Raw genomic sequence first — 54,968 nt, 5'->3', positions numbered from 1 at the left:
TGGCGGAGTTCGCGGCGGAGTTCGGCAGCAAGATCGTGCTGCCCTGCGACGTGGCCGAGGACAGCCAGATCGAGGCGACCTTCGCCGAACTGGGCGCCCATTGGGACGGCCTGGACGGCCTGGTGCACTCCATCGGTTTCGCCCCGCGCGAAGCCATCGCCGGCGACTTCCTGGACGGCCTGTCGCGCGAAGCCTTCCGCGTGGCGCACGACATTTCGGCCTACAGCTTCCCCGCCATGGCCAAGGCCGCCCTGCCGCTGATGCAGGGCCGCAACGGTTCGGTCCTGACGCTGACCTACCTGGGCGCCGAGCGCGTGGTTCCCAACTACAACACCATGGGCCTGGCCAAGGCCTCGCTCGAAGCCAGCGTGCGCTACCTGGCCACCGCCCTGGGCCCGCGCGGCATCCGCGCCAACGGCATCTCGGCCGGCCCGATCAAGACCCTGGCCGCCAGCGGCATCAAGGACTTCTCGGCCATCCTGAAGTTCGTCGAGGCCCAGGCGCCGCTGCGCCGCAACGTCACCATCGATGACGTGGGCAACGTCGCCGCCTTCCTGCTGTCGGACCTGGCCGCCGGCGTGACCGGCGAGATCACCCATGTGGACGCCGGCTTCTCGACCGTCGTCCCGGGCATGGAAGACTGAGCATTTCCTTCAGGCAGCGCCAGGGGTATTCAGCCCTGGCCGCCGTCGGCGGCCCCTGATTTCCTCTGCCGGGCCGCCAGTATCAACTGATCGTTTTCCTCTACCAGCGTCTTGTTCAGGGCTTTGAGCTGATCGGTCGGCAGCGCCCCGACCTGTTCGGCGGCATGGAGCGCCACCGATTCCCGGATCAGGCGCAGCATCGGGCTATCCCCGCCCATCCTGCGCTCCAGGCTTTGGGCGATGCGCTGGCGCACGGCTTCCGGCACCTTCGCATCCTTGAGCTGGCCGCGCTTGAAATCCTCTTCCGCGCTCGTGAGCGTCCTGTGTTCACCCAGCCCGCGGCCGCTACGCAGGAGCTGGCCCACGTTCCTGGAGCCCAGGGCGCGCGCAACGACGCCGCGCATCAGCGCTGTCCGCGTCACGGTGGAAGCGTCGCCCTGCAGTGCGCAAAGACGCTCCAGGCAAGCGCCGATGCGCGCCACCTGGCCCGCGATGGGCGCCCCGTAGTCCTGCCTCGACGCGCGGAACAGCCGCCGGCATTCCGCGACCAGCTCCCGGTGCGATGCCATGCGCAGCCGATCGGCGCGAGGCGGCATCGCAAGCGAGGATTTCAAGAGGCGCACCGTCTGCCTCACCTGCGCGCGCATCACGCGCGGTGCGGAGCCGGCCTTGGCAACGAAGGCAAAGGCCCGCGACCGCGACCCAATGGACCCCGCCCGCTCGGGCTGGCCGCGCGCCCCGCCCCCCTCGACCGGGGAATCTGGCGATCGGTACGTCGGATTGCTGCCGGACCACGATATCGAGTTGAACATGGGCTGGAATCATCGAGCCGGAAACCGGCTGAGTGCGGATTCCCGCCATTCCGTTCCCAGCCCCTGTCCCGACTATCCTTGTCCCTCTATTCCGGCCGCACCACCAGCGTCGACACTTGCACATCCACCGCCGTCATCAGCTTGTGGATCGGGCACTTTTCCGCCACCGCCAGCAGTTCGTCGATCTGGGCATCCGTCAGCTCGCCATGCAGCGTCAGCTTGGCGGTCAGGCGGTAGACCCCCTTGCGCTCCTCGCTGGCATCGCGCACCACGTCCACGCCCACCGATTCCAGCGGCAACCCCTTGCGCTGCGCGTACACCATCAGCGTCAGCGCCTTGCAGCCGCCCAGCGCGGTATCGAAATAATCGTGCGGGTCGGGGCCCTCGCCTTGCGGCTGCGGCATGGCCAGCGGCAGTTCATGGCCTTCGGCCGTGGCGGTGAATTGCAGGGTCTGGGGCGCATTCTGGCGCACGCGGATCGTCATGGACACATCTCCTGAAGTCGGCCGGCGCGACTGGGCCGGCCCTTGCCACGTTGTAGCACTACCTTTCCGGGCAACCGGCGACGCGCCATGTTACTGACTGCAAGCTGAACTTCCTTGCCTCGCGCCGGTCGGATCAGATTCCGCAAGTTCTCCTGCCTACGAAGGGGGCCGCATGAGCGCCAGACAATTACTCGATCAACTGCTGCAGTCCGGCCAGGGACTGCTTTCCGACGCCGGCTCGCGCGTCCAGAACGCCACCGGGGGCAAGGGGTCGTCCTTCCTGACCGGCCTGGGCGGCGGCGCGCTGGGCGCGGGCGCCCTGGGGCTGCTGCTGGGCAGCAAGAAGGCCCGCAAGATCGGCGGCAAGGTCGCCATGTACGGCGGCATGGCCGCGCTGGGCGCCCTGGCCTACCGCGCCTATGGCGACTGGCAGCGCAAGCAGGGCGCCGAAGCCGCCGCGACGCCGCCGCAGACACTGGACCGCCTGCCCGCGCCCCAAGCCGAACAACACAGCAGCGCCGTGCTGACCGCGATGATCGGCGCCGCCAAGGCCGACGGCCATATCGGCCCCGAAGAACGCGGCCTGCTCGAAACCGAACTCGCCAAGCTCTCTTCCGATGCCCGCGACCGCGGCTGGCTCGAAGCCGAACTGGCGCGCCCGCTGGATCCCGCGGCCATCGCCCAGGCCGCCGCCACGCCCGAAATGGCCGCCGAGATGTACCTGGCCAGCCTGCTGGTGGTCGACGAAGAGAGCTTCATGGAGCGTGCTTACCTGGACGAGCTCGCGCGCCAGCTGAAGCTGCCGCCCGATCTCAAGCTGCAACTCGAACAGCACGCCAAGGCTCACGCCCAGACCGTCTGAACCTGAAGGGCCGCGCAAGGCGGCCCCTTCCGCATGCCGGCATCCCCCCGCGCCCCGTCCGATTCGCCGCATCCTGAGTGCCTAGGACTGCCCTCAATATCAGACTAGTCTCAGCTCTTCAGCCCTCAACTGCACCGGCTCTCCTGTCGTTATCTCTCATGACGGCGGCTCGCGTCCGCCCCGGAGAAAACGATGAAAAACCTGAAGGTATCCACCCGCCTGTTCGGCGGCTTCGGCATGCTGCTGGCGCTGCTGTGCGCCATCGCCCTGCTCGAGTCCCACAACACGCGCATCCTGCGCGACGGCATGATCGACATCGTCGAGGTCAACAACGAGCAGGCCAGGCTGGCGGCCGAGATGCGCGCCGCCGTGACGGACCGCGCGGTCGCCGTGCGCAACATCGCGCTGCTGCGCGATCCCAAGGCCATAGATTTCGAGGCGCAGCGGTTGAAGACACAGGAGCAGATCTACCGCGAGGACTACGCCAAGCTGGAACGGATGCTCACGTCCAATCCCACCACGCAGCCTGAGGAGCTGGCGCTGCTTCAAGCGGTCAAGCGCGATGAGCTCAAGGCCATGCCGCTGATCGACAAGGCCGCCAGCCTGGGACTGGCCGGCGACCCCGCGGGCGCCATCGTCGTGCTGGTCCAGGAGGCCCGCGCGCCACAGGCGTCATGGCTCAAGGAGCTGGCCGCGCTGACCGCGCTGGAAACGCGCCTGAGCGACGAGGCGGCCGACGAGGCGCTGCGAGCCTCGGCCACGCTGCAGACGGCGACCCTGGTCGCGACCGTGCTGGCGCTGGCCCTGGGCGGACTGGCGGCATGGCTGATCACGCGCAGCGTGCTGCGCCAGCTTGGCGGCGAGCCGCGGCAGGCCCAGGAAATGGCGCGCGAGATCGCCAATGGCAATCTGACGCTAAGCCTGCGTCCCACCGCCGGCGACGCGAACAGCCTGATCGCCTCGCTGGAGACCATGCGCGTGCAACTGAGCGCGACCGTGTCCCGCATACAGACCGCCGCCGACGCCATTTCCACCGCGTCGTCCCAGCTCGCGAGCGGCAATGCCGATCTCTCGGGCCGCACCGAAGAGCAGGCCGCATCGCTGGAGCAGACCGCCGCCAGCATGGAACAGCTGACATCCGCCGTGAAACAGAACACCGAAAGCGCGCAGCAGGGCAGCGCGATGGCGCTGGCCGCCTCGCAGACGGCCGAGGCCGGCGGCCAGGCCATGCGGCGCATGATCGCCACCATGCAGGACATTGCGGCCAGTTCCGCCAAGGTCCATGAAATCATTTCGGTCATCGAGGGCATTTCCTTCCAGACCAATATCCTGGCGCTGAACGCGGCGGTGGAAGCCGCGAGGGCGGGCGAACAGGGCCGCGGCTTCGCGGTCGTGGCGGCGGAGGTGCGCACGCTGGCGCAGCGCAGCGCCACGGCGGCCAGGGAGATCAAGGCCTTGATCGAAACATCCAGCCAGCATGTGACGACGGGATCCGAGCTGGCCGCCGGCACCGGCGACACCATGGAGGAAGTCCTGGCCTCGGTGCGTCATGTCGCGGACATCATGGGAGAAATCGCGTCGGCCTCGCGCGAGCAAAGCACGGGCATCGACCAGATCAACGTCGCGATCTCGCAGATGGATGGCGTCACGCAGCAGAACGCGGCGCTGGTGGAACAGGCCGCCGAGGCCACGCGCAGCATGTCGGACCAGGCGCACGCGCTGCGCGAATCCATGTCGGTCTTCCGCAACGAGGCCCTGTCCCCGCCCGCGCAGCACTCGACACGCCTGCTGCTTGCCGCCACATGAGCACGGCCGCCGCCTATCCGCGCAGCAGCACGATTCTCGGCGGACCGTAGTCCTCGCGATAGCACAGCCCCAGCATCAGGCCGTCCAGCCGGGCGCAGCGCGCCACGAAGCCCCGGCCGGCGAAGTCCAGCCCGATGTCCACGGCCCCTCCTCCTTCGGCGACCTGCCGCGTCCAGGCGATCGCCATGCGCGGCAGGGCATGCAGCAAGCCCAGCCCCACGCACTTGGCGCAAGCCTCGCGCGCGACCCAGCCCGCCAGGAACTCCACCGGCACATGGTCCCGCCGCGCCACCCAGGCGCCCAGCCTGAGCCGCCGCGCCGCCAGATCCGGCCGGTCGAGCCGTTCGATATCGATGCCCACGTACTTGCGGTTGGCGTACAGCGCGGCCTGCACGCCGCCGCTGTCGCTCAGGCCGAACCCGGCCGTGCCGGGCAGATAGGGCTTGCCCAGGCGCGTGCGGGCCGGCGCCTGCGCCGGCCTGGCGCCGAGCACCACGGTGAGATCAAGTCCCGATGAGGGCGCGGTCATGGGTGCCGGTGGCGATCAGGCTGCCGTCCCGCGCCGCCACCGCGCGGGCATCGAAACGCAGCGCGTTGCCGAACATGGCCTGCACCGTGAGCGTCAGGCGCACGGCGCTGCCCGGATGCGCGGGCGCGACGTGCTTGACACTCACGGCCTGGCCGACCGAACGGCAACTGCCGTCGCCCGCTCGGCGTATGCACTCGGTCGCATAGGACTCGATCCAATAGACGATGACCGGCGTGGCCAGCACATCCATATCGCCGCCGTAGTTCAAGGACAAGGCGGCCGCGTCCACCTCCCAGGTCTTCTCGAACTGCTGCCCCGCGCGAAACAAGGCCTGCGCCTGCGTCATGGCTCGCCCCTAAGCCTGTTCCAACGCGGCCAGCGCGCGGCGCGCATCGCCGAAATGATCCTTCAGCATGGAGATCCAGCGCTCCAGCCCGAAGGCCACGCAGCTCGTATGCGCGAATTCGCCGTTCAGGCGGATCTCGAACTTCTCGCCGAAATAGTTGCGGTGATAGTTCAGCGAAGACACGGCATGTCCGTCGAACACCAGCTCGCGCTTAGTGGGCGTCAACGCAGACAGCCGGGCCACCGGGCTGCCGGAATCGAAGAAGGGATCGTTGGCTTCCTCGCAATCGGCGCGGATGCCCAGCTGCGCGAACAGCGAGAACACGCGGTCGTAGCCGGCCTCCAGATGCGCCTGTGCGCCCTCGGCCGTGCCCAGGTACACGTATTCCTTCATGGTGAAGTTGAAAGCGCGGTAGCTGTCCAGCGCCTTGTCCTCATGGCGGAAGCAGCGCGCGATGCAGGACTCCACCCGCGCGCCGTCCAGCTGCTGGCCCTTCAGGCCCAGGTAGATCTTGTAGCAAGTGGCGGGCAACAGGGCCACGTCCGCATTCAGCTGCTTGAAGTCGGGATCGAGCTTGCGCTGGCCGCGCGCGAAGCCCAGCAGTTCGCCTTGCTCGATCGAACACATGACGCAGGTCAGGTGCGGGAAATTACGCACATAGCCAAGCGCGTTGATCTCGTCCAAGGCCAACAGGCTGTCGAATTCGGTGGTCGCGTCCGGCGCGACAGAGAATATGCTGTCCAGCTTGGCCTGCAGGACGTTCTTCACCTGGTGCCACTGCTTCTCGATAATCACGATGCGATCTCCTTCGGGTGGATGCGCTCAGGACGTCAGGTCCGCCAGCACCTGCCTCACGGTGCGGACGGCGTGCGTGTCCTTGCAGGACGTCCCGCAATACAGCGCCATGTCCTCGATCTGCCCTTCGGTCTGGGCAGTGGGCACGGCGACGCTGTAGCGCAGGATGGGGTAGCGTTTTCCGAAATAGTGGGCAAATCCAATGACGCCGGCCGACAGGTCGCCGTCACAGCTGCGGTTGCGGATGACCCGGTGGCGGTGCGTGTGCCAGCCGATGCTGAAGCGGTCGGTGACCACGGTGTCGTCCGGCCGGGCGTCGACGATCGCCTGCTTGTAGCGCGCGTGCGCCGCCGATTCCTCGGTGGCGGCGAACACGGTGCCGCACAAGGCACCGGCATAGCCGGCGTCCAGCGCCAGCCGAAGCTCGGCGGCATTGCTGATGCCACCGCTCAGGAACACCATCCGGCCGCCCGCCAGCAACTGCGCCGCCTGATCCAGCGCCTGCGTCCGCGTCAGCGCGCCCAGGTGGTGACCGCCCGCCTCCACGGTCTGCAACACGCCAAAGCGCAGCCCCGCATCGAACGCGGCGTCCAGATCATCGCGCGTGCCGACCTGCGCGCCATAGTCCATGCCGGCGGGCAGGCTGCGCAGCACGCGCGCCTCCGGCAGGCCGAAGAAGGTCACCACCGGGCGTTCCGGCCGGTCGGCCAGGCAGGCCAGGCGACCGAGCAGTTGGTCGGCATCCAGAACGAAGGGCACGAAGTTCACGCCGAAACGCGCCGACGTGAGCGTCGCGGTCCGCGCCAGCAGTTCGCGGATCTCGCCTTCTTCATGGCGGTACAGGCCGATCATGCCGAACCCGCCGGCCTCGCAGACCGCCGCGGCCAGCTCGGGCTGCGCCACGCCGCCCATGCCCGCCTGCAGCACGGGCAGGCGGGCGCCGAACAGGGCTTGAACCTCCGGTCCGCTCAGGACGCTTGCCATCGCCATCCTCCTACAGCGCGGCCAGGTCCAGGCCGGCGACCAGGCCCTGCTTGCCAAAGAAGGCCGCGCTGCGCTTGAACCACTGCTCGTGCACGGCCTTGCGCGCCGGATGCGCGCGCAGCGCGTTGCGCATCGCATGCCCGTTGCGAAAGCCCAGCGGTCCGTGGACATCCGCGTCGTCATAAACGGCCGGGTTGTACATCAGGCTGATGAAATAGCGGAACATGCTGGTCACCATGCGGTCTACATCGGCGCGCGTGGCTTCAGGGTCGGCGCTGCGTTCCAGCGCCAGCCGGTAGAGCCTGGGCACCATCTCGCGGCCGAACGAGACATGCCGCGATTCGTCGACGTGGTGCTCGTAGTTGACCTGCTTGAGGATGTCGGTGATGCCTTCGGTGGTGCCGACCTTGTGGTTGTAGTAGTCGACGAACTCCTCGAAGATCAGCGTACTGGCGAACATGTACAGGTCCTCCAGCTCTGGGCTGTCCGCCTGCTCCGGTCCTTGCAGCTGGATCGCCGGATAGATCTTGCCCGCGTAGTCCAGGCAGGCCTTGGCGAAGTACCACATGTGGAAGTTCTCTTCGCCCATGAAGACGTGCAGGTACTCCGACACGTCGGCGTAGCGCGGCTCGTAGATGCAGCGGCTGACGAAGCCCAGCACGCCCTTGATGCCGTGCACATTGAGGCTGAAGAAATTGACCGCCTCCCATTTGCTCAGGCGCACCCGCTGGCCGGCGTCCAGCTGGTCCTGGTAGGGCGTGCCGTAAGTGGTCAGCAGGTCCTCGCTGCACCAGGGCTGGTCCTCGGGGATGCGCTCGGGCCAGGTGAAACGCTCGTAGGGGTCGTGCGTGCGCCCCTTGGACAGCGTCATGAGGCGGCCGATTCTGGCGTAGTCGATATCCATGGCATGACGCTCCCGACTAGCTCTGCGCGTGGACGAAGCGCACGATCGCGTCCACCGTCTTCAGGTCGTCCACGGTGATCGCGCCCGACACGTCGCGCCCGGTCAGTTCGCCCAGGAACATGATGAAATCCAGGAACTGCATGCTGTCCAGGATGCGCTCCTCGATCAGATTCTTTTCCTTGATGCCCTCGACGGTCGCATTGCGGTTCTCCTTCAGCCAGGCGATCACTTCGGACTCGGTATTGTTCAGCGTCAACGTGGACATGTTGGCTCCGTGATTTGGGGATGGAAACGGCGTCACAGCTTCGCGGCCGACAGCAGGCAAAAGCCGCTGCTCTCCTGCCGCAGCACGGCCTGCCGCTCGAAACCGGCCGCGGCGATCAGCGCCTGCATATCGCCCACGGTCCAGCTGCGGCCGCCGTCCCACAGCGCCAGCGCCGACAGGTTGTGCAGGGTGGTGAACTGCGGCGCGCGCCGGTCTTCCGACAGGAAGTAGCCCTGCACCAGCAACGTGCCGCCGGCGCGCAGCGCCCGCAGCGCGCGCGCCAGCATCGAGCGGCAGACCTCGGCGCTTTCCTGGTGCAGCACGTTGGAGAACAGCAGCGCGTCGGCATCCGCGCCGAACTCGTCGTGGCGGTAGTCCGCCACCCGCGCCGTGACGCGCTCGGCCAGGCCGGCGGCGCGCGCCGTCTCGCGCGTGATGTCCACCACCGGCGCCAGGTCCAGGATCTCCGCCCGCGCCTCGGGACGCGCGGCGCACAGCGCGATCGAGTACGTGCCCGCGCCGCCGCCCACGTCGATCAGCCGGCGCACGGGCAGGTCCTTCAGCGCCTCGGCGAATTGCGGTCCGGAACGCGCAGCGAATTGGTGCATGCCCAGGATGAAGTCGCGCATGAACTGCGGATCCTCGCCCAGCCACTTGGCCTGATTGTCGACCGCCGCCCCCTGCCGCACCGCCTCGGCCAGCTGTGCCCAGGGCCGCTTCCAGCGGTCCATGATGCGGATCCAGCTGAGCAGCGACTCGGGACTGTCCTCGGTCAGGAAGCGCGCGCTCAGTTCACTGTTGCCGTAGCGGCCGGCCTCGCAAACCAGCAGCTTCTGCGCCACCGCGCAATCCAGCAAGCGCTCCAAGGCTTCGGCGGGACATCCCAGCTCGGCGGCCAGATCGGCGCAGCTGCGCGCCTGGGCCAGGCGCTGCGGGATGCCCAGGTCGGCCAGCGCATAGAGCGGCTGTCCTTCCCAGTGCCCGAACGCCAAACGGGAAAACGCCATGAAACTCACATCCATCGATTCCCTCCTGATTCAACGGCGGCCGGTAAGGCCATGCGGATGAATACGCGGCAGCTCGGGTACGAGCCGCGCGCCAGTGATCAGGACGCGAACGCGGAAGGCCGGATAGAGATTGGGCCGCGAACGCCGTCCCGGGAGTGACAGCGATACAGCGGTGGCGACTAAAAGGCGTCGCCGGAGTCTCTTTAATAAGGTCCATTTTATGGACCATTAATTTATATTTTGTTTGATTGCATTCTATACCCTCGCAGATAATAGGCAATAATAAATTTCACATGACATATTTAAGTCCATTAGATGGACCAATACGTTGTTTGAACAGGAGTCACGCATGGACTGGAGCATGGCGGCGCTGCTGGCGGGCGCGGGCGTACTGGGCGGGGCCATCAACGCGCTGGCGGGCGGCGCGACGCTCATCACCTTCCCCGCCATGGTCGCGGCCGGACTGCCGCCCGTCATCGCCAACGCCTCCAGCGCGGTGGCGATATCGCCGGGCCACATCCTGGCCGCGCTGGCCGACCGCGAAAACCTGCCCGCGCCCGATCGCCGCTTCTGGCTGCTGTCCGTGGCGACGACGGCGGGCGGCGCGCTGGGCGCCTTCGTCCTGCTGGCGATCCCGCCGGCCTATTTCATCCTGCCCGTGCCGGCGCTCATTGCCTTCGCCACGCTGCTGTTCGCCTTTGCGCCGCAAGTACAAGCCTGGAGCGCGCGCCGGCGCGGCGCACAGGCGCAGGAGCGCGCCGCGCGCGGCGTGCTGCCGATCGCGCTGGCATCGGTGTATGGAGGCTTCTTCGGCGCCGGGCTTGGCGTCATCCTGACCGCGGTGATATCGATCACCGACCCCGGCAACCTGCGCGCCATCAAGTCACTGAAGAACCTGCTGGCCACCTTCGTCACCGCGGCGGCCATCGTCATCTTCATCGCGCAGGGATCGGTCCACTGGCCCGCCACCCTCTGCATGCTGGCGGGCGCGTTGCTGGGCGGATACCTGGGCGGCTACCTGATCCGCGTGCTCCCCGCCCAGGCCGTGCGCCTGTTCGTCATCGTGACGGGCGCCGTGATGACGATCATCTACGCGGCGCGTTACTGGTTCTAGGCCGCCGCATCCTCTGCCGGCAGCCATTCCTCCAGCGTGACCTCGAAGGTCATGCAGATGGGATTGGCGCCCGGCACGAACGGTCCGCCGTGCACCTGCCCCTGCGGATCGGCGACCACGCCCGACAGCGACGCCGTCAACGAGCCGTCTGGCTGCGCCCGCACCTCGCCGGCGAGACTGACGATCTCGACCGCCGGCCCGGACACATGGCGGTATCCGCCATCGCGGGTGTACAGGCAGGCATCCACCAGGCTGCCCAGCGCGCCGCGCACGAAGGCGTTGCGAAAGCCCTCGGCCAGGCAGAGTTTTTCCACGCCCTGCACCAGGTCTTCGTTGGGTCCGATGCGGGCGTAGGCCACGCGGCCCATGCTGCCGCTTTCGACATCAGGCATGTCCATGGTCACCCGTCCCTTGGGGCTGCAACAGCCGCAGATTGGTTTCGGCGTCATAAGTGGCGCGCAGCTCGAAGCCTTCCAGTGACGTCACCAGCACCGGCACCGGCCGCTCGCCGACGATGGTGGTCTGGGGCACGATGTGTCCGCCCAGCGGCGCGCCCGTCTCGTCGCAGAAGGCCGCGTGGCAATGCACCAGCGGCGCGCCGGCATCGGTCTTGCCCAGCGTGGCGTTGCCGAAAATGAGATAGGCCGCGCCGGCCGAGATGGGCGCGGTATAGGCCACCACCATCCGGTGCTGCGGATCGGGCGGCGCGGTGCAATAGTCCAGGTGGCGGAAGCCCCCGCCCAGGATGGTCATGGACGCATTGGCGATGCCGGCCTCGGCCAGCGTGTCGACCATGGCGTCGAACAGGGAAGCCCCCGGCCTGAGCAGCAGCCGCACGTGGCGGCCATGTCCGGCGCAGCGGCTGTGTATGCGGACCGGGTTGAAGGCACCCGGGTGTATCAGCGTTCTGGGACGGGGCGGCGCTTGTACTCCCCGCAACGAACGATCCACGGTGGTGTATCGCATGGTCTGGTCTCCGTGCGCTTGTGGCGCAATGAATGAAACCTGGGCAATGACAAACTCAGTGCATGGCGGGCAACATGCCGGCCGCGGTGAAGCCGCCGTCCACGCAGATGACCTGCCCGGTAACATAGCTGGATTTGGACTCGTCGAGCAACCAGCCGATGGTCCCATTCAGCTCTTCGGGCGCGGCATAGCGATGCTGCGGCACCACCCGGCGCCAGGCGGCGCGCGCCTGCTCGGTATGCATCTGCCCCACCAGCGGCGTTTCGATCGGCCCCGGCGCCACCGCGTTGACGCGGATGCCGTATTCAGCCAGTTCGACCGCCATCACGCGCGTCAGCGTCACCACCCCGCCCTTGGACGCGCCGTAGGCCGCGCGTCCGGCATTGCCGCGTATGCCCGACACCGAAGTGATGTTGACGATGGAGCCATGGCCGCGCTTGCGCATGCGGCGCGCGACCTCGCGTGCCACGACGAAGGACCCCACCAGGTTCACCTCCAGCATGCGGCGCAGCGCCGCGGTCTCGGTGTCCAGGAACGGCAGATCCTGGCCGATGCCGGCGCTGTTGACCAGCCCGCCTATCGGTCCGAAAGCGCTCTCCTGCCGCGCCAGCGCATCCACGACCTGCGCTTCGTCCGACACATCCAGGCGCACGCGCGCCAACTTCTCGGGCGGCGCGATATCGCCCATGCCGTCCAGCCGCTCCTGCGACAGGTCGGCCGCCAGCACCCTGCGTCCGGCGTCCAGCAGACCCCGAACCACCGCCAGGCCGATGCCCGACGCTCCTCCTGTTACCAGCACTGCCTCCTGCGTCGTCTCCATGATTGCGTCTCCTTGCCCGCGAGGGCTTTTTTTATCTGCACTTCCTTGCCTGTAGTAATTCCTTGTCCGTACTTCCACGCATCAGCGCGCCAGCTCCGGCGCGCGGTCCAGGCAGCCGCGCTCGTACAGCGCATCGCGCACCAGTTTCTTCGTGACCTTGCCGTAGCCCGAGCGCGGCAACTCGTCCCAGAAAAAAATGTGGCGCGGCAGCTTGTAGCGCGCCATGCGCGGCGCCATCCAGGCCAGCAGCTCGTCCTCGCTCAGGTCGTGCCCGGCCCGCAGCACGCAGACCATGACGCCGGCCTCTCCCCAGGTCGGATCGGGCACGCCCAGCACCGCGCTTTCGGCCACGGCCGGGTGTGTCAGCACCTTTTCCTCGACCTCGCGCGGATAGATGTTCGAGCCGCCCGAGATGTACATATCGGATTGCCGGCCGGTGATGTAGACGAAGCCCTCCGCATCCATGTAGCCCAGGTCCCCGGTGCGGAACCAGCCATCGCGGAAGGCCTTTTCGTTGGCCTGCGGATTGGCGTAGTAGCCCGCGAACACCGCCGGACCGCAGACGCAGATCTCGCCCGGCTGGCCGGGCTCCAGCTGCCGGCCGCTGTCGTCCTGGATGCTGACCTGCATGCCGGTGCGCTCGATGCCGCACGTGCCCAGGCGCGCGCCGGGCGCGTCCGCCGCCTCATGCAGGGCCGGCGGCAGCACGGTGATATTGCCGGTGACCTCGCCCAGGCCGAAGTACTGCACCAGCACCGGCCCCAGCTTTTCCAGCGCGCGCTTCTGGTCTTCGCGGTACATGGGCGCGCCGGCATAGATAACGTAGCGCAGGCTGGAGTGATCCCAGGCGTCGACGGCCGGATGCTCGACCAGCATCTTGACGATGGTGGGCACGGTGAACATATTGCTCACCCGATGGCGCTCCACCAGCTGCCAGATCTCCTCGGCGTCGAAGCGCGTGGACGCCGGCAGCACGGTGCAGGCGGCGCGCGCCACCTGGGTCAGCAGATGGATGCCGGCGCCGTGCGACAGCGGCGCCACGGCCAGGCTGACGTCCTGCTCGGTCGTGCCCGGCATGAGGTCGCACAGATGATTGGTGACCACGAAGGCCATCTGCCCATGCGTCAGCACCGCCGCTTTCGGCCGCCCGGTGGTGCCGGACGTGAAGAAGAACCAGCAGGGATCGTCATGCTCCACATCGACGCAGGCCGGCGCGGCGCCCCGCTGCGCCGCGATCAGGTCCGCGACCTCGGGCGCGGCGAAGCCTTCCGGCCCCAGCCTTGCCAGCAGCGCCAGCTGCGGCATGGCCCGCGCCACGGCCTCGGCGTGGTCGGCATAGTCGCCCTGACACAGGAACACTTTGGCGCCAGATGCCTGCGCCAGATAGGCCGCCTCGTCCGGCGCGATGCGGAAGTTCGTCGGCACCCAGACGGCGCCCAGGCGCAGCGTGGCAAAGAGCGTCTCGACGAATTCAAAGCTATTGCGCGAATGCACCAGCACGCGGTCGCCCTTGCCCACGCCATGCGCGGCCAACGCCCGGGCCAGCGCCGCGCTGCGGGCATCCAGCTCGCGCCAGCTGAGCGTCGCCTCGCCGCAGATCAGCGCGTGCCGCTCAGGATGCCGGCGCGCCGCCTGCACCAGGAAATGGGCCAGGTTCATCACCCGGCGCGATGCCGGCGCAACGCCGCCTTCCGGCATATGTGCAGCAGGTCCGCTCATTTGGCGCGCTCCAGGATGCTGACGTAGTTGGCCACGGCCGCGCCGCCCATGTTGAACACGCCCGCCAGCGCCGCGCCGGGAATCTGCATGCCCGCGGCCTCGCCCGCCAGCTGCATGCAGGCCATCACATGCATGGACACGCCCGTGGCGCCCACAGGATGCCCCTTGGCCTTGAGGCCGCCGGACGGGTTCACCGGCAGGCGCCCATCCTTCTGCACCCAGCCTTCGCGCAGCGCCTTGTAGCCCTGCCCGCGCGGGGTCAGGCCCATGGCCTCGTACTCGATCAGTTCGGCGATGGTGAAGCAGTCGTGCGTTTCCACCAGGCTCAGGTCGTCCAGCACCAGCCCGGCCTGATCCAGCGCGGCGCGCCACGCGCGCGTTGCACCCTCGAATGCGATGGGGTCGCGGCGGCTGAGCGGCAGGATGTCGTTGACGTGCTGCCGCGCGCGGAACGCGATGGCGCGCCGCAAGTCCGGCAACAAATCCGCATCGGCCAGCACCAGCGCGGCCGCGCCATCGGAAATCAGCGAGCAGTCCGTGCGGCGCAGCGGCGCGGCCACGTAGGGATTGCGCTCGCTCACGGCGTTGCAGAATTCAAAGCCCAGGTCCTTGCGGATCTGCGCATAGGGGTTGTCCACGCCGTTGCGGTGGTTCTTCGCCGCGATGCGGGCCAGGGCCTCGCCTTGGTCGCCATGGCGCTCGAAATAGGCAGAGGCGATGCGGCCGAACACGCCCGCGAAGCCGCCCTCGATGTCGGCCTCTTCCTTGCGGTAGCTGGCGTTGAGCAGGATATCGCCAACCTCGGACGTCGGGCGCGCGCTCATCTTCTCGGCGCCGACCACCAGGGCGACGCGCCCACGGCCCGATTCGATGAAATCCATGGCCGTGTACAGGGCCGCGGATCCGGTGGCGCAGGCGTTCTCCAGCCGCGTCGCCGGCACGTGCGCCAGGGCGGGATGCGCCAGCGCCACCAGCGCGCCCTGGAAGTCCTGTTTCTGGAAGCCGCTGTTCATGACGCCGACGTAGATGCCGTCGACTTCCTCGGCGGCGAAGCCGGCATGGTCCAGGGCCGCGCCGGACACCCGGGCCATCAGGCTCTCGGTGTCCGGATCGTCGAGTTTGCCGAAGGGGATGTGCGACCATCCCGCAATCACGGCACGCTTGCTCATTGCTGTCTCCTCAGGATGCAGCCCCGTTCCCGCCGGCGGCGGAATCAGGACTTGGGCTTGGGGACAGGCGGGCGCGCGCGCGCCTCCCTCCCCCCGGGACTGGCCTGCGCCAGCAGGCGTTGGGCCTCGCGCGACAACAGCTTGGCCAACTGGAACTGCCTTTCTTCGTCCATGCGCGACTCCACCGCGGCGATGCTGAGCGCGCCCAGCACCTGTCCCTGCTCGTCGCGCAGCGGCACGCCGAGGCCCCAGGAGCCGGGCACCACCAGCCCCTGGTTCAACGAGTAGCCGCGTCCGCGAGACTCGTCGACCAGCGCGCGGATCAGCGGCACCGAATAGTGCGGATAGCGCCGCGCGATCAGCGCCGCGTTGGCCTGCAGGCAGGCATCGACCTCGTCGTCCGGCAGCGCGGCCAGGATCGCCAGGCTGCCCGCGCCCACGCCCAGCGGATGACGGTCGCCCGGCAGCAGCACGTGGGTCTTGAGCGGATAGTCGCCGTCCTCGCGCAGCACGCAGACGGCGAACACGTCGCGCCGGATGGAAAAGAAGGCGGAATCACCGCATTCATGCGCCAGCCGCGCCACCACCGGCGCCGCCAGGCGGTTGATGCCGAAACGCTCGCTGGCGACATTGCCCAGCACATGGCATTCCGGTCCCAGGAAGTAGCGCCGGCTGACGGGCTCCTGCTCGACCATGCCTTCGGCGGCGAGCGCGGCCAGGATGCGATGCACGGTGGGCTTGCTCAGGCCGGTATCGCGCGTCAGCGCCAACAAGCCGGCGCCGTCGCCACGGGCGCGCGACACGCCGCGCAGCACCTGCATGGCGCGCGCGATGGCCTGCGCTCCGCCCACCTGGGTCGACACTTCCGCCACATCGTCTCCGTGGATTTGTTCTTCGATATTATTCTTTGGTCCATTTTGTGGACCATTATTAACTGTCTTCTTTTTCATCACACGCCCATTCTATTGGTTTACGCAGCAGAATCAATATGATTTAATGAATTTAAGAGTTGTACCTAGGTCCATATTTTGGACCTCATGCAAAGATAAAGCAAGAAGCCGGAAACGGCGCCTTACCCGCCCCGCTCTCGACAGCGGGCCGGCTCTCATAACCAAGGAGACAGCATGAATACCACTCGACGCAACCTGATGCGCGCCGCGGGAGGCGGCGCGCTGCTGGCGCTGGCGCCGTTCCAGAAAGCGCTGGCGGCCCCGGAGTTCCGCTACAAGTACGCCAACAACCTGCCCCCGTCGCACCCCATGAACCTGCGCGCCAACGAAGCCGCGCAGAACATCGCGCGCGACACGGGCGGACGCTTCGAACTGGCCGTGTTCCCCAGCAGCCAGCTGGGCTCCGACACGGACACCCTCAGCCAGCTGCGCGCGGGGGCCGTCGAGTTCTTCACCTTGTCCGGACTGATCCTGTCCACGCTGGTTCCCGCCGCCTCCATCAGCGGCGTGGGCTTCGCCTTTCCAGACTACGACGCCGTCTGGAAGGCCATGGACGGGGAACTGGGCGCGCATGTGCGCCGCGAGATCAACGGCAAGGGCCTGTTCGTGATGGACCGCATCTGGGACAGCGGCTTTCGCCAGGTCACGACCAGCAACCGCGCCATCGCGGGTCCGGACGATTTCCGCGACCTGAAGATCCGCGTGCCGGTCAGCCCGCTGTGGACCTCGATGTTCAAGGCGCTGGGCTCGTCGCCGGCCAGCATCAACTTCAACGAAACCTATTCCGCGCTGCAGACCCGCGTGGTCGACGCACAGGAAAACCCGCTGGCCATCATCCAGACCGCCAAGCTGTATGAGGTGCAGAAGTACTGCTCCATGACCAACCACATGTGGGACGGCTTCTGGTTCCTGGGCAATCGCCGTGCCTGGGAAAAGCTGCCGGCCGACATCCGCGAGGTCGTGGCCAAGCACATCAACGCCGCCGGCATGGCCGAGCGCGCCGACGTGCTGGCGCTGAACAACCAGCTGCAGGCCAAGCTGGCGGAGCAGGGCCTGGCCTTCAACACGCCCCAGCCCGAACCGATTCGCGAGGCGCTGCGCAAGGCCGGCTTCTACGCATCCTGGAAGGAAAAGTACGGCGACAAGGCCTGGGCCCTGCTCGAACAGGCCGCCGGGAGGCTGTCATGAAGGCAGCGGCGGCGCACGCCGCGGACCTGCCGGGCCACAGTCCGCCGGCCGGCGCCCGGCAGCCCTGGGCCGTCGCGCTGGACAGCGCGCTGGGCCACCTGGTCGAAATCCCGGCGGCCCTGCTGGTGGTCGCCGAGATCATCATCCTGTTCTCCGGCATCGTCGCCCGCTATGTACTGCACACGCCGCTGGTGTGGTCCGACGAACTGGCGTCCATCCTGTTCCTCTGGCTGGCCATGCTGGGCTCGGTCATTGCGTTCCGGCGCGGCGAACACATGCGGATGGCCGCGCTGGTCAACCGCGCCTCGCCCGCGACGCGGGCCATGCTGGACATGGTGGCGGTGGCCGCGGCGCTGGCCTTCCTGCTGATGCTGCAAGGGCCGGGCTTCGAGTACGCGTCCGAGGAACGCTATGTCACCACCGCCGCGCTGGAAATCCCCAACGTGTGGCGCGCCGCCGCGCTGCCGGTGGGCACGGCGCTGATGATGCTGATCGCGCTGCTGCGGCTGGTCGAGCATGGCCAGTGGCGCACCACGGGCCTGGCGCTGCTGCTGGTGGGCGGCGTGGTCGCCCTGATGCTTGCGCTGCAGCCCGCGCTGGCCGGACTGGGCAATGCCAACCTGCTGATCTTCTTCGTCGGCATCGTCGCCGGGTCCGTGTTCGCCGGCGTGCCCATCGCCTTCGCCTTCGGCCTGGCGACGTTCGGCTACCTGTCGCTGACCACCGACCTGCCCATGATGGTGGTGGTGGGCCGCATGGACGAAGGCATGTCGCACCTGATCCTGCTGGCCGTGCCGCTGTTCGTGTTCCTGGGCGTGCTCATCGAAATGACCGGCATGGCGCAGCGCATGGTCGCGTTCCTGGCCAGCCTGCTCGGACACGTGCGCGGCGGCCTGTCCTATGTGTTGATCGGCGCCATGTACGTGGTGTCCGGCATCTCCGGCGCCAAGGCCGCCGACATGGCCGCGGTGGCGCCGGTGCTGTTCCCGGAAATGCGCAAGCGCGGCGCCAGCGACGGCGATCTGGTGGCGCTGCTGTCGGCCACCGGCGCGCAGACCGAGACCGTGCCGCCCAGCCTGGTCCTGATCACCATCGGCTCGGTCACCGGCGTGTCGATCACGGCGCTCTTCATCGGCGGGCTGCTGCCCGGCCTGGTGCTGGGCGTGATGCTGTGCCTGGTGGTGTGGTGGCGCCATCGCCATGTCGCGCCCTTCGCCACGCGCAAGGCCACCGGCCGCGAGATCGGCCGCGCGCTGGTGGTGGCCCTGCCCGCGCTGGCCCTGCCCTTCGTGATCCGGGCCGCCGTGGTCGAGGGCATCGCCACGGCCACCGAGGTCTCCACCATCGGCATCGTTTACGCGACGCTGGTCGGGCTGCTGATCTACCGCTGCTTCGACGCGAAGCGGCTCATGCCCATGCTGGTGGACACGGCCTGCCTGTCGGGCGCCATCCTGCTGATCATCGGCACGGCCACCGCCATGGCCTGGGCCCTGACGCAATCCGGCTTTTCGACGCAGCTGGCGACCCTCATGGCCGGCCTGCCCGGCGGCGCCACGACGTTCATGGCGGTATCCATCGTCGCCTTCATCATCCTGGGCAGCGTGCTGGAAGGCATCCCGGCCATCGTGCTGTTCGGCCCCCTGCTCTTTCCGATCGCGCACCAGATGGGCATCCACGAAGTGCACTATGCGATGGTGGTGATCCTGTCCATGGGCATCGGCCTGTTCGCGCCGCCCTTCGGCGTGGGCTACTACGCGGCCTGCGCGATCGGCCGCGTGGCGCCGGAAGAAGGCGTGCGGCCGATCATGGGCTATCTGGCCTCGATCGCCGTCGGCATCGTGATCGTCGCGACCGTGCCGTGGATATCGACGGGCTTCCTCAAGTGAAGCCCGGGGCCGCGCGTCAATCGGCGCGCAGGCCGATCGCCTCGGTCAGCGCCGCGTAGCGGTCGATGTCGGCGCGGATCATGGCCTGAAAGGCGGCCGGCGTGCTGGTGGCGGGCGTGAACCCCTGTTCGCGCAAAGCCACCTGCACGTCCGGGCGCTGCATGATGCGCGCCACCGCGACATTGATGCGGTCGATCACGGCCGGCGGCGTGGCGGCGGGCGCCAGCAAGCCGTGCCACTGGTCCAGCGCATAGTCCTTCACGCCCTGCTCGGCCACCGTGGCGACTTGCGGCAACAGCGGCGAACGCTTGGGCGAGGTCACCGCCAGCGCCCGCAGCTTGCCCGCCGCGATCAACGGCGCGGCGCTGGACGCGGTGACGATGCCCAGCGGCACCTGCCCCGCCATCACATCGGTCAAGGCCGGACCACAACCCTTGTACGGCACCTGCTGCAAGGCCGCGCCGGTCGCCCGGGCCAGCATCTCGCCCGCCAGATGCTGCGGCGTGCCATTGCCGCAGGACGCGAACGGCAGCGGCTTGCCCGGCTGCGCCGCCTCCAGCGCATCGTCCAGGTTGCGCAGCGCGCTCGCGGCCGGCGTCACGAACACCGACGGCACGAAGGCCACGTTGATGACGGCGGCGAAATCGCGCTTGGGATCGAAACCCAGGTTGCGATAGACGCCGGGATTGATGGCGAAGGAACTGTTCACCATCAACAACGTGTAGCCGTCCGGTGGCGCCTCGGCCACGGCGCGCGCGCCGATATTGCCACTGGCGCCGGGCCGATTTTCCACGACCACGGGCTGGCCCAGCTGTTCCTGCAGGCTGGCGCCGATACGGCGGGCCAGCAGGTCGGTGCCGCCGCCCGGCGGAAACGTCACCACGATGATGATGGGGTGCGCGGGGTACGAGGCATCGGTCATCGGTTCGCCTGACGGCGAATTGCCGCAGGCGGCCAGGGCCAGCGCGGACAGGACGGAAAGGCGGCTGAGAAGACGGATCATGGTGCGGGCCTGCAATATGTCGGGCCGGTAAGCGGAAAAGTAAATGGCGCCTGCGCGCTCAAGCGTCCAGGCCGATGTCCAGCACCTTGGCGCTGTGCGTCAGCCAGCCCACGGCGATCTGGTCCACGCCGGTCGCCGCGATCTCGGCGGCCGTCTCGGGCGTGATGCGGCCCGAGGCTTCCGTGACCGCCCGGCCGCGCGCCATCGCCACGGCGCGGCGCAGATCATCCAGGCTCATGTTATCCAGCAGGACCACGTCCACGCCCAGCGCCAGCGCGGTCTCCAGCTGCTCCAGCGTGTCGACCTCCAGCTCGATCCTGACCATGTGGCCGACGCCCGCTCGGGCCCGGGCCACCGCATTGGCGATGCCACCCGCGAAGGCAATGTGGTTGTCCTTGATCAGCACCGCGTCGTCCAGGCCGAAGCGATGATTGCTGCCGCCGCCCACGCGCACGGCGTATTTCTGCAAGGCGCGCAGGCCCGGCATGGTCTTACGCGTGCAGGTCACGCGCGCGCCATAGGACGCCACCGCCCGCGCGATCGACGCTGTGGCGGTAGCGACGCCGCTCAGGTGGCAAAGGAAATTCAGCGCCACGCGTTCGGCCGTCAGCATGGCGCGGGCGCCGCCCTGGATGCGCGCGATCTCCGCGCCGGGTTCCAGCAGGCTGCCATCCGCTCGCGACACGCTGAAGCGGATCGCGGGATCCAGCGCGCGGAACGCCAGCCGCGCCAGGTCCAGCCCGGCCAGCACGCCCTCCTGGCGCGCCACCAGGCGGGTTTCCGCCTGGGCGTCGGCGGGCACGATGGCATCCGTCGTCAAGTCTCCCGCGCGGCCCAGGTCCTCGAGCAGCGCGGCGCGCACCACAGGCTCCAGCATCACGTCCGGCAGCGGCGGAACGGGCAGGCGGTCGGTCGCTGCGGGGGCTTCAGTATTTATGCTCATAATGAGTATTTTTGAGTCAAAAAAAGGCACGCCTGATCGCGTGCCACTTATGCTAGGCATGAGCATAATCTTTGTCAAGCCTCGCGCGGCCCTCTGGACAGCGGCAGCTTGCTGCCCGCGATGGCTCGTTCCAGCAGCACGTCGCGGCGGAACCGGAACAGCTTGGCCGGCCTGCCGGCGGTGCCCGAGGCCATGTCGCCGGTCTCCTCGACCAGATCCTGCTGCTCGATCAGCCGCCGGAAATTCTGCTTGTGCAGCCCGCGCCCCGCCAGCGCCTCCACGGCCTGCTGCAATTGCAGCAGCGTGAACTGGGCCGGCATCAGCTCGAACACGACGGGCCGGTACTTGATCTTGGCGCGCAACCGCGCGATGCCGGTGGCCAGGATGCGGCGATGGTCATGGCGCATGGGCTCGCCCGGCAAGGCCTCGCCCCCGACAGCCCCGCGCCGTGCGGCCTCGGGCACCAGACCCGCCTCGAACAGCAGCTCGTAGCGCTGCAGCACCATGTCCTCGTTCCAGGCCGCGCCGCTCAAGCCGAACGTGATGTCCGCGCGCTGGCGGCGGCGCGCGCGCGAGGCCTGATCCGCGCCCGCCTCGCACCAGGCGGCCAGCCGCGGCGCGATGGCCTCGTCCAGCAGCGCGGGCACGCCGGCGCGCCGGTCTTCCCAGGGGAAATAGCGATACCAGTCCTGCCAGCCGACCTGTGCGACGCCGGTCTCGCCGGCCTCCCGCGTCAGGCCCAGATAGCTCACCGACATGACCCGCGCGCCCGACTCGTCGGAGCGGTCGCCGTCGGCGAAGGTGTAGAGCTGCTCGACGTAACCGAGCGGATGATGCGTCTGCGCCTCGACCCAGGCCCGCAGCCCCGCCTGCAGCGAACGGTGCGACAGCTCGAACGGCCCGGCCGGCAAGGCGCGGGCGTCTTCCGTGGTCAGCACCCTGGGCTCGCCGTTGGTGACGGCGACCAGCACGGCGACTAGCTCGGCATGGACGGAACGCGCGACGGATTCGGTCAAGGCGGTATCGGGCGAAGGAGAATGGGAAATCAAGGCGCCGGCCGGAGCCGGAAAGACGCGGATCGCGGCCACGCGATCCGACCCGAATTATAAGCCCCGCGCCCGGCAATGGCTGCTTGCAACCGTGACAACGCAAGGCCCCGCACACGCCCGTTCCAGGCCTAAGATGGACTCATGTTCATGTGCGCCACCCGTCATGGCGGCGCCCGTTTGCAGGAGCGTGCATCATGCTCAAGCCCACGACAGATCCAAACGCCAGCGACGCCCGTCGCGACGTCGAACCCACGCCCCGCGTCGATCCGCGCACAGGCACCGCCGTCCTGCCGCTGGCCAGCAACAGCAGCATCGTCGCGGGCATGCCGCGGCGCGGCCGCGCCATCGAGGCGCCGGGCGAGCCCGGCGTCATCTCGGCCGAGGAAGACGTGCTCGACATCAACTACGAACACAGCGGCCCTTGAGCGCCGCGACCGGCGCCGGACTTACCAGCCCCAGCAGGTGCCGGCCGCCGGCTTGCCGCAGTTGCGGTAGTTGGCCGCGTACCAGAGCTTGCCGCCGTTGCGCGGCGGCGAGCCCACGGCCTTGATATCGTTGCGCGGCAACTCTTCCAGCGCGTCGCGCGCGTTCTTGGTCGGCGTGCCGCTGGCAGCGTTCTGCACCCAGGCGATGCGACCGAGCTGAGCGGCGGTCCTATCCTGGAACACCACGTCGCCATCGGCCAGCGCCGCCATCTTGCCGGCGGCGTCGCGCACCGCGGCCGAGTAGCTGTCGCTCGCATCGGTGGGCAGCAAATTCTTGTCCAGCTTGCTGACGGCCAGGATGCTTGCCAGCGCGGCGGGCGGAATCATCTTATAGGCGCTCAACGCGGGCAACTGGCCCGCCGCCACCTGCCGGCGCAGCCAGTCGCCCCACAGGAACTCGGCAAATTCGGGCAGGCCGCCATTCGCATAGGCGATGTCGCGGGTGAAATAGACCAACGAACGATAGCGATCTTCCTGCATGCCGCCGGCCTCGGCCGCGCTGGCCAGGCCCAGCCGCTTGGGCAACTGGTCCACCGTGATCGGCTGATTGTCGCCATCGCGCAGCCAGGCCTTGCGCTCGTCGACCAGGCGCTGCCAGAACGCCTTGGCGTCGGCCATGTCGCTGTAGTTGGCGTCGACCTTGACCCATACCGGCAGCTTGGGCCCGCCGTCGAAGATCTCGCGCAGCGCCGAGAAGCTGTGATGGCCGTCGGTGAGATACAGATTGCCGTCCCAGCCCACCACCACCGTCTTCATCGCGGTGGCATCCGCGCCCGGCGCGTTCAGGCAGCTGAAGGTCTCCGGCTTGTCCAGCCGCGCCGCCTGCGCCTGGGCAATGCTGGCGAACGGCTGCGCGCGCTTGCCCGCGCCCGTGTCCTCGCAATAGTCGTCGAACTTCTTGCCGACGGTGCGGTTCAGGTAGTCGATCTGGTTGGCGGTATCGCCGGCCCAGGTGGGACGGGCGAAATCGCCTTGCCAGCGGCCCAGCTTGTAGTAGATCTGGTCGTAGCCAATGGCGGCCTGCGTGGGATTCAGCTCTTCGATGCGGACCTTGATCACATCGCCCGGCTTCGCCTTCAGGTACGCCTGATTCTTGACCGGCGTTTCCGGCTTAGGCGGCACCGGCCTCTCGGGCACCGGCGCGGGCTGCGCCGCCGGTTCGTCGTCGTCGCTGCCGCCATTGCAGGCGGCCAGGGCCAGCGGCAGCAGCGCCACGGCGATCAGGCGCGCGCCCGGAAACGGAAACAGGGAAAGCCGGCGAGTCAGCGTAGGGGTCATGAGTATCAACAGGAAGATCGAACGAGAGCCGCGATGATGACAGCCGCATGCTGCGCGGACGTGACATCCGCCAAGGCCGTCACGGGCCTGTCGCCCCGCGGACCGCCGGAACTCAGAACGACACGCAGGCCGCCTGCCGCACCCGCAGCGTCGCCTCCTGCCGGAAGCGCGTCTGGTACTCCGTCCGGATATCGCGCACCGCCGCCTCGCTGACCGAGTCGCCCGGATGCACCAGGTTCAGCACATAGGACGGCTCGCGCACGATCGCGCCGTCGTTGTCGCGCCACTGGCCGGAGGCCTGCCACACCGTCAGGCCCTGCGGAAAGCGCGGCGTCACGGACTCGGCCAGGAAGGACGTCCATTCCTGCGGCGACACCGGGCCGGACGGGGTGTCGGTGCCCAGGAATATCTGGTCGTTGACCATGTTCGTCTCGTTGGGCGCGCAGGCGCGGGATGCGGGATTGGTCACGCAGCCGGCCATCAGGGCGGCGGCGCATAGCGACAGGGCAAGGCGCGCGAGCTTGGGCGTGAAGGGCATGAGGAAGGCTCCGGGTTCTGAGGAAGCGGAACTGTTGGCTGGTAACCGGCCGCAGCGCCGATGCGTCGGTGTCAGGTTGATGGTCAAGCCTGACGGTCAGACTTGCCCGCCAATATAGGGCTTGCATGGGTCCGGCGCGAGTCGATCCTGCGCCCAGGCGCTGGATTTTTCATGCGGGCCTTCAAGGCGCGCCGCAAGCAAAAAGCCCTTGAACTCGCGCTGAGTTCAAGGGCTTGGGATGCATTCTTGGCGGACAGAGGGGGATTCGAACCCCCGATACGCTTTTGACGTATACACGCTTTCCAGGCGTGCGCCTTCAACCACTCGGCCACCTGTCCTGATCGTCCTAGGGACGCCGCATTGCTGAAAATGCGAATCCGCGATTCTAGCAGATTGCCAGGAAAGCCGCACGTCGGGAAAGAAAAAGGGGACGCCAAAGGCGTCCCCCCGTCCGGCCTGCCGGTTCAGGCCGCCGCTTGTGGCGCTTCCTGCTCGCGGTAGGCGCTGACCGTGCCGTCCGGTTCGGTCTCTTCGAGCCTGACCTTGAAGCCCCACAACCGGGCCAGGTGCTTCATCACCTGTTCGGCGTCGTCGCCGGCCAGGGGACGGCCGCGGCTCTTCAGGTGGCGCAGCACCAGCGAGCGGTCGGTGTCGCGGTTGAAGCGCACCACCTGCACATCGGGCACCAGGTTGTCACGGTTGTGCTGCGCGGCCAGCAGGCGGCGGATGTCGCGGTAGCCCTCGTCGTCGTGGATCGCGGCAACTTCCAGCTTGGGATTGGCCTGGTGATCCGAGATGGCGAAGAAGCGGAACTCGCGGATCAGCTTGGGCGACAGGTACTGCGAGATGAAGGACTCATCCTTGAAGTTGCGCATGGCGAAGTCCAGCGTCTTCAGCCAGTCGCCGCCGGCGATGTCGGGGAACCAGCGGCGGTCTTCCGGCGTGGGCGCCTCGCAGATGCGGCGGATGTCCGACATCATCGCGAATCCCAGCGCATACGGATTGATGCCGCCGTAGCCGCGTTCGTCGAAGCCGCGCTGGCTGACCACGTTGGTATGGCTCTGCAGAAACTCCATCATGAAGCCGTCGTTGACCAGCCCCTTCTCATGCAGGCGGTTCAGGATGGTGTAGTGCCAGAACGTGGCCCAGCCCTCGTTCATGACCTTGGTCTGGGTTTGCGGATAGAAGTACTGCGCGATCTTGCGCACGATCCGCACCAGCTCCTTCTGCCACGGCGCGAGCTTGGGCGAGTATTTCTCGATGAAGTACAGCAGGTTCTCTTCGGGTTCGGGCGGGAAGTTCGAGGACTGGCTGTGCGTGTCCTTGCCCTCCTCCAGGCGCGGCAGCGTGCGCCAGAGGTCGTTGTATTGCAGCCGCGCATGCTCCTGGCGCTCGGCCTGGCGTGCTGCCTCTTCCTTGTACGAGATCGGCGTGGGCCGCTTGTAGCGGTCGACCCCGTGGTGCGACAGCGCATGACAGGAGTCCAGCACGGCCTCGACCGCGTCGATGCCGTAGCGGTCCTCGCAGGACATGACATACTTGCGCGCGAACACCAGGTAGTCCAGCACGCCATCGGCGTCGGTCCACTGGCGGAACAAGTAGTTGCCCTTGAAGAAGGAGTTGTGGCCATAGCAGGCGTGCGCGATCACCAGCGCCTGCATCGTCATGGAGTTTTCTTCCATGAGATACGAGATGCAGGGATTGGAGTTGATCACGATCTCGTAGGCCAGTCCCTGCATGCCGCGCCGGTAGAACTGCTCGTTGCGGATGAATTCCTTGCCGTAGGACCAGTGCGGATAACCGATAGGCAGGCCCGCCGACGCATAGGCATCGAGCATCTGCTCCGAGGTGATGACCTCGATCTGGTTCGGGTAGGTATCCAGCCCGTACTCGCGCGCGACCTGCGAGATCGCGTCGTCGTAGGTCTGCAGCAACTCGAACGTCCATTCGGAGCCCTGCGAGATCGGCCGAGAGCCTCCGGCCGCATCCGGCTCCACGAGTGCACCCGCGATGGCATTCATACCGTTTCCTTCTTGAACAGGTCATGGAACACGGGGTAGATCTCCCCGCGATCGCAGATCCGCCGCATCACGAAATGCGGCTCCAGCTTCTGTTCGTACTCGGCCCACAGGCTGCTCTTGCGCGCCTCCTGCGAGTCGGGCACCTCGATGTAGGCGAAGTAGCGCGTGGCCGGCAACAGGTGCTCGGCCAGGAAGCGCGCGCTCTTGCCGGCATCGGCGCCGAACGAATCGCCGTCGCTGGCCTGGGCCGCGTAGACGTTCCAGGCGCTGGGCGGGTAGCGCTTTTCCAGGATCTCGCGCATCAGCTCCAGCGCCGACAGCACGATGGTGCCGCCGCTCTTCGGGTCGTAAAAGAAGGTGCGTTCGTCCACTTCCTCGGCGTTGTCGGTATGGCGGATGAACACCAGATCGACGTGCTCGTACTTGCGCGACAGGAACAGGTACAGCAGCGTGAAGAAGCGCTTGGCCAGATCCTTCTTGCCTTCGTCCATCGAGCCGGACACGTCCATCAGGCAGAACATGACGGCGCGCGCCATGGGGATCGAGACCGACACCCGGTTGCGGTAGCGCAGGTCCAGGTCGTCCAGGAACGGCACGCGCGCCAGGCGCTCGCGGCAGTCCTCGACGTCCTGTTCCAGGGCGCGGATCTCGTCGGCGCCCGCGCCGGCGGCCAGGGCCTTGGCCAGGCGTTCCTCGGCGTCTTCCAGGTCCGCGCGCGCCTTGACGCTCAGCGCCACGCGGCGCGCCAGCGATGACTTGAGCGTGCGGCTGATGCTCAGCATGCTGGGCGAGCCCGAGGTGGTGTAGCCGGCGCGCTGCCACTTGCGCTGGCTCACCTCGCCCAATTGATTGCGCGCCAGGTTGGGAAGTTCCAGGTCTTCGAAAAACAGGTTCAGGAATTCAGCGCGCGACAGGCTGAAGGTGAACTGATCGACCGCCTCGCCCTCGCCGGGCTCGGCTCCGCCCTGCCCCTGCCCGCCTCCCTGCGGCCGGTCGAAGGTGTCTCCCTTGGCGAACTCGCGGTTGCCGGGATGCACCATCTCGCGGTCGCCGCCCTGCCCGTGATGGAAGGTAGGCTCGGAGATGTCGCGCGCGGGCAGGTTGACCTCGCCGCCCTGATCCATGTCCTGGATCGAGCGGTCGCGGATCATGCCATGCACCGCCTTGCGGATCTGGTCCTTGTAGCGCCGGAGAAAACGTTCCCGGTTGACGGCGCTCTTGTTGCGCCCGTTAAGACGGCGATCGATCAGTGAATTCATGATTCACCTCGCTCAGGAAGACTTCCTTACACGGAGGTACCACTCGCACAGCAGTCGGACCTGCTTCTCCGTGTATCCCTTCTCGACCATGCGGTCGACGAAACTCTGATGCTTGGACTTATCCTCGGCCGATGCCTTGGCGTTGAACGAGATCACCGGCAGCAGGTCTTCCGTGTTCGAGAACATCTTCTTCTCGATCACCTCGCGCAGCTTTTCATAGCTGGTCCAGGTCGGATTGCGGCCGTTGTTGTTGGCGCGGGCGCGCAGCACGAAGTTGACGATCTCGTTGCGGAAGTCCTTCGGATTGGCGATGCCGGCCGGCTTCTCGATCTTTTCCAGCTCATCGTTCAAGGCGCTGCGATCGAAGCTCTCGCCGGTTTCCGGGTCGCGGAATTCCTCGTCCTGGATCCAGCAGTCGGCGAAGGTCACGTAGCGGTCGAAGATGTTCTGGCCGTACTCGGAGTAGGACTCCAGGTATGCGGTCTGGATCTCCTTGCCGATGAACTCGGCGTAGCGCGGCGCCAGGTAGCCCTTGATGAATTCGAGATAGCGCCGGCGGACTTCGTCGGGATAGTCCTCGCGGCCGATGCGCTGCTCGAGCACATACATCAGGTGCACCGGGTTGGCGGCAACCTCGGTCTGGTCATAGTTGAAGACGCTGGACAGGATCTTGTAGGCGAAGCGCGTGGACACGCCGTTCATGCCCTCGTCGGTGCCGGCGTAGTCCTTGTATTCCTGCAAGGCCTTGGCCTTCGGATCCACGTCCTTCAGGCTTTCGCCGTCATAGACGCGCAGCTTCGAATAGATGCTGGAATTCTCCGGCTCCTTCAGGCGCGTCAGCACCGAGAACTGCGCCATCATGTCCAGCGTTCCCGGCGCGCAGGGCGCCGTCGACAGCGAGCTGTGATGCAGCAGCTTCTCGTAGATGCGAACCTCTTCCGACACCTGCAGGCAGTACGGAACCTTGACGATGTAGATACGGTCGAGGAAGGCCTCGTTGTGCTTGTTATTGCGGAAGGTCTGCCATTCCGATTCGTTCGAGTGCGCCAGGATGCTGCCGTTGAACGGAATCGCGGAAAAGCCCTCGGTGCCCTTGAAGTTGCCTTCCTGCGTGGCGGTCAAGAGCGGGTGCAGCATCTTGATCGGCGCCTTGAACATTTCCACGAACTCGAGCAGCCCCTGGTTGGCCAGGCACAGCCCGCCCGAGTAGCTGTAGGCGTCGGGATCGTCCTGCGAATGGCGATCGAGCTTGCGGATGTCCACCTTGCCGACCAGGGACGAGATGTCCTGGTTGTTCTCGTCGCCCGGCTCGGTCTTGGCGATGGCCACCTGGCGCAGCACCGAGGGATTGAGGCGCACGACGCGGAACTGCGAGATGTCGCCGTCGAATTCCTTCAGGCGCTTGATGGCCCACGGCGACATGATGCCGGTGAGGTAGCGGCGCGGAATGCCGTATTCCTTTTCCAGCGTCTCGCCGAAGCGTTCCGGATGGAACAGGCCCAGCGGCGATTCGTTGACGGGCGAGCCCTTGAGCGCGTAGATGGGGAAACGCTCCATCAGCACCTTGAGCCGTTCGGCGATGGACGACTTGCCGCCGCCCACGGGGCCCAGCAGATAGAGGATCTGCTTGCGCTCTTCCAGTCCCTGCGCGGCATGCTTGAAGAACGCGACGATCTGCCCGATCACGTCCTCCATGCCGTAGAACTCCTGGAACGCTGGATAGCGCCGGATGGTCCGGTTGGAAAACAAGCGGGAAAGGCGCGGGTCGTTGCGCGTATCCACGACCTCGGGCTCGCCGATCGCCGCGAGCATGCGCTCGGCGGGACTGGCGTATGCCATGGGATCGCTCTTGGCCAGGCTCAGATATTCCTCAAGGGAAAGCTCTGACTCCTGCTCTCTTGCATACTGCGACTTGAAGCCTTCGACGATGTTTTGCACGGAAACCTCCTACAACACGCGAAAAAGCCATTACGTCCCGACTTGTCCCCATTGTGCCTCAGTGCCATCGCAATACTTCCGTATTGCAATACAAACTCGCGATAAGCATTTTCAGCGTAGCCGTATGTTGCTTTCGCCACACATCGGCCATAAGGCGTATCGGGGTCCTTTCCAATTAGGCTGCACCCTTTGGACACTAGTTCCGTCAGGGAATGCAACTTCGGTGAATAAGTTCGCTCGATCGACTTCAGCATATCGCCGTAGTGAGCGCGCAAAACGCGGCCGCATACGAAATGGTCGGCAATGATTTGAAGGGATGAGCGATATCCCATGGATTCTTATGCGCGGGAGATGTCGGTCCCGCAAGGCTCGCCATGCGATCGCGGCGAGCGGCCTGAACGTCGCGCTGCGGCTTCGTTCAGCGGCGTGCTGATGCGGCGTGAAAAAGCGCCAGCCAGACAGCACGCGAATCCTAGGTGTGACGAGGGCGCGTGGCTGAGAACGGTACGAACCGCGGGCGTAGCGCCAAGTCATGCACCTATGCTAAGCCCAATTGACCGTTTTGTGGCAATTCATTTGCCGCGAGTCTGCAAAAAATATAAAACGCCGTCTGCGAAAAGCACTTCGGGAACACTTCAAGAACGCTTCAAGAACACGTCAGAAATGCAAGGCGCGCGGATGCTGAATGATTCGCGGATATCTGGCAGCCGGCCCGATGGAGTGCTAATACCCATGCCACGCGCAAGGGTTGCTTGCGGCGCTAGAATCACGGCTTTGCGCAATCGCGCCCACCTCCGAAGCCGCATCCGCCGCCCATGCCGTCCCGCCTGCGAAACGTGGTTCGCCGGTACCTGTCTCCCGCCCTCGCGGCGCGTGGACGCGTTGCCGTCGTCCTGTGCAGCGTCCTCGTGGCGGCTTGCGGCAAGACCGATCCGGCCTTGGACAACGATGCCTATGTCTGGCAACGCCGCTGGACGCCGGCCGTGACCGCGGCGATGTCTGACAGCGCCGATCTGGTGCGGACCTGGCGAGTGCTGGCCGCCGACGTGGCCCCGGACGGTAAATGGTCCGACGCGGCGCCCGCCCTGCCGGCCCTGGCCGCCGCCGGCCGGCCGGCCATCATGGTGCTGCGCTTCGACGGCCGCGTGGACGGTTTGCGCGACGCTGAGATCCATGCGCGCATCGCGGCCTTGCGCGATTCATGGCAACGGGCCGGCATCGCGCTGGCGGGCGTGGAAATCGACTACGACTGCGCCACCTCCAAGCTGCCGGCGTACACGCGCTTCCTTGCCGGCCTGCGCGGGCGCCTGGATCCGTCCATCTCCCTGTCCATCACCGCCCTGCCGACCTGGCTGGACAGTCCCGCGCTCGCCGCCCTGCTCGCCATCCCCGACGAAAGCGTGCTGCAGGTCCATGCCGTGCTCAGTCCGACGCGCGGACTGTTCGATGCCAAGCGCGCGCAGGCCTGGCTGGACGCCTACGCGGCGCAGACCCGCAAGCCCTGGCGCGTGGCCCTGCCCGCCTACGGCAGCCGCGTCGCCTGGGACGACGAGGGCAGGATCGCAGCGGTCGAAAGCGAGCAGCCCGCGCTCATGCCGGGCGGACGCTCGGCGGAGCTGCTCGTGACGCCCGCCGAAATGGCGACCTTCGTCTCCCGCATCGAAGACCGGCGCCCGCCCGGCCTGGCCGGCATAGTCTGGTTCCGTCTGCCGACCCGCGTCGACGCGCGCGCCTGGAGCCTGCCGACGTGGCGCGCCGTGCTGGCGCGCCAGCCGCTGCGTCCGGCGCTGTCCGTCAGCGCGCAGGCCGCCGCCGGCGGCGCGCGCGACCTCATACTCGCGAACGCCGGCGATGCCGACGCCGCGCTCCCCTTCGCCGTGCGGCTGGACGGCGCCTGCGCCGCCGCCGACGGCATCAACGGCTACACGCTGGAACGCGACGGACTAGGCATCTACCTGCGTCGCGCGCAGGAAGGCCTGCTGCACGCCGGCGCCCAACGCAACATCGGCTGGATACGCTGTGAACACGAACCGACCAACCTCCATGTCCAACCCTAAGAAACTCGCAAAAGCGCTCCTGCTTGCCGGCCTCATCGGCGCCGGCGTGGTCATTGCCTGCGGCCCCGACTTCCCCGCGCAACTGCTGGACGACCGCGGCGGCACGCTGCACGCGACGCCGTCCAACTCGTTCCGCTACGAGGCGGCGCGGCTGACGCCAGCCACCGACGCGCTGCGGGCCCGCGACACCGACCCGTACTATCAGCCGCCGCAGGCGTACATACCGGAAGACGACGATCCAGAACTGGACGCGACTCAGCGCAACGCCATCCGCAAGATGCGCGCGCAGGCAGACGGCGACGCGGCCTACGCCGCCGGCGCCGGCGTCCCGGAAGCCGCGCGCCTGTATGCCGCCGGCGCGGTGGACTACCTGCTGGCACAGCGCGAACCGGGCGAGCTCGGCGAACAGCGGCTGGCGCGGGCGCAGCAACGCTTCCAGGCCATCCTGGCGCTGCCGGCCGCGCAGTCTGTCGCACGCAGCGTGTGGGCGTCGTACATGCTGGCTGATATCGGGGACATCTCCAACGCCGTCCACGACGATGCCGCCGCGCGGGCACAAACCGCCAAGGCCTACGAACACGCCCGCGCACTGGCGCGCGCCGGCGCACCGGATCCGCTGGGCCTGGCCGTCGCCAGCTACGGCCAGCAGGCGCGCCTGCTGCTGACCGGCGCGCAAGGCGAGTGCAGCTATGTTGATCTCCTGAACGACACCCCCTGCATGGATGCGGTTCCCGCGGTCGCGCTCAAGCAGGCCATCCGCCTGTACGCCGAACAGGCGGCGCGCGGATCGTCCAGCGGCCACGCGTCGCTGCGCCTGCTGGCCAGCTGGGCGCTGGGCACGCCCGAACGCGCCCGCGCCCTGATCGACGATCCCGTCGCGCAAGGGCTGCTGGTGTCCTATGCGCTGGCGCGGCTCGGCGACATCGTCGACGGCCAGCCCGACAGCGCTTTCGATGCCTACGCCAACTTCGACGCCACCGGCCAGCCCGGCCTGGCCGATTCGGCGCGCGGCGCGCCCAATGTCGAACCCAATCCCACGCTCAAGTCCCTGGTCTCGGCCTTGCAGGCGCTGGACGTGCGACAGGTGGCGAACGCCGACCGCGTCGCCGCCCTGGCCTATCGCATCGGCCGCTACGACCTGGCGCAATCGCTGGCCAGCCGGCTGGACACGGCGCTGGCCTGGTGGGTGCGTGCCAAGCTGGCGCTGCGCCAGGGCGACTCGGTCCAGGCGGCGCAGGCCTATGCCCGCGCCGCCGCCGCGTTCCCGCGCGCCGATGGCAGTCTCGACGCCGACAGCGCGGGACGCTTGCGGGCCGAACAGGGCGTGCTGACCCTGTCGCGCGGCCAGTATGTCGAAGCGCTGGACCAGTTGCTGCGGGCGGGCGGCCCGCTGGACGCGGCGCGGCCCGCCGAAGAAGAGGGCTGGCCGATGGCGCCGTACTGGAACGACGCCGCCTATGTCGCCGAACGCGTGCTGACGCTGGACGAACTCAAACAGTACGTGGACGCGCAGGCGCCCGCCACGCCCGCTCCCGCCCGGCCCAAGGTGTTCGACCTGAAGGACGGCGACGACTACTACGGCTGGGCCCGGCAGCATCCCGTTCCGACCGCCGACCGCCTGCGCCTGCTGCTGGCGCGGCGCATGGTGCGCGAGGGCATGATCGACCAGGCGCTGCCCTATTTCCCCGCCGAGGCCGATCCGCGCTTTGCCCGCATGCGCTACGACACGGCGGGCGTGGCGAAGCTGGAGAACGACGAATCGCGCGGCCAGGCCGCCGCCTATGGCGCGGCCCTGCGCGAAGCCGGCAATGGCTGGGGCCGCACCGGACGGGCGCAGGCCTGGCACCAGGCCGGGCTGATGGCCCGTCGCCATGGCATGGAGATCATGGGCTACGAAGAGGATCCCGACTACACGATCTATGACGGCAGCTATACCTACGGCGCGGGCCGCAACCACTTCCTGTGGACGCAAAAGCATGGCGATGCCATTCCCGCCACGCCCGCGGAGCGCGCCGAAGCCGCCCTGCCCGGCCCCTACGTCACGCAGCAGGAGCGCGAACGCTACGCCGCCAGCGAGGCGCGGCCCTATGCCCGCTTCCACTACCGGCAGATCGCCGCCAGCCACATGATGAAGGCGGCCGACGAACTGCCGGCCCGCTCGCAGGCTTACGCTGCCGTGCTGTGCCAGGGCACGCGCTTCGTCATCAACGACTCGCCGGACGTCGCGGCGAAAATGTACCGGCGCTATGTGGAAACCGGCGCCGTCGTGCCGTTCAGCGGCAGCTTCGGCCAGGAATGCGCGGAACCCGACTTCAAGGGCGCGGCCCGGTTCCACTACGTCCAGGCCTGGAAGGCCTGGGAGCGGCTGCGCCAGGACCATCCGGGCCGCCTGCTGGCCGCCGGCCTGCTGGCGCTGGCGGCGGCCGCCGCAGGTGTTGCGCTGTGGGTCTGGCGTTCGCGTCGCGGCGCGCGCTCGCAGGGCTGATCCGCGCTGGCGGTCGGCTCCGGGCCGGCCGCAACATCCTTGTCCGGGTCGTCCTTCGGGGCCGGCCTTGCCCTATGCGCTCAGCTCAGATCGGGCAAGGCCACCCGCTGCAACAGTTGCTGCCAGTTGGCCTCGACCCGCGCGCGCAAGCGCAGGTCGGGGCCGATCGCCGCCGTATCGATGAAGGCGTAGCGCCGGGCGGCGTCCAGGTGTTCCAGCAGCGGCAGGCGCACCATGCCGGCCGCGTCGCCCAGCAGCACCGGCGCCAGGTACAGCAGCAGCTCGTCCACGCAGCCCGCCGATACCAGCGCGCCGCTCAGGCCCGCGCCGGCCTCGACGTGGACTTCATTGAATTGTTCCTGGGCCAGCCGGCGCATCATGGCGGGCAGGTCCACCTTGCCAGGCATCTCGCCCGGCAGGCAGACGACGCGTGCGTTGCGCTGTTCCAGGCGCCGCGCCTTGGCCGCATCCTCGCGGGCGGTGAAGACGATGACTTCCGCGCCATCGAACAGCCGCGCCGTTTCGGGAATGGCGAATCCGCCATCGACCACCGCCTTGCGCGGCTGGCGCGGCGTGTCGACGCCCCGGACGTTGAGCTGAGGATCGTCCTTCAACACCGTGCCCATGCCCGTCAGCACGACGCAGCTGCGCGCGCGCCAGCGATGGCCGTCCTCGCGCGCCTGCGGGCCGGTGATCCATTGCGACATGCCGTTATGCAACGCGCTGCGGCCATCCAGCGAAGCCGCCATCTTCATCCAGACCCAGGGCAGCCCGCGGCTCATGCGGGAGATAAAACCCGCGTTCAGCGCCAGCGCTTCCTCCCGGCAAACGCCGGTGGTGACGGCGATGCCGGCGGCGCGCAGCCGCGCCAGGCCCTGGCCGTTGACCAGGGGATTGGGGTCGCCGATCGCCACCACCACGCGCGCCGGCGCGGCGGCCAGCACGGCGTCCACGCAGGGCGGGGTGCGGCCATGATGGCTGCAAGGCTCAAGCGTGACGTAGAGCGTGGCGCCCGCCACCGTCTCGCCACGGGCCAGGGCGTCGCGCAGGGCGCACACCTCGGCATGCGGTCCGCCCGGCGGCTGGGTCGCGCCTTCGCCCAGCACGCGTCCGTCGCGCACGATGACGCAGCCGACCCGGGGATTGGGCGCGGTCGTGTACATGACGGTCCGCGCCAGGTCCAGCGCGCGCCGCATCCAGTGTAGATCGTCGTAATCGGTGGCAGTCGTCATGCGCAGGATTGTATGTCCGCGCGGCCGCGCCCTGGGAGACCCGCGCCCGTTCCAACCCGCCCCCCCCGCCATCCGGCGCCGCCCGCCTTCCCAGCCGCCATGATGTCCGTTTCGGGCCGATGCTGGTCTGCCGGCGCGCTCGCCTGGCTGCTCGGCGAGGATGAAAATGGCTGCGTGTCCTTTTAAAATCCATGCTTTGGAGCCCAGACCATGAAGCAAGCGCTGATCGTCATCGATGTCCAGGATTCCTTTCGGCAACGTCCGTTTTGGGACGAAACCGAGTACCCCGCGTTCGTGGCGCAGATCCAGCGCCTGATCGACGCCGCGACGGCCCAGGGCGTGCCGGTGCTACAGGTTTTCCACACCAGCGTGTCGGACGATCCGGCCAATCCCTTCTCGCTGGCGTCCGGGCACGTCAAGACGCTGAAAGAGCTGAAGATCTCCCCCACCGCCGTGTTCCACAAGACCGTGCACTCCTCGCTCTACGCCAAGGGCCAGGACGGCGCGACGCTGCATGACTGGCTGCGGGATCACGATATCGGCGAGATCATCGTCAGCGGCATCCGCACCGAGCAGTGCTGCGAGACCACTTCGCGCCATGCCAGCGACGCGGGCTTCAAGGTAATCTTCCCCACCGACGCCACCCTGACCTTCGCCATGCAGAGCCCGTCCGGCCGGCAATACACGCCCGCCGAGATCCGCGACCGCACCGAGCTGGTGCTGCAAGGCCGCTTCGCGCGGATCCTGCGTGCCGCCGACGTGCTGGCGGCTTAGCGTGCCGTCCCGCTGAAATGCGCGAGCGCACGCCATGATCCCGGTGTACTTCGTGCTGACGCGCGGCCTGGTGCTGCTGGACCTGGCCGGTCCGGCGGAAGCGTTCCGGGTGGCCGAAAGGCTGTGCCCCGGCACGTTCGCGCTGCATTTCTGCGGACCCGAGGCGGAGCTGGAATGCGGCCTGGCGGGGCTGCACCTGGCGCGCATCAAGCCGCTGCCGGCCAGATTGCCCGCCAACGCGCTGGTCATCGTTTCCGGCGTGGTGGGCACGCCGACGCGGCTGGACGATGCGCAGGCGCGCGCCATCATCGACTGGCTGGCCGCACGCCAACCGAACGACGGCTTCACGCTGATGACGGTCTGCGCCGGCGCGCTGTTCGCCGCCGCCGCCGGTCTCACGCACGGGCGCGAATGCACCACCCACCACGGCAGCCTGGCGCAGCTGGCGGCGCTGGATCCCAGCGCGCGGATCCTCGACAACCGCATCTTCGTCGAGGACGGCGCGCTGGTCAGCAGCGCGGGCATCACGGCGGGCATCGATCTCGCGCTGCACATGGTGTCGCGCCACTGCGGCCCGCGCATCGCCTGCGAGGTTGCCCGTGAAATGCTGGTCTACCAGCGCCGCGCCGGCACGGATTCGGCTCTGTCGCCCTGGCTGGAACACCGCAGCCATCTGCACCCCGGCGTCCACAAGGTGCAGGATGCGGTGGTACGCAACCCGGCGGCGCCCTGGTCGGCGCAATCGCTGGCGCAGGAAGCCCATACCAGCGCGCGCCACCTGACCCGGCTGTTCCGCCTGCACGCGGGCTGCACGCCGATGGACTATCTCTATCAGATACGCGTCGCGCTGACGCGCGACCTGTTGCGCGAAACCCGGCTGGACCTGGAGCGCGTGGCGGAAAAAGCAGGGTTTGGCTCGGCCCAGCACATGCGGCGCGTGTGGCGGCGCTTCGAGCCGCGGACGCCCGGCATGGCGCGGCAGCAGTTGGCGGCCTGAAGCCGGCCGTCGACCTCGCGCGCCGACCTTGCCACCGCGCCCGAGCGGCGACGTGACGACAACAGGCGGATCCGGTCAGTCCTTGCGCAGCTTGCCGGGCAGCAGGGGCCCCTGCATCTCTCGGATGGCTTCGACGAATTCGCCGATGTCCTCGAAACTCTTGTAGACCGACGCGAAGCGCACGTAGGCCACCTTGTCGAGCTTGCGCAGCTCGTTCATGACCAGTTCGCCGATGTGCTCGGTGGGCACTTCGCGCTGGCCGCTGGCCCGCAACTGTTCTTCGATGCGGGAGACGGCGGCGTCCACGTCGCCGGTGCTGACGGGGCGCTTGCGCAGCGCCAGGCTCAGGCTGGCGCGCAGCTTGGCCGGATCGTAGTCGCTGCGGCTGCCATTGCGCTTGACGACCGAGGGCAGCGCCAGCTCCACCCGTTCATAGGTGGTGAAGCGCTTGTCGCAGGACAGGCAACGGCGGCGACGCCGGATGGCGTCGCCTTCTTCCGAGACGCGGCTGTCGACGACCTGCGTTTCGGGGTTGCCGCAAAATGGACACCGCATGTGTGATCCCTGAAGGCCGGATGGCAAGAATTAAGCATATTGTAACGATCCGTCCGGTGGAAATCGTCAAGAGGGCTGAATTCGTCCCCGATATTTTTGCCAGTAACCGCAAGTCCGGCCAAAAACAAAGGGACGGCCCTTGCGGAACCGTCCCTTTTCAGCCCCGCCGCCCGGTTTCCCGGGCGGACAGCGCAGGCGCTTACTTGCGGCCGTAGACCGGCAGGCGCGAGGTCAGTGCGTTGACCTTGGCACGCACGGCGGCGATGTTGGCCTCGTCGCGCGGGTTGTCCAGCACGTCGGCGATCAGGTTGGCGGTCAGTTCGGCCTCGGCTTCGGTGAAGCCGCGGGTCGTCATGGCCGGCGTGCCCAGGCGGATGCCGCTGGTCACGAAGGGCTTTTCCGGATCGTTCGGGATGGCATTCTTGTTGACCGTGATGTGGGCCTGGCCCAGCACGGCTTCGGCTTCCTTGCCGGTGATGCCCTTGGCGCGCAGGTCGACCAGCATGACGTGGCTTTCGGTGCGGCCGGAAACGATGCGCAGGCCGCGCTTGACCAGCGTGTCGGCCAGCACCTTGGCGTTCTTGACCACTTGCTGCGCGTAGTCCTTGAATTCCGGAGCCAGCGCTTCCTTGAAGGCCACGGCCTTGCCGGCGATGACGTGCATCAGCGGGCCGCCCTGGATGCCGGGGAAGATCGCCGAGTTGATGATCTTCTCGTGCTCGGCCTTCATCATGATGACGCCGCCGCGCGGACCCCGCAGCGACTTGTGCGTGGTCGAGGTGACGAAGTCGGCATGCGGAACCGGGTTGGGGTAGGCGCCGCCGGCGACCAGGCCCGCGTAGTGGGCGATGTCGACCATGAACAGCGCGCCGTTTTCACGGGCGATGCGGCCCATGCGCTCGAAATCGATGTGCAGCGCGTAGGCCGAGGCGCCGGCCACGATCAGCTTGGGCTTGTGTTCCTTGGCCAGCTTTTCGACCTGGTCGTAGTTCAGCACTTCGTTTTCGTCCAGGCCGTACGAGATGAAGTTGTACAGCTTGCCCGAGGCGTTGACCGACGCGCCGTGCGTCAGGTGGCCGCCTTCGGCCAGGCTCATGCCCAGCACGGTGTCGCCCGGCTTGAGCACGGCCATGTACACGCCCTGGTTGGCCTGCGAGCCCGAGTTGGGCTGCACGTTGGCGGCTTCGGCGCCGAAGATCTGCTTCAGGCGATCGATGGCCAGTTGCTCGACCACGTCCACGTATTCGCAACCGCCGTAGTAGCGCTTGCCGGGATAGCCTTCGGCGTACTTGTTCGTGAGCTGCGTGCCCTGGGCTTCCATGACGGCCGGGCTGGCGTAGTTCTCGGACGCGATCAGCTCGATGTGCTGTTCCTGGCGCACGTCTTCTTTCTGGACGGCGGCCCAGACATCCGGGTCAGCCTTGGACAGGGTGAGGTTGCGGTCAAACATGACGGAGGGTTCCTGAGGCAGTAGAAGAGAAAAAACCGGGGAAAGGCTGGCCGGGGTAAACCCGGAGAATGGCGCTTAGTTTACCGCGTCGGGCGCGCGGAATTGCCCCCTATCTTCCAGCAATCGGCGCAAAATGCCATGCACGGGCGCGAAAACCACGCGCGCCAGTCCGCCCCCTGAAACCGGCTTCAAGCCGCCTTGAGCAACTTTCATGCAAACTGCCACCCTCCTCACCTACTCGCTGGTAGCCGCCGTCAGCGTGGTCAGCCCCGGCCCCGCCACCATGCTCGCCATCCGCAATGGCGCGGCGGGCGGCGTGCGCGCCGTGCTGCCGTCGACGCTGGGGAACGTGACGGGCCTGTTCCTGCTGTCCGCCGCTGCCATGCTGGGGCTGGGCGTGGTGCTGCAATCGTCGGCGCTGCTGTTCACGCTGGTGAAAGTCGCGGGCGCGGCCTATCTGCTCTACATCGGTCTGCGCCATCTGCTTGGCCGCTCGAATATCGCACCGCCGCCCGAACAGGCCGCGCAACTGGCGCCGCGCCGCGCCAGCCGCCTGTACCTTGAAGCGGCGCTGGTGGCGACGATGAACCCCAAGCCCATCCTGTTCTTCACCGCGCTGTTCCCGCAATTCCTGGCCGCGAGCGAGCCGCTGCTGCCGCAGTTCTTCATCCTGACGGGCATCTTCATGGGCATGTCGCTGGTCTCGCTGCTGGCCTATGGCGCGCTGGCCCATCGCGCGCGGCGGCTGCTGCGCCAGCCGCGCATCGTGACCTGGCTCAACCGGCTGGTAGGCTCGATCTTCGTGGGCTTCGGCGTGGCGTTGCTGCGCTTGAAACGCGCGGCGGGCTGATACGCGCGGATGGGCTGCCGGCCCAGGCCTTGACCAGACCGACAACCGCGGCCGCAATGAAGCGCCCAATTGAAAACGCCCTGCCGCCGGACGGATCCGACGACAGGGCGTGATCGGCCCGCGCGGGGCGTCAGGAGGCCGAGGTGGCCCCGATCTGCCTGGGCGCCAGTGCCGGGTTGAGCGTGTAGGTGCCGGTCAGCGAAGCCTGGGCCAGCACATGCTTCTGGATCGCGCGCAGCGCGTCCTCGCCCGTGAAGGGCCCTTGCAGGCCCAGCGTGGCCACGTCCAGCGCATACAGCGTGAACACGTAGCGGTGGACCAGCGCGTCGTTCCAGGGCGGGCACGGGCCGTCATAGCCGAAATAGTCGCCGCTCATGTCGTGGTCGCTGGCGAACCAGGACGTGTAGGAATTGACGCCCTGGCGCGCGCCCAGCGGCGCCAGCGGGCCGCCCTTGCCGCGCGGCGTGATGCCGTTGGAAAAGGCGCCCTCGTCGATTTCGCGCAGGTCGGCCGCCAGGTCCACCAGCACCCAGTGGAAGAAATCCACGCGCGGCAGGCTGGCGGGCACTTCGCGGCCCTCCTGGTTGACGTCGTCAGGAACTGACGGCACGTCCGGGTCGTGGCAGATCAGCGCGAAGGACTGCGTGCCGGCCGGCGCGTCGTCCCAGGAGAACTGCGGATTGAAGTTATCGGCCAGCGCGACGTGCGATTGCGCGTCGATCCTGCCGAAGGCGTAGCGCTCGGGAATCGACTCGGTATCGGAAAAGGACAAACTCAATAGCTTCATGTCGTGCTCCTCAATGTGCCGCAAGGGACGCCCGGGTCCTCGGCCCTGACTCCCAGCGTATCAAATCTCCGCAGCCACCGGATCAAGCGATCTTCGCAAAATCACGACTTCACGGTAACACGGGCGAATTTGCGCTTGCCTACCTGCACCACGTAAGTGCCGGCGGGCAATTGCAACGATTTGTCCTCGACGCGGTCGCCGTCCACCCGCACGCCGCCCTGCTCCACATTGCGCTGGGCCTCGGAGCCCGACGCCACCAGGCCGGCCTCGCGCAGCAGCTTCAGGATGCCCACCGGCGCGCCGGCGACATTCACTTCGGGAATGTCGTCCGGAATGGCGCCGTCGCGGAAACGCGCCTCGAAGGAAGCCAGCGCCTCGTCGGCCGCGCGGGCCGAATGGAAGCGGGTGATGATTTCCTGGGCCAGCAGGACCTTGGCGTCGCGCGGATTGCGGCCGGCCTCGGTCTCGGCCTTGAGCGCGGCGATGTCTTCCAGCGAACGGAACGACAGCAGCTCGAAGTAGCGCCACATCAGCGTGTCGGAGATCGACATGAGCTTGCCGAACATCGAATCCGGCGACTCCGAAATGCCGATGTAATTGCCCTTGGACTTGGACATCTTTTCGACGCCATCCGTCCCCACCAACAGCGGCATGGTCAGGATGCACTGCGGTTCCTGGCCATATTCCTTCTGCAGCTCGCGTCCGACCAGCAGGTTGAACTTCTGATCGGTGCCCCCCAGCTCCAGATCGGACTTCAGCGCCACCGAGTCATAGCCCTGCATCAGCGGATACAGGAATTCATGCACCGAGATCGGCACGCCGCCCTTGAAGCGCTTGGTGAAGTCCTCGCGCTCCATCATGCGCGCCACCGTGTAACGCGAGGCCAGCTGGATCATGCCGCGCGCGCCCAGCGGGTCACACCACTCGGAGTTGTAACGGATCTCGGTCTTGGCCGGATCCAGCACCAGACTGGCCTGCGCGTAGTAGGTCTTGGCGTTGGCCTCGATCTGCTCGCGGGTCAGCGGCGGACGGGTGCTGTTGCGGCCGCTGGGATCGCCGATGGTCGAGGTGAAGTCGCCGATCAGGAAGATGACCGTGTGGCCCAGGTCCTGCAGCTGGCGCATCTTGTTCAGCACCACCGTGTGGCCCAGGTGGATGTCCGGCGCGGTCGGATCCAGCCCCAGCTTGATCCGCAGCGGCACGCCGGTGGCGCGGCTGCGGGCCAGCTTGCGGGCGAATTCCGATTCGACCAGCAGTTCGTCGCAGCCGCGCTTGGCGATGCGCAGGTCGGCTTCGACTTCGGGAGTGATGGGGGCTTCTGCGATGGGGGCTTCTGAGGAGGACATTTCCGGGGGGACCAAGACGGCTTCGGCCGATAAAAAGGTGTAAAAAGTGACGAAAACTATCGAAAATTCTAGCTGAATCAGCTAGGATACCGCCCTAATCATACGCAACTGTCATATATACGCAGTTGTCGTCCGGTCTGTCACCTGCTGTTCACAAGTTGCGCCCCGCGCCAGCCCTTGCCCCGGATAACGTGGCGCGCGGGGGCCGTTCGTGTCACGCACCCTGCGAGTCCCAGCTACCTGAGAGGGTTTCTTCACGATGAATCGTGGCCTCCACGACATTGCGAACCGCTTCAAGCGCAAAACCGCAGCGTCGCCCTCGCCTGTCGAGCCCAAGCCGCGCTCCGGGATTGTCAGCCGCACTCTGCTGGTCACCGCGATCGGCCTGTTCGCCGGCGCTGCCGCGCTGGGCATGGTGCAGCATCCCGATCGCTCCGACATCCCCTCCGCCCGCATCATCCAGAGCGTCCTGCCCCTGACCGCCGAACAGGTCGAGGTCAGCACCCCGAGCGCCGCGCCGTACATCAGCGAAACCCGCATCCGCGCGGGCGACACGCTGGCCGCGGTGCTGCAGCGCCTGGAGCTGGACGCGCCGGAGCTGCAGACCTTCCTCACCCACGACGCCAGCGCCCGCAGCATCTACAAGCTCTATCCGGGCCGCTCGGTCCAGGCGGCGACCGATGAAGACGGCAACCTGATCTGGCTGCGCTACATCCACACGCCCGGCAACGAGACCGACGGCCAGGTCGTCACCCGCATGCTGCACGTGGCTCCGGCCGGCAACAGCTACAAGGCCGAGGAAATCACCGAGAGCACCGATCGCCAGACCCGCGTCGCGGTCGGCACGATCCGCTCCTCGCTGTTCGGCGCCACCGATGCTGCCGGCATCCCCGATTCCGTCACGCTGCAGATGGCCGACATCCTCAGCGCCAAGATCGACTTCCTGCGTGACCTGCGCCAGGGCGACCAGTTCCGCGTGGTCTACGAAGTGCGCTCGCACGACGGCCGCTACGCCGGCGCCGGACGCGTGCTGGCGCTGGAGTTCATCAACGGCGAGAAGACCCACAGCGCCGTCTGGTTCAGCCCCGATGGCAAGACCGGCTCCTACTACGATTTCGAAGGCACCAGCCTGCGCGGCGCGTTCCTGCGCACCGCCCTGAAGTTCAGCCGCATCAGCTCGACCTTCGGCATGCGCATGCACCCCATCCACAAGACCTGGACGGGACACAAGGGCGTGGACTACGCCGCGCCCTCGGGCACGCCGATCCACTCCACGGCCGACGGCACGGTGGAGTTCTCGGGCTGGCAGAACGGCTACGGCAACGTGGTCATCGTCAAGCACCACGGCAAGTACTCGACGCTGTACGCCCACCAGAGCCGCATCGCCGAAGGCATCACCAAGGGCTCCAAGATTTCCCAGGGCCAGCTGCTTGGTTACGTGGGCGCGACCGGCTGGGCCACCGGCCCGCACCTGCACTACGAATTCCGCGTGGACAACCAGCCCATCGACCCGCTGTCGGTGGACCTGCCCGTGGCCCGCACGCTGGAGCCCGCGGAAATCCGCGCCTTCAAGCAGGCCGTGGCGCCTTACCAGCAGCAGATCCAGCTGCTGACGGAATTCCAGCAGACCCTGCCCGACGCGCTGACCAACGTGGCCAGCCGCTGAGCGCGCGGACATGAGCGCTTCCGGCGGCCCGCGCGATTCCCAGCCCGGCCGCCCCGCCCCCGGACTCTATATCGGCTTGATGTCGGGCACCAGCGTCGACGGCGTCGACGGTGTGCTTGCCCGACTGGCCCACGGCCAGCCGCCGCAGGTGCTGGCCAGCGCCAGCCTGGACATGCCCGCCGCCCTGCGCGCCGAGCTGCTGGCGCTGAACCAGTCCGGCGCCGACGAACTGGCGCGCGCCGCGCTGGCGGCCAATGCGCTGGCCCGTCTCTATGCCGACACGGCCGCCCGCCTGCTCGACGCATCCGGCGTCGCGCCACGCGATGTGATCGCCATCGGCGCGCACGGACAGACCGTGCGGCACCGACCCGACAGCGGCTATACCGTGCAATTGAACGCCCCGGCGCTGCTGGCAGAGCTGAGCGGCATCGACGTGGTGGCCGACTTCCGCAGCCGCGACGTGGCCGCGGGCGGCCAGGGCGCGCCGCTGGTGCCGCCCTTCCATGCCGCGATCTTCGGCGCGCCACAGGCGCGCGCGGTGCTGAACCTCGGCGGCATCGCCAACGTCACCCTGCTGGCGCCCGGCGCGCCGGTGCGCGGCTTCGACACCGGCCCCGCCAATGTGCTGCTGGACGGATGGTGCCAGCGCCACCTGAACCAGCCCTTTGACGCCGACGGCCGCTGGGCGGCCAGCGGCAAGGTGCTGGCGCCGCTGCTCGAGGCGCTGATCGCGGGCGAACCGTGGTTCGCCCTGCCGCCGCCCAAGTCCACCGGGCGCGACCTGTTCAACATGCGCTGGCTGGACGACCGGCTGGCGGCCAGCGACGGCCCGCGCCCGGCGCCTGAAGATGTGCAGGCCACGCTGCAGCGCCTGACAGCCAGGACCGTGGCCAACGCCATCGACGCCGCCGCGGCCGGCGTGACCGAGATCTATGTCTGCGGCGGCGGCGCGCGCAACGGCGCGCTGATGCGCGAACTGGCGTACTGCCTGCAACGGCCCGTCCATCCGACCGATGCGCTCGGCGTGCCGGCCCAGCAGGTCGAGGCGCTGGCCTTCGCCTGGCTGGCGCACAGCTTCACGGAACGCCGGCCCGCCGGCCTGCCCGACGTGACCGGCGCGCGCGCGCCCCGCATCCTGGGCGCGCTCTATCCAGCCTGATTGCCCAAAACAAAAAACCCTTCGGCAAGCCGAAGGGTTTTTCGTGAGCCGACGCTCAGGGCGCGATCAGACCGAGAACGACGAACCGCAGCCGCAAGTCGTGCTGGCGTTGGGATTGCGGATGACGAACTGCGAGCCCTCGATGTCTTCCTTGTAGTCGATCTCGGCGCCGACCAGATACTGGAAGCTCATCGGGTCGACCAGCAGCTGCACGCCAGCCTTGTCGAGCACGGTGTCGTCTTCGTTGACGACTTCATCGAAGGTGAAGCCGTACTGGAAACCCGAACAGCCGCCGCCTTGCACGAAGACGCGCAGCTTCAGCTCGGGGTTGCCTTCTTCGGCCAGCAGGTCCTTGACCTTGGCGGCCGCCGAGTCGGTAAAGACCAGGGGAGCAGGCGGCGGGGCCTGCAGGTCGACGGTTTCGGTCACTGCATTCATGGTTCACTCCTGGCCGTTGAGGCCGAATTTCGGTGAGCGGCGTCGCCACTCGTATGCTGTCACTATAGCGCAGCCCCGGGCCGGACTCAAAGTTCGAGCTTGACGCTGCGGGTCGCGCGCACCGTATCGCCTTCGAGCACGGTGATGGTCACGCTTTCGGGGACAAAACCCTCGGGCAAGGCCAGCATGCCCTGGCTACGCTGGTACTGATCGAACTGCAAGGCCAGTCCGGCGGCGACGCCTTCCGGCGCCGGCGTCGTTTCCGACTTGACCTGCATGGGCGCGAGTTCGACGGTCACGGTCTCGCCCTTGAGCGTGCCGACCGCCTGGAAGCGCAGCGCGCCCGAAAACGGCGCGCCGCCATTGCGGCCGCTGCGCATCAGCAGCACCTTGTAGCGCAGGCCCTGCCCGGCGCGCTCCACCTGCGCGCCGCGTATATCGACCGAGCCTTCCGGTCCGGGCGGCAGCAGCTGCTCATAGAACGCCAACTGGTCGCGCACGCGACCGACCTCGGCCTGGGCCGCGCGCAACTGCGTTTCCAGCTCCTGCCGCGCGGCGCGCTCGATCACCAGTTCGCCATCGGCCGCGTCCAGCTGGCCCTGGGTGAAGCGCAGCTGCGTGCGCTGCTGGCGCATCGCTTCTTCCTGCGCGCCGCTCGGCACGGGATCCGAGGCCGCCGCCGCGCCCGCGCGCGCCTGGTGGCGGACATAGAGACTGGTTCCCGCGACGCCCAGCGCCACGCCTAGCGCGAGCGCGATGCCGAAGCGCGCCAGTCCGCGAAGACGGCGCGGTTGCGGAGCGATGGGAGAATCGTTGGACATGGCACTCGAAAGGGCGGCACGCCGCCCTTCCGGCAAGGCATCAGGGCAGGATCGCGACCTGATCCAGGCCGGTGGATTCCGCGAAGCCGAACATCAGGTTCATGTTCTGCACCGCCTGGCCGGCGGCGCCCTTGACCAGGTTGTCCTGCACCACCATCACGATCAGCTGGTCGCCATTGCCCGGGCGCGACAGCGCGATGCGCAGGTTGTTGGACGCGCGCACCGAGCGGGTTTCCGGCAGGCTGCCGGCCGGCATCACATCGACGAAGGCCTCGTCGGCATAGCGCTGCTCGAACAGGGCCTGGAAGTCCGTGTCGCGCGCCTCGGGCAGGATGCGGGCGTAGATGGTGGAGTACATGCCACGGATCATGGGCACCAGGTGCGGCACGAAGGTCAGGCCGACCTTGGCGCCGGCGATCTTCTCCAGCTGCGAAACGATTTCCGGATGATGGCGGTGGCCCGCCACGCCGTAGGCCTTGAAGTTGTCGGAAGCCTCGGAGAACAGCGAGCCCACCTCCGCCTTGCGGCCGGCGCCGGACACGCCCGACTTGCAGTCGGCGATCAGGGTCTGCGCATCGATCAGTTTCTTGCCGCCTTCCAGCAGCGGGGCCAGACCCAGCAGCACCGTGGTCGGGTAGCAGCCCGGGTTGCCGATCACGCGGGCCTTGGAGATGGCTTCACGGTTCAGCTCGACCAGGCCGTACTGGGACTCGGCCAGCACTTCCGGGCAGGTATGGGGAATCTTGTACCAGCGCTCGAACGTGGGGATGTCCTGCAGGCGGAAATCGGCAGCCAGGTCGATCACGCGGGTGCCGGCGGCAATCAGCTCGGGCGCCTGCGCCATGGCCACGCCATGGGGCGTGGCGAAGAACACAACGTCGCAATCGGTCAGCGAGGCCTTTTCCGGCGCGGAGAAAGCGATCTTCACGCGGCCGCGCAGATTCGGGTACATATCGGCCACCGGCAGCCCGTCTTCCTTGCGGGACGTGATGGCGGTCAATTCCACATTCGGGTGCTGCGACAGCAGGCGCAGCAGCTCGACGCCGGTGTAGCCGGTGCCGCCGACGATGCCAACCTTGATACGGGTGTTCGATGCTTGGGCCATGATGGATATGAACTCTACGTGGAACGAAACGTGATTGTATCGCCCGAAAATTGCGGGCAGGCGGAGCGGCGGCCCCAAATGAAAAAAGCCCGCCGTAGCGGGCTTTTTTCTGCAGGCATCAGCGCTTGCTGAACTGCTTGCGACGACGGGCCTTGCGGAAGCCGACCTTCTTGCGTTCGACTTCGCGGGCATCGCGGGTCACGAAACCAGCTTGCGACAGCGCGGGCTTCAGGGTCGCGTCGTAGTCGATCAGGGCACGCGTGATGCCGTGACGGACTGCGCCGGCCTGGCCGGTTTCACCGCCGCCGTGCACGTTGACCTTGATGTCGAACGATTCCAGGTGGCCGGTCAGTTCCAGCGGCTGGCGCACGACCATGCGGCCGGTTTCACGAGCGAAGAACTCGTCGACGGGCTTGCCGTTGACGACGATCTTGCCGGTGCCCTTCTTGATGAAAACGCGAGCCACCGAGGTTTTGCGACGGCCGGTTCCGTAGTTCCAGTTACCGATCATGGCGTTTCCTTAGATATCCAGCGTCTTGGGCTGCTGGGCGGTGTGCGGGTGCTCGGCACCGGCGTACACCTTCAGTTTCTTGATCATCGCGTAGCCCAGCGGACCCTTGGGCAGCATGCCCTTGACAGCCTTCTGGATGGCGCGGCCGGGAAAACGCTCTTGCATTTTCTCGAAGTTCGTTTCGCGGATACCGCCCGGGTACGTGGTGTGGCGGAAGTACTTCTTGTCCTTCGCCTTCGTGCCGGTAACGACGATATCGGAAGCGTTGATGATGACGATGTAATCGCCGGTATCAACGTGCGGCGTGAATTCAGGTTTGTGCTTGCCACGCAGACGACGTGCGACTTCGCTGGCCACACGACCGAGGACTTTGCCCTTGGCGTCGATCACAAACCAGTCACGTTGGACTTCATGCGGCTTGGCCACAAAGGTCTTCATGATGGTTCCTAAGAAGAAAAATGATTCCGCCGGCGGGCGTATCCCTGCCAGCGCTTCCTTCCCCCGACTAGGCCGTGATTCCCGATAAAACCGTGGAATTTCAAGCCTCTATCAGCGTCCCGCCTAAGCGTTATTACCCGCCCGTGCAATAGCCAAAATGAGGGAAAGCCTGTGATTCTAACACAGCTGCTCAAAAAATGGGCAATCAGGGAGCCAACGGCCTTCTGCATCCGCCTCCGCCCTCGCCGGGACTGCCCGCGGGGGCAGCCAAATAAAGGGGCTTCAGATAAAAGGGACAAACTCCACCGGACGGAATGCCCGCATGGCGATGCCTGCCCTGGCTGGCGGTAGACATCCTGCCAGGCGACGACCGGCGCGCGCGATCTGAACCGCGCGCGCCCCGGCAAGATCCGGTCAGGCGCCCAGGTAGGCTTCCAGCACCCGAGGATGGCCCAGCAGCTCGCGGCCGGTGCCGCTCAGCGCCATGGCGCCGTTTTCCAGCACATAGCCGTGCTGGGCAATCTTCAGCGCCTGGCGCACGTTCTGCTCGACCAGGAACAGGGTCAGGCCATCGGCATTGATGGCGCGCAGCGAACGGAAGATCTCCTGCACCACGATGGGCGCCAGGCCCATCGACGGCTCGTCCAGCAGCAGCAGGCGCGGCTTGGCCATCAGCGCGCGGCCGATGGCCAGCATCTGCTGCTCGCCGCCGGACAGGTTGCCGGCCATGCCGTTGATCCGCTCCTTCAGGCGCGGGAACAGATTGAAGACATACTCCAGGTCCGATCCCACGTTCTTCAGACCGCGTCGGTAGGCGCCCAGCTCCAGGTTCTCCAGCACCGTCATGGTGGTGAGGATGGCCCGGCCTTCCGGCACCTGCACGATGCCGCGCGCGACCAGCTGGTGCGGCGGCAGGTTGGTGATGTCCTCGCCCTCGAAGCTGATGCGGCCGCTCGCCTTGGGCAGCAGCCCGGACAGCGCCAGCAGCGTGGTGGACTTGCCGGCGCCGTTGGCGCCGACCAGGGCGGTGATTTCCTTGGCGTTCAGGTCCAGGTCGATGCCGCGAACGGCTTCGATGTGGCCATAGTTGACCTCGAGTCCGCGGACTTCCAGCATTGCGCTCATTTTGCGGCCTCCGCGTGTTCGGCGTCTTCGTCGTCTTCGCGGCCCAGGTAGGCCTCGATGACCTGCTCGTTGTTGCGGATCTCTTCAGGCCCGCCGCAGGCAATGATCTTGCCGAAGTTCAGCACCGCGATCTGTTCGCACAGCCCCATGACGAAGCGCATGTCGTGCTCGATCATGAGAATGGTGTAGCCGCGTTCGCGGATCGCCAGGATCTCGCGCATGAGCTCGGCGCGTTCGCCGGTGTTCATGCCCGCGACCGGCTCGTCCAGCAACAGCAGCTTGGGCTCGGTGGCCAGCGCGCGCGCCAGCTCCAGCCGGCGCTGTTCGCCGTAGGACAGATTGTCGGCCAGGTCATTGGCCTTGTGGTCCAGGCGCATCCAGGTCAGCAGCTCGTGGGCGCGCTCGCGGGCCCGCTTCTCGTGCTCGCGGAACCCCGGCAGGCCCAGCAGCAGGCTGGGGAAGCCGTAGTTCATGTGACGATAGGCGCCGACCACCACGTTTTCCAGCAGCGTCATCTCCTTGAACAGGCGGATGTTCTGGAACGTGCGGGCGATGCCCATGCGCGTGATCTGGTGCGGCGCGCGGCGCAGCAGGCTGTCGCCGTTGAACGTGATGGCGCCGCCGCTGGGCGGCAGCAGGCCGGTGATCAGGTTGAACACCGTGGTCTTGCCGGCGCCGTTCGGGCCGATCAGGCCATAGATGCTGCCCTGGGGCACGGACAGGTTGACGTCATGCAGCACGTGCAGGCCGCCGAAACTCTTGGAGACGGAGGAAAGCTCAAGCATGGCGCTTGCCTCCCTGACGCATCCAGCGCTTGAAGCGCGCCGGATCCCAGATGCCTTGCGGCAGGAACAACACGATCACCACCAGGATCACTCCGTTGACGACCAGGCGGAAATCCGCGAAGCCGCGCAGCATCTCGGGCAGCACCGTGATGATGAAGCTGCCCAGCACCGGGCCCGCCAGGCCGCCGATGCCGCCCAGGATCGCCATGGTCAGGATTTCCACGCCACGGTCGAAGCCGTATTCGTTGGGTCCGATGAAAAAGGTCAGGTGGGCGTTCAGCGCGCCCGCCAGGCCGGCGATCATGGCGCCCGCCACGAATGCCAGCATCTTGTTGGCGCGCACGTCGATGCCCATCAGGCCGGCGGCGGTTTCGTCGCCGCGGATGGCGTCGAAGGCGCGGCCGATCTTGGACACGCGCACGCGCCACAGCACGAACAGCACGATGACGACCGCCAGGATCACATGCCACCACTGGGTCAGCTGCGGGATGCCGTTAAGGCCCAGCGCGCCGCCGGTGATGGACTCGGTGTTCAGCACGGTCACGCGCACCACCTCGCCGAAACCCAGCGTCGCCATGGCCAGATAGACCCCGGACAGCCGCAAGGTGGGCAGGCCGATCAGCGCCGCCACCAGGGCCGGCGCCAGCATGCCGCCGGCCAGCGCCACCGGGAACGAGGCGTCGTAGTTCATGGTGAGCAAGGCGGCGGCGTAGGCGCCGATGCCCATGAAGGCCGCATTGGCCATGGCCAGCATGCCGCAGGCCAGCGTCAGCCAGATGGACAGGGCCAGCAGGGCATTGGTGCCCAGCGTCAGCACCAGGTTGCCGTAAATGGCCCAGAAGTTTTCGAATCCGCTCATCACACTCACGCCTTGCGTTGAACCACTTTGCCGAACAGGCCCTGCGGACGCACCAGCAGGATCAGGAACAGCAGGCCGAATGCCACCGCATCGCGCATGGTGGAGCCGATATAGGCCACCGACAGCACCTCGGCGAAGCCCAGGAACAGGCCGCCCAGCATGGCGCCGCGGATGTCGCCCATGCCGCCCAGGATGATGACCGCGATGCCCTTGTGCAGCATGGGCTGACCCATGAGCGGGAAGAGCGCGTTCGAGTACAGCCCGATCAGCACACCGGCCACGCCGCCCAGCGCCGCGGCGGCGAACGAGGTGGTGATGAACAGTTTTTCAACGTTGATACCCAGCAGCCAGGCGGCCTTGGGCGATTCGGCAATGGCGCGCAGCGCGCGGCCGAACTGCGTGCGGCGCATGACGAACATCAGCACGGCCATCAGCGCGAAGGACATGAAGATGATGCCCAGCTCGATCACCGTCAGGTGCAGGCCGGCGACCTCGATCACTTCCTCGGGCACGGTGCCGTGCGGGAAGCGCAGGTTGCTGGCGCCGAAGATGCCCTGCGCGGCGTTGTTCAGGATGATGCCCACGCCGATGGTGGCGATCATGGGAATCAGGTGGGGCGCGTTGCGCTTGCGCAGCGGCTTGAGCACCAGGTAGTCGATGATGACGCCGGTCAGGCCCGCGACGAGAAAGGCCGCCGCCAGTCCCGCCCACAGCGGCAGGGCCAGGTTCTGCACCACGGTCAGCGCCGCGTAGGCCCCCACCATGAAAACCGCGCCATGCGCCAGATTGATGACCCCGAGCACGCCGAAGACCAGCGTGAAGCCCAGTGCGAACAGGGCGTAGACGCAGCCCAGCGACAAGGCGTTGACGAATTGTTGTTCCAACATGATTGGACGTTCCAGATAAAACCGAAAGGACCGCCGCGCCGCGCTGATGGCGCGGGCCTGCGCCCCGCGGACGCGCTTCTGCTTGAAGCGCTCCCGCGACAAGGAAATGCTCCCGCGCCGCTTGCGCCGCGCGGGCCTGCTGCCCCCGAGGGATGTTCTTGTCTTGGGGCGGCCCTGCTATGAAAAGCGCCTGGCGCACGCCCCGTCCAGGCCGCGCGCCAGGCGCATCCCCCACAGGGGGACGCGTGCCGATTACTTCTCGATGACGTACTTGCCGTCCTTGGTCACGCTGACGATCGGCGCCTGGTCGGCGTCATAGCCAGCGGGCTTGCCGGCGCGGTCGTTGGCCTGGCGGAACTTGAAGGCACCGGTGGCGCCGGTCCACTGCACCGACGGCAGCGCATCGCGCAGGGCCGTGCGGTCCTTGGGCAGGTCGCCGCTGATCTTGGTGTTCTTCAGGGCCTGGGCGACGATGTACATGGCGTCGTACGACTGGGCCGCGAACTGGTCGGGCGCGCCGTTGAACTTGGCCTTGTAGGCGTCGATGAACTTCACGTTCTCGGCTGACTTGTTCTCGATGGACCAGGGGCTGCCGATCCACAGGTTGTTCGACGCGCCGCCAGGAGCCAGATCGAAGATCTTGACCGAGTTCATGCCGTTGCCGCCGATGACCGGCAGGTTGATGCCGAGCTGGCGGGCCTGCACCATGATCGGGGCGCCTTCGGCCAGCAGGGCCGACAGCACGATGGCGTCGGGATTGGTGCCCTTGATCTTGGTCAGCTGGGCCTTGAAGTCCACGTCGCCCTTGGCGAAGGTCTCGGTCGTGGTGACCGGGATCTTCTGGTCTTCCAGGGCCTTCTTGAAGTTGTCGTAGCCGCTCTTGGTGAAGACGTCGTCGTTGCCGTAGAGCACCGCCACGTTCTTCAGGCCGGTCTTGGCCTTGACGGTGGAGATGGTGGCCGGCAGCACGTCGGCTTCGGTGACCGAGTTGCGGAACACGTAATTGCCGATGGAGGTGATGCCGTCGGCGGTGTTGGAGGTGCCGAAGACGACCGTCTTGGCGGCCTGGGCGATCGGGTCGGCGGCCTGGGCCGAGTTCGACAGCGTCGGGCCGAAGACCATCAGGACGTTGTCCTTGAAGATCAGCTTCTTGAAGACGTTGATGGCTTCTTCCTTCTTGCCCTGTTCGTCCTCGATCACCAGCACGACCTTGTTGCCGTTGATGCCGCCGGCGGCGTTGATTTCATCGGCAGCCAGCTGGAAGCCGTTGCGGATCGACGCGCCGTACTGGGCGGCGCCGCCCGACAGGGCCTCGGCCACGCCCAGCTTGAGGTCGGCCGCGTGGGCAGCCGGAACGACACCGGCCGCGATCAGCGCGGCCAGCAACTTCTTGGTCTTCGATTGCATGGTTGATACCACCCTAAAGTCTGTCTCGGAATGTTTGGTAATCCGGGTCGGCCAAGCCTGCCGGATTGACGGCGGTTGCCGCTCGAAGGCGGCGCGTTCGCGCGTCAAGACCCGGCATATTACTCCTTTTGTATCAGGCCGAAACTTGAATGCCGTTCAACAAAAGGCGCCAAACCGCCCGATTTCTAGTCAAAAACCAGGGGAAATCAGTGAAAACCCCACTCCTTGCCGAATGCCATTCGGCACCGGCCTCCTGCTCAGCTCCTGGCCGACAGCGCCACGCCCAGGTACTGGCCGTAGGCGCCTTCGGTCAGGCGGAACCAGGGCATCTCGCTGTCGCGAAAACCCATGTAGCTGCTGTGCAGCGCCTTGAAGGCCGGGTCCTTGTCGCCCAGTTCCTTGTAGAGCTGCTGCGTGGCCTCGAAGGCCGCATCCATGATCGAGCGGGAAAAGGCGCGCAACTGCGCGCCATTGGCCGTCAACTGCGCCAGGGCGCCGGGATTGCGCGCGTCGTAGCGGGCCGCGGTGGCGGCGTGCGCGGCGCGGGCGGCGGCCTCGACCACCGACTGGTAGTTCTTGGGCAGCTTGCTCCAGGCCTCGTCATTGATATAGAGCGACAGCTGGCCGCTGCCAGCCCACCAGCCCGGCCCGTAATAGAACTTGGCAAACTTGTTCAGCCCGAGCTTGCTGTCATCGTAGGCGCCGGAGCCGGCCACGGCCTCCAGGCCGTCCTTCTCGGCCGCCTGCGCCAGCTCGGCCAGCGCCGCCTGCTGCGGCGCCACGCCCAGGCGGGCCAGCACGTCGGCGGCCAGGCCGTCCACGCGCATCTTCAGGCCCTTCAGGTCGCCCACGCGCTTGACCTCTTTCCTGAACCAGCCGCCCATCTGGCCGCCGGTATTGCCCAGCGGGAAGTTGACGGCCTTCAGGGGCTTGAACAGCTCGCGGGTCAGGCGCAAGCCCTCGCCTTCCATCATCCAGGCGTCCATCTGGCGCGCGGTCAGGCCGAAAGGCATGCCGGCATCGAAGCAAAAGGCGGGATTGCGCGCGTGCAGCAGCGCGGAAGAGGCGTGGGCGCATTCGACCTTGCCGGCGCCGACAGCGTCGACCAGCTCGGCCGCTGGCGCGACCTCGCCCTCGGGCAGGTGGCGGATGCTGAACTTGCCGCCGGTGGATTCGGAAACGAACTTGCAGAAGGTCTCGCCCGCGCCGAAGCGCAGGTCCAGGGCGCTGGGGAAACCGGAGGCCAGGCGCCACTTCAGCGACGGCGAATCCTGGGCATATGCCGGCGCGGCGATGGCCGCGCCCGTTGCCACGGCGCCGAGCCCCGCCTGTTTCAAGAATGAACGTCGTTGCATCTCTTGCTCCTTCTTTACAGCAACACCAGGGACTTCCAGCAATACCCGCCGGATATTACACGCTGGCGGGGTCAGGGATTGCTAGAGGAATTCCCGAGCAGGTAAGGGATTGCA

The 54,968-nt window shown here is 67.2% G+C and carries 53 protein-coding genes and 1 tRNA gene (1 of these 54 running past the window's edge); 14 read left to right on the top strand and 40 right to left on the bottom strand.

Going from position 1 to position 54,968, the window contains the following annotated elements:
- Window positions 1-644, top strand: partial view of an enoyl-ACP reductase FabI gene (fabI, locus tag AC6LJ9_RS01440; RefSeq protein WP_498146199.1) — the 3' portion only. It extends 142 nt beyond the left edge of the window; 644 of the gene's 786 nt are visible here — the last part of the coding sequence; the start codon falls outside the window, past its left edge; it ends in the stop codon at window positions 642-644.
- Window positions 645-673: 29 nt separating this feature from the next.
- Here fabI and AC6LJ9_RS01435 read toward each other — a convergent pair whose 3' ends face one another.
- Together AC6LJ9_RS01435 and AC6LJ9_RS01430 are read right to left on the bottom strand one after the other, a co-directional pair.
- The gene (locus tag AC6LJ9_RS01435) at window positions 674-1,456 is read right to left on the bottom strand and encodes a hypothetical protein (protein ID WP_498146198.1); all 783 of its coding nucleotides are present in this window, start codon (window positions 1,454-1,456) and stop codon (window positions 674-676) included.
- 86 nt (window positions 1,457-1,542) lie between these two features.
- The gene (locus AC6LJ9_RS01430) at window positions 1,543-1,941 is read right to left on the bottom strand and encodes an OsmC family protein (protein WP_212312342.1); all 399 of its coding nucleotides are present in this window, start codon (window positions 1,939-1,941) and stop codon (window positions 1,543-1,545) included.
- 172 nt (window positions 1,942-2,113) lie between these two features.
- Here AC6LJ9_RS01430 and AC6LJ9_RS01425 point away from each other — a divergent pair, with 172 nt between their 5' ends.
- Window positions 2,114-2,803 (top strand): tellurite resistance TerB family protein, encoded by a 690-nt coding sequence (locus AC6LJ9_RS01425; RefSeq protein WP_498146197.1) that lies wholly within the window; start codon window positions 2,114-2,116, stop codon window positions 2,801-2,803.
- A gap of 192 nt (window positions 2,804-2,995) precedes the next feature.
- Window positions 2,996-4,609, top strand: a complete 1,614-nt coding sequence (locus AC6LJ9_RS01420) for a methyl-accepting chemotaxis protein (protein ID WP_498146196.1) — start codon at window positions 2,996-2,998, stop codon at window positions 4,607-4,609.
- A 13-nt stretch (window positions 4,610-4,622) separates the two neighbouring features.
- Here AC6LJ9_RS01420 and AC6LJ9_RS01415 read toward each other — a convergent pair whose 3' ends face one another.
- Genes AC6LJ9_RS01415 through AC6LJ9_RS01385 form a run of 7 tightly spaced genes read right to left on the bottom strand, consistent with a single transcriptional unit; the run spans window position 4,623 to window position 9,439 of the window.
- Window positions 4,623-5,138: a 4'-phosphopantetheinyl transferase family protein gene (locus tag AC6LJ9_RS01415; protein WP_498146195.1), complete on the bottom strand. Its 516-nt coding sequence runs from the start codon at window positions 5,136-5,138 to the stop codon at window positions 4,623-4,625.
- Entirely contained in the window at window positions 5,113-5,484 is a 372-nt protein-coding gene (locus AC6LJ9_RS01410) for a thioesterase family protein (protein ID WP_212312333.1), read from the bottom strand. Before AC6LJ9_RS01410 ends, AC6LJ9_RS01415 begins: the two co-directional genes overlap by 26 nt.
- 9 nt (window positions 5,485-5,493) lie before the next feature.
- Window positions 5,494-6,279: a class-II aminoacyl-tRNA synthetase family protein gene (locus AC6LJ9_RS01405; RefSeq protein WP_212312331.1), complete on the bottom strand. Its 786-nt coding sequence runs from the start codon at window positions 6,277-6,279 to the stop codon at window positions 5,494-5,496.
- A 27-nt stretch (window positions 6,280-6,306) separates the two neighbouring features.
- A complete protein-coding gene (locus tag AC6LJ9_RS01400) occupies window positions 6,307-7,263 on the bottom strand; it encodes an NAD(P)H-dependent flavin oxidoreductase (protein ID WP_498146194.1) in 957 nt (318 codons plus the stop codon).
- Between the two features lie 10 nt (window positions 7,264-7,273).
- The gene (locus tag AC6LJ9_RS01395; protein WP_212312327.1) at window positions 7,274-8,167 is read right to left on the bottom strand and encodes a diiron oxygenase; all 894 of its coding nucleotides are present in this window, start codon (window positions 8,165-8,167) and stop codon (window positions 7,274-7,276) included.
- Window positions 8,168-8,183: 16 nt separating this feature from the next.
- Window positions 8,184-8,432, bottom strand: coding sequence for an acyl carrier protein (locus tag AC6LJ9_RS01390; RefSeq protein ID WP_103272406.1), 249 nt, complete (start codon window positions 8,430-8,432; stop codon window positions 8,184-8,186).
- A gap of 32 nt (window positions 8,433-8,464) precedes the next feature.
- Window positions 8,465-9,439, bottom strand: coding sequence for a methyltransferase (locus AC6LJ9_RS01385; RefSeq protein ID WP_498146193.1), 975 nt, complete (start codon window positions 9,437-9,439; stop codon window positions 8,465-8,467).
- A 349-nt stretch (window positions 9,440-9,788) separates the two neighbouring features.
- Here AC6LJ9_RS01385 and AC6LJ9_RS01380 point away from each other — a divergent pair, with 349 nt between their 5' ends.
- Window positions 9,789-10,553 (top strand): sulfite exporter TauE/SafE family protein, encoded by a 765-nt coding sequence (locus tag AC6LJ9_RS01380; RefSeq protein WP_212312321.1) that lies wholly within the window; start codon window positions 9,789-9,791, stop codon window positions 10,551-10,553.
- On the opposite strand, the gene AC6LJ9_RS01375 is transcribed toward AC6LJ9_RS01380, so the two are convergent.
- From AC6LJ9_RS01375 to AC6LJ9_RS01350, 6 genes are all read right to left on the bottom strand, one after another.
- Window positions 10,550-10,951, bottom strand: coding sequence for a PPC domain-containing DNA-binding protein (locus AC6LJ9_RS01375; protein ID WP_199770970.1), 402 nt, complete (start codon window positions 10,949-10,951; stop codon window positions 10,550-10,552). The genes AC6LJ9_RS01380 and AC6LJ9_RS01375 overlap by 4 nt on opposite strands.
- Window positions 10,938-11,519, bottom strand: coding sequence for a PCC domain-containing protein (locus tag AC6LJ9_RS01370; RefSeq protein ID WP_249204753.1), 582 nt, complete (start codon window positions 11,517-11,519; stop codon window positions 10,938-10,940). Before AC6LJ9_RS01370 ends, AC6LJ9_RS01375 begins: the two co-directional genes overlap by 14 nt.
- Before the next feature lie 55 nt (window positions 11,520-11,574).
- Window positions 11,575-12,339 carry an SDR family NAD(P)-dependent oxidoreductase gene (locus AC6LJ9_RS01365; RefSeq protein WP_212312319.1) on the bottom strand — a complete coding sequence of 255 codons (765 nt, stop codon included), beginning with the start codon at window positions 12,337-12,339 and terminating at the stop codon, window positions 11,575-11,577.
- Window positions 12,340-12,420: 81 nt separating this feature from the next.
- Window positions 12,421-14,058, bottom strand: coding sequence for an acyl-CoA synthetase (locus AC6LJ9_RS01360; RefSeq protein ID WP_498146192.1), 1,638 nt, complete (start codon window positions 14,056-14,058; stop codon window positions 12,421-12,423).
- Window positions 14,055-15,227 carry an acetyl-CoA acetyltransferase gene (locus tag AC6LJ9_RS01355; RefSeq protein WP_498146191.1) on the bottom strand — a complete coding sequence of 391 codons (1,173 nt, stop codon included), beginning with the start codon at window positions 15,225-15,227 and terminating at the stop codon, window positions 14,055-14,057. The genes AC6LJ9_RS01360 and AC6LJ9_RS01355 overlap by 4 nt, the downstream gene beginning before the upstream one ends.
- Window positions 15,228-15,271: 44 nt before the next feature.
- Window positions 15,272-16,099, bottom strand: coding sequence for an IclR family transcriptional regulator (locus tag AC6LJ9_RS01350; RefSeq protein ID WP_498146190.1), 828 nt, complete (start codon window positions 16,097-16,099; stop codon window positions 15,272-15,274).
- Window positions 16,100-16,351: 252 nt separating this feature from the next.
- Here AC6LJ9_RS01350 and AC6LJ9_RS01345 point away from each other — a divergent pair, with 252 nt between their 5' ends.
- Window positions 16,352-17,365: a TRAP transporter substrate-binding protein gene (locus tag AC6LJ9_RS01345; RefSeq protein WP_103272398.1), complete on the top strand. Its 1,014-nt coding sequence runs from the start codon at window positions 16,352-16,354 to the stop codon at window positions 17,363-17,365.
- Window positions 17,362-19,251 (top strand): TRAP transporter large permease, encoded by a 1,890-nt coding sequence (locus AC6LJ9_RS01340; RefSeq protein WP_498146189.1) that lies wholly within the window; start codon window positions 17,362-17,364, stop codon window positions 19,249-19,251. The genes AC6LJ9_RS01345 and AC6LJ9_RS01340 overlap by 4 nt, the downstream gene beginning before the upstream one ends.
- Before the next feature lie 16 nt (window positions 19,252-19,267).
- Here the strand turns inward: AC6LJ9_RS01340 and AC6LJ9_RS01335 are convergent, their stop codons facing one another.
- From AC6LJ9_RS01335 to AC6LJ9_RS01325, 3 genes are all read right to left on the bottom strand, one after another.
- Entirely contained in the window at window positions 19,268-20,254 is a 987-nt protein-coding gene (locus tag AC6LJ9_RS01335) for a tripartite tricarboxylate transporter substrate binding protein (RefSeq protein ID WP_498146188.1), read from the bottom strand.
- Between the two features lie 58 nt (window positions 20,255-20,312).
- Window positions 20,313-21,197, bottom strand: a complete 885-nt coding sequence (gene nadC, locus AC6LJ9_RS01330) for a carboxylating nicotinate-nucleotide diphosphorylase (RefSeq protein WP_498146187.1) — start codon at window positions 21,195-21,197, stop codon at window positions 20,313-20,315.
- 74 nt (window positions 21,198-21,271) lie between these two features.
- A complete protein-coding gene (locus AC6LJ9_RS01325) occupies window positions 21,272-22,213 on the bottom strand; it encodes an NUDIX hydrolase (protein ID WP_498146186.1) in 942 nt (313 codons plus the stop codon).
- Between the two features lie 227 nt (window positions 22,214-22,440).
- Between AC6LJ9_RS01325 and AC6LJ9_RS01320 the strand changes: the two genes are divergently transcribed.
- A complete protein-coding gene (locus AC6LJ9_RS01320) occupies window positions 22,441-22,671 on the top strand; it encodes a hypothetical protein (protein ID WP_498146185.1) in 231 nt (76 codons plus the stop codon).
- Window positions 22,672-22,692: 21 nt separating this feature from the next.
- On the opposite strand, the gene AC6LJ9_RS01315 is transcribed toward AC6LJ9_RS01320, so the two are convergent.
- The 6 genes from AC6LJ9_RS01315 to AC6LJ9_RS01290 form a co-directional block, all read right to left on the bottom strand.
- Window positions 22,693-24,009, bottom strand: coding sequence for a ParB/Srx family N-terminal domain-containing protein (locus AC6LJ9_RS01315; protein WP_498146184.1), 1,317 nt, complete (start codon window positions 24,007-24,009; stop codon window positions 22,693-22,695).
- 112 nt (window positions 24,010-24,121) lie between these two features.
- Window positions 24,122-24,547, bottom strand: a complete 426-nt coding sequence (locus tag AC6LJ9_RS01310) for a DUF3574 domain-containing protein (protein ID WP_498146183.1) — start codon at window positions 24,545-24,547, stop codon at window positions 24,122-24,124.
- Window positions 24,548-24,794: 247 nt separating this feature from the next.
- Window positions 24,795-24,885 (bottom strand) — tRNA-Ser (locus AC6LJ9_RS01305).
- A gap of 126 nt (window positions 24,886-25,011) precedes the next feature.
- Entirely contained in the window at window positions 25,012-26,568 is a 1,557-nt protein-coding gene (locus AC6LJ9_RS01300; RefSeq protein WP_212312302.1) for a SpoVR family protein, read from the bottom strand.
- A complete protein-coding gene (locus AC6LJ9_RS01295) occupies window positions 26,565-27,827 on the bottom strand; it encodes a YeaH/YhbH family protein (RefSeq protein WP_498146182.1) in 1,263 nt (420 codons plus the stop codon). Before AC6LJ9_RS01295 ends, AC6LJ9_RS01300 begins: the two co-directional genes overlap by 4 nt.
- A 12-nt stretch (window positions 27,828-27,839) precedes the next feature.
- Window positions 27,840-29,756: a PrkA family serine protein kinase gene (locus tag AC6LJ9_RS01290; RefSeq protein ID WP_498146232.1), complete on the bottom strand. Its 1,917-nt coding sequence runs from the start codon at window positions 29,754-29,756 to the stop codon at window positions 27,840-27,842.
- Window positions 29,757-30,703: 947 nt separating this feature from the next.
- On the opposite strand from AC6LJ9_RS01290, the gene AC6LJ9_RS01285 reads away from it, so the two are divergent.
- Together AC6LJ9_RS01285 and AC6LJ9_RS01280 are read left to right on the top strand one after the other, a co-directional pair.
- The gene (locus tag AC6LJ9_RS01285; protein WP_498146181.1) at window positions 30,704-31,822 is read left to right on the top strand and encodes a DUF3142 domain-containing protein; all 1,119 of its coding nucleotides are present in this window, start codon (window positions 30,704-30,706) and stop codon (window positions 31,820-31,822) included.
- Complete coding sequence (locus tag AC6LJ9_RS01280; protein ID WP_498146180.1) at window positions 31,809-34,307, top strand: hypothetical protein; 2,499 nt, start codon at window positions 31,809-31,811, stop codon at window positions 34,305-34,307. Before AC6LJ9_RS01285 ends, AC6LJ9_RS01280 begins: the two co-directional genes overlap by 14 nt.
- Before the next feature lie 80 nt (window positions 34,308-34,387).
- Here the strand turns inward: AC6LJ9_RS01280 and ribD are convergent, their stop codons facing one another.
- The gene (gene ribD / locus AC6LJ9_RS01275; RefSeq protein ID WP_498146179.1) at window positions 34,388-35,539 is read right to left on the bottom strand and encodes a bifunctional diaminohydroxyphosphoribosylaminopyrimidine deaminase/5-amino-6-(5-phosphoribosylamino)uracil reductase RibD; all 1,152 of its coding nucleotides are present in this window, start codon (window positions 35,537-35,539) and stop codon (window positions 34,388-34,390) included.
- A gap of 210 nt (window positions 35,540-35,749) precedes the next feature.
- Here ribD and AC6LJ9_RS01270 point away from each other — a divergent pair, with 210 nt between their 5' ends.
- Together AC6LJ9_RS01270 and AC6LJ9_RS01265 are read left to right on the top strand one after the other, a co-directional pair.
- The gene (locus AC6LJ9_RS01270) at window positions 35,750-36,313 is read left to right on the top strand and encodes a cysteine hydrolase family protein (RefSeq protein WP_212321676.1); all 564 of its coding nucleotides are present in this window, start codon (window positions 35,750-35,752) and stop codon (window positions 36,311-36,313) included.
- A gap of 34 nt (window positions 36,314-36,347) precedes the next feature.
- On the top strand, window positions 36,348-37,310 hold the full coding sequence (locus AC6LJ9_RS01265; protein WP_498146178.1) for a GlxA family transcriptional regulator: 963 nt from the start codon (window positions 36,348-36,350) through the stop codon (window positions 37,308-37,310).
- Window positions 37,311-37,385: 75 nt separating this feature from the next.
- On the opposite strand, the gene nrdR is transcribed toward AC6LJ9_RS01265, so the two are convergent.
- A complete protein-coding gene (gene nrdR, locus AC6LJ9_RS01260; RefSeq protein ID WP_103272382.1) occupies window positions 37,386-37,865 on the bottom strand; it encodes a transcriptional regulator NrdR in 480 nt (159 codons plus the stop codon).
- 199 nt (window positions 37,866-38,064) lie between these two features.
- Window positions 38,065-39,315 (bottom strand): serine hydroxymethyltransferase, encoded by a 1,251-nt coding sequence (glyA, locus tag AC6LJ9_RS01255; protein WP_103272381.1) that lies wholly within the window; start codon window positions 39,313-39,315, stop codon window positions 38,065-38,067.
- Window positions 39,316-39,526: 211 nt separating this feature from the next.
- On the opposite strand from glyA, the gene AC6LJ9_RS01250 reads away from it, so the two are divergent.
- The gene (locus AC6LJ9_RS01250; RefSeq protein WP_212321686.1) at window positions 39,527-40,165 is read left to right on the top strand and encodes a LysE family translocator; all 639 of its coding nucleotides are present in this window, start codon (window positions 39,527-39,529) and stop codon (window positions 40,163-40,165) included.
- Between the two features lie 130 nt (window positions 40,166-40,295).
- Here the strand turns inward: AC6LJ9_RS01250 and AC6LJ9_RS01245 are convergent, their stop codons facing one another.
- Both AC6LJ9_RS01245 and tyrS read right to left on the bottom strand, forming a co-directional pair.
- Entirely contained in the window at window positions 40,296-40,952 is a 657-nt protein-coding gene (locus tag AC6LJ9_RS01245; RefSeq protein WP_498146177.1) for a YbhB/YbcL family Raf kinase inhibitor-like protein, read from the bottom strand.
- Window positions 40,953-41,053: 101 nt separating this feature from the next.
- Window positions 41,054-42,298, bottom strand: coding sequence for a tyrosine--tRNA ligase (gene tyrS / locus AC6LJ9_RS01240; protein WP_498146176.1), 1,245 nt, complete (start codon window positions 42,296-42,298; stop codon window positions 41,054-41,056).
- A gap of 259 nt (window positions 42,299-42,557) precedes the next feature.
- Here tyrS and AC6LJ9_RS01235 point away from each other — a divergent pair, with 259 nt between their 5' ends.
- The gene (locus AC6LJ9_RS01235; protein ID WP_498146175.1) at window positions 42,558-43,964 is read left to right on the top strand and encodes a M23 family metallopeptidase; all 1,407 of its coding nucleotides are present in this window, start codon (window positions 42,558-42,560) and stop codon (window positions 43,962-43,964) included.
- A gap of 10 nt (window positions 43,965-43,974) precedes the next feature.
- On the top strand, window positions 43,975-45,123 hold the full coding sequence (locus AC6LJ9_RS01230; RefSeq protein WP_498146174.1) for an anhydro-N-acetylmuramic acid kinase: 1,149 nt from the start codon (window positions 43,975-43,977) through the stop codon (window positions 45,121-45,123).
- Between the two features lie 66 nt (window positions 45,124-45,189).
- Here the strand turns inward: AC6LJ9_RS01230 and erpA are convergent, their stop codons facing one another.
- The 11 genes from erpA to AC6LJ9_RS01175 all read right to left on the bottom strand — a co-directional run bounded on the left by erpA (window position 45,190) and on the right by AC6LJ9_RS01175 (window position 54,854).
- A complete protein-coding gene (erpA, locus tag AC6LJ9_RS01225; RefSeq protein ID WP_103272375.1) occupies window positions 45,190-45,561 on the bottom strand; it encodes an iron-sulfur cluster insertion protein ErpA in 372 nt (123 codons plus the stop codon).
- An 86-nt stretch (window positions 45,562-45,647) separates the two neighbouring features.
- On the bottom strand, window positions 45,648-46,382 hold the full coding sequence (locus AC6LJ9_RS01220; RefSeq protein ID WP_498146173.1) for a DUF6776 family protein: 735 nt from the start codon (window positions 46,380-46,382) through the stop codon (window positions 45,648-45,650).
- Between the two features lie 40 nt (window positions 46,383-46,422).
- Window positions 46,423-47,487: an N-acetyl-gamma-glutamyl-phosphate reductase gene (argC, locus tag AC6LJ9_RS01215; RefSeq protein WP_212320657.1), complete on the bottom strand. Its 1,065-nt coding sequence runs from the start codon at window positions 47,485-47,487 to the stop codon at window positions 46,423-46,425.
- Window positions 47,488-47,605: 118 nt separating this feature from the next.
- Window positions 47,606-47,998: a 30S ribosomal protein S9 gene (rpsI, locus tag AC6LJ9_RS01210; protein ID WP_006388641.1), complete on the bottom strand. Its 393-nt coding sequence runs from the start codon at window positions 47,996-47,998 to the stop codon at window positions 47,606-47,608.
- Between the two features lie 9 nt (window positions 47,999-48,007).
- Entirely contained in the window at window positions 48,008-48,436 is a 429-nt protein-coding gene (rplM, locus tag AC6LJ9_RS01205) for a 50S ribosomal protein L13 (protein WP_006217309.1), read from the bottom strand.
- Between the two features lie 414 nt (window positions 48,437-48,850).
- Window positions 48,851-49,561, bottom strand: a complete 711-nt coding sequence (locus AC6LJ9_RS01200) for an ABC transporter ATP-binding protein (protein ID WP_103272373.1) — start codon at window positions 49,559-49,561, stop codon at window positions 48,851-48,853.
- The gene (locus tag AC6LJ9_RS01195) at window positions 49,558-50,346 is read right to left on the bottom strand and encodes an ABC transporter ATP-binding protein (RefSeq protein WP_103272372.1); all 789 of its coding nucleotides are present in this window, start codon (window positions 50,344-50,346) and stop codon (window positions 49,558-49,560) included. Before AC6LJ9_RS01195 ends, AC6LJ9_RS01200 begins: the two co-directional genes overlap by 4 nt.
- The gene (locus AC6LJ9_RS01190) at window positions 50,339-51,205 is read right to left on the bottom strand and encodes a branched-chain amino acid ABC transporter permease (RefSeq protein ID WP_103272371.1); all 867 of its coding nucleotides are present in this window, start codon (window positions 51,203-51,205) and stop codon (window positions 50,339-50,341) included. Before AC6LJ9_RS01190 ends, AC6LJ9_RS01195 begins: the two co-directional genes overlap by 8 nt.
- A 5-nt stretch (window positions 51,206-51,210) precedes the next feature.
- Window positions 51,211-52,092, bottom strand: a complete 882-nt coding sequence (locus AC6LJ9_RS01185) for a branched-chain amino acid ABC transporter permease (protein ID WP_212320658.1) — start codon at window positions 52,090-52,092, stop codon at window positions 51,211-51,213.
- A 252-nt stretch (window positions 52,093-52,344) separates the two neighbouring features.
- Window positions 52,345-53,499 (bottom strand): ABC transporter substrate-binding protein, encoded by a 1,155-nt coding sequence (locus AC6LJ9_RS01180; RefSeq protein ID WP_103272370.1) that lies wholly within the window; start codon window positions 53,497-53,499, stop codon window positions 52,345-52,347.
- Window positions 53,500-53,756: 257 nt separating this feature from the next.
- Window positions 53,757-54,854: a type 2 periplasmic-binding domain-containing protein gene (locus tag AC6LJ9_RS01175; RefSeq protein WP_498146172.1), complete on the bottom strand. Its 1,098-nt coding sequence runs from the start codon at window positions 54,852-54,854 to the stop codon at window positions 53,757-53,759.
- Window positions 54,855-54,968: the final 114 nt, after the last annotated feature.

This window comes from Achromobacter sp. 1011811831, assembly GCF_059760905.1.
The sequence above is the reverse complement of the archived record's forward strand: the minus strand, read 5'-3'. Positions and strand labels throughout refer to the sequence as shown.

What these genes read in the sequence shown, in the direction of transcription:
- AC6LJ9_RS01435 (WP_498146198.1), bottom strand. Translation starts at nt 1,456, where the DNA reads ATGTTCAACTCGATATCGTGGTCCGGCAGCAATCCGACGTACCGATCG.
- AC6LJ9_RS01430 (WP_212312342.1), bottom strand. Translation starts at nt 1,941, where the DNA reads ATGACGATCCGCGTGCGCCAGAATGCGCCCCAGACCCTGCAATTCACC.
- AC6LJ9_RS01425 (WP_498146197.1), top strand. Translation starts at nt 2,114, where the DNA reads ATGAGCGCCAGACAATTACTCGATCAACTGCTGCAGTCCGGCCAGGGA.
- AC6LJ9_RS01420 (WP_498146196.1), top strand. Translation starts at nt 2,996, where the DNA reads ATGAAAAACCTGAAGGTATCCACCCGCCTGTTCGGCGGCTTCGGCATG.
- AC6LJ9_RS01415 (WP_498146195.1), bottom strand. Translation starts at nt 5,138, where the DNA reads ATGACCGCGCCCTCATCGGGACTTGATCTCACCGTGGTGCTCGGCGCC.
- AC6LJ9_RS01410 (WP_212312333.1), bottom strand. Translation starts at nt 5,484, where the DNA reads ATGACGCAGGCGCAGGCCTTGTTTCGCGCGGGGCAGCAGTTCGAGAAG.
- AC6LJ9_RS01400 (WP_498146194.1), bottom strand. Translation starts at nt 7,263, where the DNA reads ATGGCAAGCGTCCTGAGCGGACCGGAGGTTCAAGCCCTGTTCGGCGCC.
- AC6LJ9_RS01395 (WP_212312327.1), bottom strand. Translation starts at nt 8,167, where the DNA reads ATGGATATCGACTACGCCAGAATCGGCCGCCTCATGACGCTGTCCAAG.
- AC6LJ9_RS01390 (WP_103272406.1), bottom strand. Translation starts at nt 8,432, where the DNA reads ATGTCCACGTTGACGCTGAACAATACCGAGTCCGAAGTGATCGCCTGG.
- AC6LJ9_RS01385 (WP_498146193.1), bottom strand. Translation starts at nt 9,439, where the DNA reads ATGGCGTTTTCCCGTTTGGCGTTCGGGCACTGGGAAGGACAGCCGCTC.
- AC6LJ9_RS01380 (WP_212312321.1), top strand. Translation starts at nt 9,789, where the DNA reads ATGGACTGGAGCATGGCGGCGCTGCTGGCGGGCGCGGGCGTACTGGGC.
- AC6LJ9_RS01375 (WP_199770970.1), bottom strand. Translation starts at nt 10,951, where the DNA reads ATGGACATGCCTGATGTCGAAAGCGGCAGCATGGGCCGCGTGGCCTAC.
- AC6LJ9_RS01370 (WP_249204753.1), bottom strand. Translation starts at nt 11,519, where the DNA reads ATGCGATACACCACCGTGGATCGTTCGTTGCGGGGAGTACAAGCGCCG.
- AC6LJ9_RS01365 (WP_212312319.1), bottom strand. Translation starts at nt 12,339, where the DNA reads ATGGAGACGACGCAGGAGGCAGTGCTGGTAACAGGAGGAGCGTCGGGC.
- AC6LJ9_RS01360 (WP_498146192.1), bottom strand. Translation starts at nt 14,058, where the DNA reads ATGAGCGGACCTGCTGCACATATGCCGGAAGGCGGCGTTGCGCCGGCA.
- AC6LJ9_RS01355 (WP_498146191.1), bottom strand. Translation starts at nt 15,227, where the DNA reads ATGAGCAAGCGTGCCGTGATTGCGGGATGGTCGCACATCCCCTTCGGC.
- AC6LJ9_RS01345 (WP_103272398.1), top strand. Translation starts at nt 16,352, where the DNA reads ATGAATACCACTCGACGCAACCTGATGCGCGCCGCGGGAGGCGGCGCG.
- AC6LJ9_RS01340 (WP_498146189.1), top strand. Translation starts at nt 17,362, where the DNA reads ATGAAGGCAGCGGCGGCGCACGCCGCGGACCTGCCGGGCCACAGTCCG.
- AC6LJ9_RS01335 (WP_498146188.1), bottom strand. Translation starts at nt 20,254, where the DNA reads ATGATCCGTCTTCTCAGCCGCCTTTCCGTCCTGTCCGCGCTGGCCCTG.
- nadC (WP_498146187.1), bottom strand. Translation starts at nt 21,197, where the DNA reads ATGAGCATAAATACTGAAGCCCCCGCAGCGACCGACCGCCTGCCCGTT.
- AC6LJ9_RS01320 (WP_498146185.1), top strand. Translation starts at nt 22,441, where the DNA reads ATGCTCAAGCCCACGACAGATCCAAACGCCAGCGACGCCCGTCGCGAC.
- AC6LJ9_RS01315 (WP_498146184.1), bottom strand. Translation starts at nt 24,009, where the DNA reads ATGACCCCTACGCTGACTCGCCGGCTTTCCCTGTTTCCGTTTCCGGGC.
- AC6LJ9_RS01310 (WP_498146183.1), bottom strand. Translation starts at nt 24,547, where the DNA reads ATGCCCTTCACGCCCAAGCTCGCGCGCCTTGCCCTGTCGCTATGCGCC.
- AC6LJ9_RS01300 (WP_212312302.1), bottom strand. Translation starts at nt 26,568, where the DNA reads ATGAATGCCATCGCGGGTGCACTCGTGGAGCCGGATGCGGCCGGAGGC.
- AC6LJ9_RS01295 (WP_498146182.1), bottom strand. Translation starts at nt 27,827, where the DNA reads ATGAATTCACTGATCGATCGCCGTCTTAACGGGCGCAACAAGAGCGCC.
- AC6LJ9_RS01280 (WP_498146180.1), top strand. Translation starts at nt 31,809, where the DNA reads ATGTCCAACCCTAAGAAACTCGCAAAAGCGCTCCTGCTTGCCGGCCTC.
- ribD (WP_498146179.1), bottom strand. Translation starts at nt 35,539, where the DNA reads ATGACGACTGCCACCGATTACGACGATCTACACTGGATGCGGCGCGCG.
- AC6LJ9_RS01270 (WP_212321676.1), top strand. Translation starts at nt 35,750, where the DNA reads ATGAAGCAAGCGCTGATCGTCATCGATGTCCAGGATTCCTTTCGGCAA.
- AC6LJ9_RS01265 (WP_498146178.1), top strand. Translation starts at nt 36,348, where the DNA reads ATGATCCCGGTGTACTTCGTGCTGACGCGCGGCCTGGTGCTGCTGGAC.
- nrdR (WP_103272382.1), bottom strand. Translation starts at nt 37,865, where the DNA reads ATGCGGTGTCCATTTTGCGGCAACCCCGAAACGCAGGTCGTCGACAGC.
- glyA (WP_103272381.1), bottom strand. Translation starts at nt 39,315, where the DNA reads ATGTTTGACCGCAACCTCACCCTGTCCAAGGCTGACCCGGATGTCTGG.
- AC6LJ9_RS01250 (WP_212321686.1), top strand. Translation starts at nt 39,527, where the DNA reads ATGCAAACTGCCACCCTCCTCACCTACTCGCTGGTAGCCGCCGTCAGC.
- AC6LJ9_RS01245 (WP_498146177.1), bottom strand. Translation starts at nt 40,952, where the DNA reads ATGAAGCTATTGAGTTTGTCCTTTTCCGATACCGAGTCGATTCCCGAG.
- tyrS (WP_498146176.1), bottom strand. Translation starts at nt 42,298, where the DNA reads ATGTCCTCCTCAGAAGCCCCCATCGCAGAAGCCCCCATCACTCCCGAA.
- AC6LJ9_RS01235 (WP_498146175.1), top strand. Translation starts at nt 42,558, where the DNA reads ATGAATCGTGGCCTCCACGACATTGCGAACCGCTTCAAGCGCAAAACC.
- AC6LJ9_RS01230 (WP_498146174.1), top strand. Translation starts at nt 43,975, where the DNA reads ATGAGCGCTTCCGGCGGCCCGCGCGATTCCCAGCCCGGCCGCCCCGCC.
- erpA (WP_103272375.1), bottom strand. Translation starts at nt 45,561, where the DNA reads ATGAATGCAGTGACCGAAACCGTCGACCTGCAGGCCCCGCCGCCTGCT.
- AC6LJ9_RS01220 (WP_498146173.1), bottom strand. Translation starts at nt 46,382, where the DNA reads ATGTCCAACGATTCTCCCATCGCTCCGCAACCGCGCCGTCTTCGCGGA.
- argC (WP_212320657.1), bottom strand. Translation starts at nt 47,487, where the DNA reads ATGGCCCAAGCATCGAACACCCGTATCAAGGTTGGCATCGTCGGCGGC.
- rpsI (WP_006388641.1), bottom strand. Translation starts at nt 47,998, where the DNA reads ATGATCGGTAACTGGAACTACGGAACCGGCCGTCGCAAAACCTCGGTG.
- rplM (WP_006217309.1), bottom strand. Translation starts at nt 48,436, where the DNA reads ATGAAGACCTTTGTGGCCAAGCCGCATGAAGTCCAACGTGACTGGTTT.
- AC6LJ9_RS01200 (WP_103272373.1), bottom strand. Translation starts at nt 49,561, where the DNA reads ATGAGCGCAATGCTGGAAGTCCGCGGACTCGAGGTCAACTATGGCCAC.
- AC6LJ9_RS01195 (WP_103272372.1), bottom strand. Translation starts at nt 50,346, where the DNA reads ATGCTTGAGCTTTCCTCCGTCTCCAAGAGTTTCGGCGGCCTGCACGTG.
- AC6LJ9_RS01190 (WP_103272371.1), bottom strand. Translation starts at nt 51,205, where the DNA reads ATGAGCGGATTCGAAAACTTCTGGGCCATTTACGGCAACCTGGTGCTG.
- AC6LJ9_RS01185 (WP_212320658.1), bottom strand. Translation starts at nt 52,092, where the DNA reads ATGTTGGAACAACAATTCGTCAACGCCTTGTCGCTGGGCTGCGTCTAC.
- AC6LJ9_RS01180 (WP_103272370.1), bottom strand. Translation starts at nt 53,499, where the DNA reads ATGCAATCGAAGACCAAGAAGTTGCTGGCCGCGCTGATCGCGGCCGGT.
- AC6LJ9_RS01175 (WP_498146172.1), bottom strand. Translation starts at nt 54,854, where the DNA reads ATGCAACGACGTTCATTCTTGAAACAGGCGGGGCTCGGCGCCGTGGCA.